Source organism: Streptomyces sp. NPDC047706 (assembly GCF_043204795.1).
Taxonomy (GTDB): domain Bacteria; phylum Actinomycetota; class Actinomycetes; order Streptomycetales; family Streptomycetaceae; genus Streptomyces.
On record NZ_JBIDCW010000016.1, the window covers coordinates 57,672 to 113,884 of the forward strand.

53 protein-coding genes and 1 pseudogene (2 of these 54 cut by a window edge) are annotated in these 56,213 nt (G+C 71.7%); 23 read left to right on the forward strand and 31 right to left on the reverse strand.

The annotated features are described in order from the left end of the window. From ACGF8A_RS20040 to ACGF8A_RS20055, 4 genes are all read left to right on the forward strand, one after another. Positions 1-82 carry the end of a fumarate hydratase gene (locus ACGF8A_RS20040; RefSeq protein ID WP_393109917.1) on the forward strand. Its footprint begins 1,589 nt before the window's first position, so only the last 82 of its 1,671 coding nucleotides appear in the window; the start codon falls outside the window, past its left edge; its stop codon occupies positions 80-82. A 324-nt stretch (positions 83-406) separates the two neighbouring features. Further along, a complete protein-coding gene (locus ACGF8A_RS20045; protein ID WP_393109919.1) occupies positions 407-1,792 on the forward strand; it encodes a class II fumarate hydratase in 1,386 nt (461 codons plus the stop codon). Between the two features lie 82 nt (positions 1,793-1,874). Beyond that, positions 1,875-2,567, forward strand: a complete 693-nt coding sequence (locus ACGF8A_RS20050) for a DUF402 domain-containing protein (RefSeq protein ID WP_393109921.1) — start codon at positions 1,875-1,877, stop codon at positions 2,565-2,567. Between the two features lie 290 nt (positions 2,568-2,857). Continuing rightward, positions 2,858-4,924 (forward strand): SpoIIE family protein phosphatase, encoded by a 2,067-nt coding sequence (locus ACGF8A_RS20055; RefSeq protein WP_393109923.1) that lies wholly within the window; start codon positions 2,858-2,860, stop codon positions 4,922-4,924. Positions 4,925-5,047: 123 nt separating this feature from the next. On the opposite strand, the gene ACGF8A_RS20060 is transcribed toward ACGF8A_RS20055, so the two are convergent. After that, the gene (locus tag ACGF8A_RS20060; protein ID WP_393109925.1) at positions 5,048-7,399 is read right to left on the reverse strand and encodes a transglycosylase domain-containing protein; all 2,352 of its coding nucleotides are present in this window, start codon (positions 7,397-7,399) and stop codon (positions 5,048-5,050) included. A 232-nt stretch (positions 7,400-7,631) separates the two neighbouring features. On the opposite strand from ACGF8A_RS20060, the gene ACGF8A_RS20065 reads away from it, so the two are divergent. The 5 genes from ACGF8A_RS20065 to ACGF8A_RS20085 all read left to right on the forward strand — a co-directional run bounded on the left by ACGF8A_RS20065 (position 7,632) and on the right by ACGF8A_RS20085 (position 12,449). Continuing rightward, on the forward strand, positions 7,632-8,567 hold the full coding sequence (locus ACGF8A_RS20065; protein ID WP_393109927.1) for an SPFH domain-containing protein: 936 nt from the start codon (positions 7,632-7,634) through the stop codon (positions 8,565-8,567). Then, entirely contained in the window at positions 8,564-8,809 is a 246-nt protein-coding gene (locus tag ACGF8A_RS20070) for a hypothetical protein (protein ID WP_393109929.1), read from the forward strand. Before ACGF8A_RS20065 ends, ACGF8A_RS20070 begins: the two co-directional genes overlap by 4 nt. A 105-nt stretch (positions 8,810-8,914) precedes the next feature. Continuing rightward, the gene (locus ACGF8A_RS20075; protein ID WP_393109931.1) at positions 8,915-9,439 is read left to right on the forward strand and encodes a PadR family transcriptional regulator; all 525 of its coding nucleotides are present in this window, start codon (positions 8,915-8,917) and stop codon (positions 9,437-9,439) included. Then, complete coding sequence (locus tag ACGF8A_RS20080) at positions 9,436-10,122, forward strand: ABC transporter ATP-binding protein (protein ID WP_393109933.1); 687 nt, start codon at positions 9,436-9,438, stop codon at positions 10,120-10,122. Before ACGF8A_RS20075 ends, ACGF8A_RS20080 begins: the two co-directional genes overlap by 4 nt. Next, entirely contained in the window at positions 10,119-12,449 is a 2,331-nt protein-coding gene (locus ACGF8A_RS20085) for an ABC transporter permease (protein ID WP_393109936.1), read from the forward strand. The genes ACGF8A_RS20080 and ACGF8A_RS20085 overlap by 4 nt, the downstream gene beginning before the upstream one ends. Before the next feature lie 6 nt (positions 12,450-12,455). Here ACGF8A_RS20085 and ACGF8A_RS20090 read toward each other — a convergent pair whose 3' ends face one another. After that, positions 12,456-13,412, reverse strand: a complete 957-nt coding sequence (locus ACGF8A_RS20090) for a LysR substrate-binding domain-containing protein (RefSeq protein ID WP_393109938.1) — start codon at positions 13,410-13,412, stop codon at positions 12,456-12,458. A gap of 139 nt (positions 13,413-13,551) precedes the next feature. On the opposite strand from ACGF8A_RS20090, the gene ACGF8A_RS20095 reads away from it, so the two are divergent. Both ACGF8A_RS20095 and ACGF8A_RS20100 read left to right on the forward strand, forming a co-directional pair. Next, positions 13,552-14,106 carry a peroxiredoxin gene (locus ACGF8A_RS20095; RefSeq protein ID WP_393109940.1) on the forward strand — a complete coding sequence of 185 codons (555 nt, stop codon included), beginning with the start codon at positions 13,552-13,554 and terminating at the stop codon, positions 14,104-14,106. A gap of 7 nt (positions 14,107-14,113) precedes the next feature. Then, a complete protein-coding gene (locus ACGF8A_RS20100) occupies positions 14,114-14,647 on the forward strand; it encodes an alkyl hydroperoxide reductase (protein WP_393109942.1) in 534 nt (177 codons plus the stop codon). Between the two features lie 63 nt (positions 14,648-14,710). On the opposite strand, the gene ACGF8A_RS20105 is transcribed toward ACGF8A_RS20100, so the two are convergent. The 4 genes from ACGF8A_RS20105 to ACGF8A_RS20120 form a co-directional block, all read right to left on the reverse strand. Further along, complete coding sequence (locus tag ACGF8A_RS20105; RefSeq protein WP_393109944.1) at positions 14,711-16,042, reverse strand: AI-2E family transporter; 1,332 nt, start codon at positions 16,040-16,042, stop codon at positions 14,711-14,713. A gap of 136 nt (positions 16,043-16,178) precedes the next feature. After that, on the reverse strand, positions 16,179-16,874 hold the full coding sequence (locus ACGF8A_RS20110; RefSeq protein WP_393109946.1) for a transglycosylase SLT domain-containing protein: 696 nt from the start codon (positions 16,872-16,874) through the stop codon (positions 16,179-16,181). A gap of 418 nt (positions 16,875-17,292) precedes the next feature. Next, entirely contained in the window at positions 17,293-18,618 is a 1,326-nt protein-coding gene (locus ACGF8A_RS20115; RefSeq protein WP_393109948.1) for a PhoH family protein, read from the reverse strand. Positions 18,619-18,930: 312 nt separating this feature from the next. Further along, complete coding sequence (locus tag ACGF8A_RS20120; protein ID WP_393109950.1) at positions 18,931-19,704, reverse strand: isoprenyl transferase; 774 nt, start codon at positions 19,702-19,704, stop codon at positions 18,931-18,933. Between the two features lie 683 nt (positions 19,705-20,387). Between ACGF8A_RS20120 and ACGF8A_RS20125 the strand changes: the two genes are divergently transcribed. Beyond that, entirely contained in the window at positions 20,388-21,554 is a 1,167-nt protein-coding gene (locus tag ACGF8A_RS20125) for a winged helix DNA-binding domain-containing protein (RefSeq protein ID WP_393109952.1), read from the forward strand. A 312-nt stretch (positions 21,555-21,866) separates the two neighbouring features. On the opposite strand, the gene ACGF8A_RS20130 is transcribed toward ACGF8A_RS20125, so the two are convergent. Next, positions 21,867-22,670, reverse strand: a complete 804-nt coding sequence (locus tag ACGF8A_RS20130; RefSeq protein WP_393109954.1) for a methyltransferase domain-containing protein — start codon at positions 22,668-22,670, stop codon at positions 21,867-21,869. 244 nt (positions 22,671-22,914) lie between these two features. Then, the gene (locus ACGF8A_RS20135; RefSeq protein ID WP_393109956.1) at positions 22,915-23,787 is read right to left on the reverse strand and encodes an LLM class flavin-dependent oxidoreductase; all 873 of its coding nucleotides are present in this window, start codon (positions 23,785-23,787) and stop codon (positions 22,915-22,917) included. Positions 23,788-23,907: 120 nt separating this feature from the next. Between ACGF8A_RS20135 and ACGF8A_RS20140 the strand changes: the two genes are divergently transcribed. Beyond that, complete coding sequence (locus tag ACGF8A_RS20140; RefSeq protein ID WP_393109958.1) at positions 23,908-24,297, forward strand: DUF192 domain-containing protein; 390 nt, start codon at positions 23,908-23,910, stop codon at positions 24,295-24,297. Between the two features lie 52 nt (positions 24,298-24,349). Here ACGF8A_RS20140 and ACGF8A_RS20145 read toward each other — a convergent pair whose 3' ends face one another. From ACGF8A_RS20145 to ACGF8A_RS20210, 14 genes are all read right to left on the reverse strand, one after another. Beyond that, positions 24,350-24,979 carry an OmpA family protein gene (locus tag ACGF8A_RS20145; protein WP_393109960.1) on the reverse strand — a complete coding sequence of 210 codons (630 nt, stop codon included), beginning with the start codon at positions 24,977-24,979 and terminating at the stop codon, positions 24,350-24,352. Between the two features lie 8 nt (positions 24,980-24,987). Beyond that, positions 24,988-25,572, reverse strand: coding sequence for a hypothetical protein (locus tag ACGF8A_RS20150; RefSeq protein WP_393109962.1), 585 nt, complete (start codon positions 25,570-25,572; stop codon positions 24,988-24,990). A 16-nt stretch (positions 25,573-25,588) separates the two neighbouring features. After that, the gene (locus tag ACGF8A_RS20155; protein ID WP_393109964.1) at positions 25,589-26,179 is read right to left on the reverse strand and encodes a pilus assembly protein TadG-related protein; all 591 of its coding nucleotides are present in this window, start codon (positions 26,177-26,179) and stop codon (positions 25,589-25,591) included. A gap of 23 nt (positions 26,180-26,202) precedes the next feature. Beyond that, entirely contained in the window at positions 26,203-26,400 is a 198-nt protein-coding gene (locus tag ACGF8A_RS20160) for a hypothetical protein (protein WP_393109966.1), read from the reverse strand. Positions 26,401-26,523: 123 nt separating this feature from the next. After that, a complete protein-coding gene (locus ACGF8A_RS20165; RefSeq protein ID WP_393109968.1) occupies positions 26,524-27,366 on the reverse strand; it encodes a response regulator in 843 nt (280 codons plus the stop codon). Beyond that, on the reverse strand, positions 27,353-28,999 hold the full coding sequence (locus ACGF8A_RS20170) for a sensor histidine kinase (protein WP_393109970.1): 1,647 nt from the start codon (positions 28,997-28,999) through the stop codon (positions 27,353-27,355). Before ACGF8A_RS20170 ends, ACGF8A_RS20165 begins: the two co-directional genes overlap by 14 nt. Beyond that, positions 28,996-29,883 carry a DUF5936 domain-containing protein gene (locus ACGF8A_RS20175; protein ID WP_393109972.1) on the reverse strand — a complete coding sequence of 296 codons (888 nt, stop codon included), beginning with the start codon at positions 29,881-29,883 and terminating at the stop codon, positions 28,996-28,998. The genes ACGF8A_RS20170 and ACGF8A_RS20175 overlap by 4 nt, the downstream gene beginning before the upstream one ends. 26 nt (positions 29,884-29,909) lie before the next feature. Further along, positions 29,910-30,854, reverse strand: a complete 945-nt coding sequence (locus ACGF8A_RS20180) for a type II secretion system F family protein (protein WP_393109974.1) — start codon at positions 30,852-30,854, stop codon at positions 29,910-29,912. A gap of 13 nt (positions 30,855-30,867) precedes the next feature. Then, entirely contained in the window at positions 30,868-32,205 is a 1,338-nt protein-coding gene (locus tag ACGF8A_RS20185) for a CpaF family protein (RefSeq protein WP_393109976.1), read from the reverse strand. A 16-nt stretch (positions 32,206-32,221) separates the two neighbouring features. Then, positions 32,222-32,578, reverse strand: a complete 357-nt coding sequence (locus ACGF8A_RS20190; RefSeq protein ID WP_393109978.1) for a TadE/TadG family type IV pilus assembly protein — start codon at positions 32,576-32,578, stop codon at positions 32,222-32,224. 1 nt (position 32,579) lies between these two features. Further along, positions 32,580-32,906, reverse strand: a complete 327-nt coding sequence (locus tag ACGF8A_RS20195; RefSeq protein WP_393110116.1) for a pilus assembly protein — start codon at positions 32,904-32,906, stop codon at positions 32,580-32,582. A gap of 741 nt (positions 32,907-33,647) precedes the next feature. Then, positions 33,648-34,895, reverse strand: a complete 1,248-nt coding sequence (locus ACGF8A_RS20200; RefSeq protein WP_393109980.1) for a CpaE family protein — start codon at positions 34,893-34,895, stop codon at positions 33,648-33,650. Positions 34,896-34,902: 7 nt separating this feature from the next. Then, a complete protein-coding gene (cpaB, locus tag ACGF8A_RS20205; protein WP_393109982.1) occupies positions 34,903-35,610 on the reverse strand; it encodes a Flp pilus assembly protein CpaB in 708 nt (235 codons plus the stop codon). A 60-nt stretch (positions 35,611-35,670) separates the two neighbouring features. Continuing rightward, entirely contained in the window at positions 35,671-36,486 is an 816-nt protein-coding gene (locus ACGF8A_RS20210) for a hypothetical protein (RefSeq protein ID WP_393110118.1), read from the reverse strand. A gap of 327 nt (positions 36,487-36,813) precedes the next feature. Between ACGF8A_RS20210 and ACGF8A_RS20215 the strand changes: the two genes are divergently transcribed. Then, positions 36,814-38,502, forward strand: a complete 1,689-nt coding sequence (locus tag ACGF8A_RS20215) for a chitinase (protein ID WP_393109984.1) — start codon at positions 36,814-36,816, stop codon at positions 38,500-38,502. A gap of 98 nt (positions 38,503-38,600) precedes the next feature. On the opposite strand, the gene ACGF8A_RS20220 is transcribed toward ACGF8A_RS20215, so the two are convergent. Then, positions 38,601-38,879, reverse strand: a complete 279-nt coding sequence (locus ACGF8A_RS20220; RefSeq protein WP_393109985.1) for a hypothetical protein — start codon at positions 38,877-38,879, stop codon at positions 38,601-38,603. Between the two features lie 296 nt (positions 38,880-39,175). Between ACGF8A_RS20220 and ACGF8A_RS20225 the strand changes: the two genes are divergently transcribed. Both ACGF8A_RS20225 and ACGF8A_RS20230 read left to right on the forward strand, forming a co-directional pair. Next, a complete protein-coding gene (locus tag ACGF8A_RS20225; protein WP_393109987.1) occupies positions 39,176-39,679 on the forward strand; it encodes a SigE family RNA polymerase sigma factor in 504 nt (167 codons plus the stop codon). A 72-nt stretch (positions 39,680-39,751) separates the two neighbouring features. Beyond that, entirely contained in the window at positions 39,752-41,023 is a 1,272-nt protein-coding gene (locus ACGF8A_RS20230; protein WP_393109989.1) for a hypothetical protein, read from the forward strand. A 30-nt stretch (positions 41,024-41,053) separates the two neighbouring features. Here ACGF8A_RS20230 and ACGF8A_RS20235 read toward each other — a convergent pair whose 3' ends face one another. The 3 genes from ACGF8A_RS20235 to ACGF8A_RS20245 form a co-directional block, all read right to left on the reverse strand. Next, a complete protein-coding gene (locus ACGF8A_RS20235; RefSeq protein WP_393109991.1) occupies positions 41,054-42,382 on the reverse strand; it encodes an Nramp family divalent metal transporter in 1,329 nt (442 codons plus the stop codon). 122 nt (positions 42,383-42,504) lie between these two features. Then, the gene (locus ACGF8A_RS20240; protein WP_393109993.1) at positions 42,505-42,999 is read right to left on the reverse strand and encodes an ATP-binding protein; all 495 of its coding nucleotides are present in this window, start codon (positions 42,997-42,999) and stop codon (positions 42,505-42,507) included. An 88-nt stretch (positions 43,000-43,087) separates the two neighbouring features. Further along, positions 43,088-43,996: an anti-sigma factor RsbA family regulatory protein gene (locus ACGF8A_RS20245; RefSeq protein WP_393109994.1), complete on the reverse strand. Its 909-nt coding sequence runs from the start codon at positions 43,994-43,996 to the stop codon at positions 43,088-43,090. Positions 43,997-45,115: 1,119 nt separating this feature from the next. Between ACGF8A_RS20245 and ACGF8A_RS20250 the strand changes: the two genes are divergently transcribed. Then, the gene (locus ACGF8A_RS20250; protein WP_393109996.1) at positions 45,116-46,471 is read left to right on the forward strand and encodes a M14 family metallopeptidase; all 1,356 of its coding nucleotides are present in this window, start codon (positions 45,116-45,118) and stop codon (positions 46,469-46,471) included. Here the strand turns inward: ACGF8A_RS20250 and ACGF8A_RS20255 are convergent. The 5 genes and pseudogenes from ACGF8A_RS20255 to ACGF8A_RS20275 form a co-directional block, all read right to left on the reverse strand. Further along, positions 46,468-47,013 (reverse strand): hypothetical protein, encoded by a 546-nt coding sequence (locus ACGF8A_RS20255; protein ID WP_393109998.1) that lies wholly within the window; start codon positions 47,011-47,013, stop codon positions 46,468-46,470. The two genes, ACGF8A_RS20250 and ACGF8A_RS20255, sit on opposite strands and share 4 nt — an antisense overlap. A gap of 58 nt (positions 47,014-47,071) precedes the next feature. Next, positions 47,072-47,197, reverse strand: a pseudogene (locus tag ACGF8A_RS20260) (hypothetical protein); the annotation flags it as partial. Between the two features lie 96 nt (positions 47,198-47,293). Continuing rightward, positions 47,294-47,704: a RidA family protein gene (locus tag ACGF8A_RS20265; protein ID WP_393110000.1), complete on the reverse strand. Its 411-nt coding sequence runs from the start codon at positions 47,702-47,704 to the stop codon at positions 47,294-47,296. Continuing rightward, positions 47,701-48,462: an IclR family transcriptional regulator gene (locus tag ACGF8A_RS20270; protein WP_393110002.1), complete on the reverse strand. Its 762-nt coding sequence runs from the start codon at positions 48,460-48,462 to the stop codon at positions 47,701-47,703. Before ACGF8A_RS20270 ends, ACGF8A_RS20265 begins: the two co-directional genes overlap by 4 nt. Next, entirely contained in the window at positions 48,459-49,586 is a 1,128-nt protein-coding gene (locus tag ACGF8A_RS20275; RefSeq protein ID WP_393110004.1) for a sugar kinase, read from the reverse strand. Before ACGF8A_RS20275 ends, ACGF8A_RS20270 begins: the two co-directional genes overlap by 4 nt. Before the next feature lie 129 nt (positions 49,587-49,715). On the opposite strand from ACGF8A_RS20275, the gene ACGF8A_RS20280 reads away from it, so the two are divergent. The 6 genes from ACGF8A_RS20280 to ACGF8A_RS20305 form a co-directional block, all read left to right on the forward strand. Continuing rightward, entirely contained in the window at positions 49,716-51,002 is a 1,287-nt protein-coding gene (locus ACGF8A_RS20280) for an amino acid deaminase (protein WP_393110006.1), read from the forward strand. Between the two features lie 9 nt (positions 51,003-51,011). Beyond that, positions 51,012-52,622, forward strand: coding sequence for an amidohydrolase family protein (locus tag ACGF8A_RS20285; protein ID WP_393110008.1), 1,611 nt, complete (start codon positions 51,012-51,014; stop codon positions 52,620-52,622). A gap of 49 nt (positions 52,623-52,671) precedes the next feature. After that, positions 52,672-52,929 (forward strand): hypothetical protein, encoded by a 258-nt coding sequence (locus tag ACGF8A_RS20290; RefSeq protein WP_393110010.1) that lies wholly within the window; start codon positions 52,672-52,674, stop codon positions 52,927-52,929. Positions 52,930-53,369: 440 nt separating this feature from the next. Then, positions 53,370-54,581 carry a pyridoxal phosphate-dependent aminotransferase gene (locus ACGF8A_RS20295; protein WP_393110012.1) on the forward strand — a complete coding sequence of 404 codons (1,212 nt, stop codon included), beginning with the start codon at positions 53,370-53,372 and terminating at the stop codon, positions 54,579-54,581. 101 nt (positions 54,582-54,682) lie between these two features. Next, complete coding sequence (locus ACGF8A_RS20300) at positions 54,683-55,099, forward strand: hypothetical protein (RefSeq protein ID WP_393110014.1); 417 nt, start codon at positions 54,683-54,685, stop codon at positions 55,097-55,099. Between the two features lie 293 nt (positions 55,100-55,392). Beyond that, a protein-coding gene (locus tag ACGF8A_RS20305) for a hypothetical protein (protein ID WP_393110016.1) crosses the window boundary here: on the forward strand, positions 55,393-56,213 show its 5' portion. It continues 253 nt past the right edge of the window; only the first 821 of its 1,074 coding nucleotides appear in the window; the start codon lies at positions 55,393-55,395; the stop codon falls past the right edge of the window.

The window sequence follows — 56,213 nt, forward strand, 5'->3', positions numbered from 1 at the left end:
GGACGACAAGGGCAACGACTTCTTCAGCCCGCAGGAACTGTCTCAGCCGACGTTCACGAGCATCCCGGTGCGTCGGGCGTGAGCCTGCGCCTCCAGACGCTTCTCACGCCCCCGCCGGTCCGGCCGGCGGGGGCGTTGTCGTCGAAGCGGCCGGCGAGGTGGTCGGCCTCCCGGCGGTCAAGGGCCGCTTCGGCGTCGATGAGTTCCACCTTCGTCCGCGAGATCGCGTTCCCGCACGCTCCGTGACGGGCGACGGGCCGAGCGCGGTCTTCACGACTCGGCACCGCCCCGACGTTCACATCGATTCCGGTGCGTGGGCCCGGACCGGTCCGACGGTTGCCGGGGTCCGGGCGCTTTTCGGTCCGGGCCCCGGAACATCGCGCCCCCGCAGATCGCTGTAGCGGGTATGAGTGAATACCGCATCGAACACGACTCCATGGGCGACGTCAGGGTCCCGGCCGACGCGAAGTGGCGGGCGCAGACGCAGCGGGCCGTGGAGAACTTCCCGATCTCCGGGCAGCGGCTGGAGCGCGCGCACATCGAGGCCCTGGCACGCATCAAGGCCGCGGCCGCGGCCGTCAACGCCAAGCTCGGCGTACTCGACAAGGACATCGCCGAGGCCGTCCAGGAGGCGGCGCGGGAGGTCGCGGAGGGGCGCTGGGACGAGCACTTCCCGGTGGACGTGTTCCAGACGGGCTCCGGCACCTCGTCCAACATGAACACCAACGAGGTCGTCGCGACCCTCGCGAGCGAGCGGCTCGGCCGGGACGTCCACCCCAACGACCACGTCAACGCGTCCCAGTCGTCCAACGACGTCTTCCCCTCCTCTCTCCACATCGCCGCCACGGCCGCCGTCCTGCGTGACCTGATCCCGGCGCTGCGGCACCTCGCCGAGGCCCTGGAGCGCAAGGCGGCGGAGTTCGCCGACGTGGTGAAGTCGGGGCGGACCCATCTGATGGACGCCACGCCCGTGACGCTGGGGCAGGAGTTCGGTGGGTACGCCGCCCAGGTGCGCTACGGGATCGAGCGGCTGGAGGCCTCGCTCCCCCGGCTGGCCGAACTGCCGCTCGGCGGCACGGCGGTCGGCACCGGCATCAACACCCCGCCCGGTTTCCCGGCGGCCGTGATCGCGGAGGTGGCCCGTGCGACCGGCCTGCCGCTCACCGAGGCCCGCGACCACTTCGAGGCACAGGGCGCCCGGGACGGGATCGTGGAGACCAGTGGCCAGCTGCGTACGATCGCGGTCGGCCTGACGAAGATCGCCAACGATCTGCGCTGGATGGCGTCCGGGCCGCGCACGGGGCTCGGCGAGATCAACCTGCCCGATCTCCAGCCCGGTTCGTCGATCATGCCGGGCAAGGTCAACCCGGTCATCCCGGAGGCCGTGCTCATGGTCTGCGCGCAGGTGGTCGGCAACGACGCCACGGTCGCCACGGCGGGCGCGTCCGGCAACTTCGAGCTGAACGTGATGCTCCCGGTCATCGCGAAGAACGTGCTGGAGTCCGTCCGGCTGCTCGCGTCCGTCTCCCGGCTGCTCGCCGACCGGACCGTGGACGGCATCACCGCCAACCGGGAACGGGCCCGGGAGTACGCCGAGTCGTCACCCTCCGTGGTGACACCGCTGAACAAGTACATCGGGTACGAGGAGGCCGCCAAGGTCGCCAAGAAGTCGCTGGCGGAGCGCAGGACGATCCGTCAGGTCGTGCTGGAGAGCGGCTACGTGGAGCGCGGGGACCTCACCGTGGAGCAGCTCGACGAGGCGCTGGACGTGCTGCGGATGACGCGTCCGTGACGGGCCGCCGGTAGGGGTCACCGGCGCGTGAACCGTGACACGCGCCGCAGCGTCGTATGCCGTTGACACCTAATATCTGTGCATGGCGGACGACGGAGCGGTGAGACGCGTGGAAGCGGGCGGAGCTACGGCCTTCTGGGCACCGGGCAGTCACATCCTGTGGCGCTACCGGGAGAACGCAGGCGACCGCTTCCACATCGCGCGCCCCGTCACCGTCGTGCGCGACGACGCCGACCTGCTCGCCGTGTGGATGGCGCCGGGCACGGAGTGTGTCAGGCCGGTGCTCGCCGACGGGACGCCGGTGCACCTGGAGCCCCTCCAGACGCGCTACACCAAGCCACGGACGGTGCAGCGCGACCGCTGGTTCGGCACGGGCGTGCTGAAGCTGGCCCGGCCCCGTGAGCCCTGGTCGGTGTGGCTGTTCTGGGACCCGGGCTGGCAGTTCAAGAACTGGTACGTCAACCTTGAGGAACCGCTGGCGCGTTGGGGCGGCGGGGTGGACTCCGAGGATCACTTTCTCGACATCTCCGTGCAGCCGGACCGCAGTTGGCACTGGCGGGACGAGGACGAGTTCGCGCAGGCCCAGCGGGACGGTCTGATGGACGCCGGGCAGGCCGAACGGGTCCGGGACGCGGGCCGGGCCGCGGTGGAGGTGATCCGAGCGTGGGGGCCGCCGTTCGCCGACGGCTGGCAGCACTGGCGGCCGGATCCGGCCTGGGCCGTACCCTCACTTCCGCAGGACTGGGATCGTATCCCTGCGCGTGTGTCCTCATGAGACCCTTGCTGCGCCCCCGGGCAGGAAACGTAGGATCGTCCTCCGCAAGGGGCGCGCGGCGGCAACTCACGGGGCGCGCAGTGTGCTTGACCGGATGTCACCGAGGGGCGGCAAGGCGTGAGCGAGGGCTACGAGGGCAACACCCGTGCGGGCCGAGGCCGGTCCGCCGGTGGCACAGGAACAGCCTCTGACCACGCGGGAATTCCGTTCCTGGGGCATGTATTGCGGGTATCGGGACTTCTGCGGGACGAACTGCACGCGCGATGCAAGGCGCGCACGGCCCCGGACGGATGGATTCGACACGCGTGACGGAGCAGCCGACCTCTTTCGAGCGCCCCCAGGCGGGCATCGACCCCGCGGATCCCCGCGGGGCGCTCCTGCGTACCCCGGCGGCCCCGCTGACGCCCGGTGCCGCCGCCTTACCCGCTCAGGCCCGCAGCACCGGTGAGACGCCCTCGGGCACGTCCGTGACGCCCGGGGACGGCATCGGCCCCGAGCACTCGCAGCCGGCCGCAGCCGAGCCCGACACCCACCGTCCGCGCCCCGCGCCGGAGGCCATCCCGGCGCAGCCCGGCACCGACCCGGAGCGTTCCGGCCCCGGTGGCCAGGAGCGCCGTACCGGACAGCCGGCTCCGCTCGGCCGGCCCACGCCGATGCGGCGGGACGGCGACCGGCTGCGGTTCGTGGGCGCGGCCACCCGGCGGATCGCCCGCGGCATCGACCTCGACGAGATCGTGATGGGGCTGTGCCGGGCGACCGTGCCGACCTTCTCCGACGCGATCCTCGTCTATCTGCGCGACCCGCTGCCGGTCGGCGACGAGCGGCCCACGGGGCCGGTCGTGCTGCGGCTGCGGCGCACCGACCGGATCCCGGAGGAGCGGGACACCGACGGCGGTCTGCCCACGTTCCATCTGGAGCCGGCGGAGCTGGCCTCGCCGACCGCCGAGCTGTGCGAGGTGCGGCCGGGCGGCGCGCTCGCCGAGGTGCTGCGCGGGGTACGTCCCGTGTTCGCCGACGCGCCCGCCGCCCGCGCCGCGCTGCCCGAACTGCTCGGTGAGAACGGGGAGGCGGTGATCCCCGCGGGCCAGCGGGCCATCCTCGCCCCGCTGCGGGGCAGGCGCCGCGTCATCGGTGCCGCGGTCTTCCTGCGCCGCCCGGAACGGACGGCGTTCGAGGCGGACGACCTGCTCATCGCCGCGCAGCTCGCCACGCACAGCGCGCTCGGCATCGACAAGGCGGTGCTGTACGGCCGGGAGGCGTACATCGCCGACGAGTTGCAGCGCACCATGCTCCCCGAGACCCTGCCGCAGCCCACCGGCGTCCGGCTGGCCTCCCGCTACCTTCCGGCGGCGGAGACCGCACGGGTCGGCGGCGACTGGTACGACGCCATCCCGCTGCCCGGCAGCCGGGTGGCGCTCGTCGTCGGTGATGTCATGGGGCACTCCATGACGTCCGCCGCGATCATGGGCCAGCTGCGTACGACGGCGCAGACCCTGGCGGGACTCGACCTGCCTCCGCAGGAGGTCCTGCACCACCTCGACGAGCAGGCCCAGCGGCTCGGCACCGACCGGATGGCGACCTGCCTGTACGCGGTCTACGACCCGGTGTCGCACCGGATCACCATCGCCAACGCGGGCCACCCGCCGCCGGTGCTGCTGCATCTGGGCGGGCGGGCCGAGGTGCTGCGGGTCCCGGCGGGCGCGCCGATCGGCGTGGGCGGCGTCGACTTCGAGGCCGTGGAGCTGGACGCGCCGGCCGGGGCGACGCTGCTGCTGTACACGGACGGGCTGGTCGAGTCCCGGCTGCGGGACGTGTGGACCGGCATAGAGCAGCTGCGCGAGAAGCTGGCCGCGACCGCTCAGCTCACGGGGCCGGATCATCCGCCGCCGCTGGAAGCGCTGTGCGACGAGGTGCTGGACATGCTCGGGCCGGGTGACCGGGACGACGACATCGCGCTGCTCGCCGCCCGGTTCGACGGGATCGCGCCGAGCGACGTGGCGTACTGGTTCCTGGAGCCGGAGGAGATGGCGCCGGGCAAGGCCCGGCGGCTGGCCCGGCGGGCGCTCGCCCGATGGGGTATGGAGGAACTGTCGGACTCCGTCGAGCTGCTGGTCAGTGAGGTCGTGACGAACGCCGTCCGGTACGCGTCGCGGCCGGTGACGCTGCGGTTGCTGCGCACGGACGTGCTGCGGTGCGAGGTGGGTGACGACGTGCCGCAGCTGCCTCGCCTGCGGCAGGCTCGCGCGACGGACGAGGGCGGGCGTGGGCTGTATCTGGTGAACCGGATGGCCCGGCGGTGGGGGGCGACGCGGCTCAGCACCGGCAAGGTCGTCTGGTTCGAGCTGAATCGCGGGTGAGGTGCGCTGCGCCGTGCGGCTGGGTGACGCACGGCGGCTGCGGTTGGTCGGTGGCTTGTGACGCCGTTCCCCGCGTCCCTGGACGAGTTGAGGGCGCCCGGCCTTTCGGCCGGGCGTCCTTCGCTATCGCTCGTCGTCCGGGAGGAGCGGGTTGTCCGGTGTCGTCCCGTCCGTGGGTGTCGACGTCGGGGGTTCGGTCGTCGGGGTCTGGCTCGGCGTCTGGCTGGGGGTCTGGCTCGGCGTCCGGGACGGCGTCCGGGTCGGGGACTCGGACGTCGGGGGTGCCGATGTGGGGGGCTCCGACGTGGGCGGCTGCGTGGTCGGTTCGTCGCTGGGGGGCGGGGTGTACGTCGGCCTCACCGCCGCGCCCTGGGTGGTGTCCAGGTCGAACTTGCTGACCTCGTCCATCACACCGAAGGTGTACGCCGCCCAGATCTGGGCGGGGAATCCGCCGCCGTTGACGCGGCCCTTGCCCGGGAGGGTGCCGGTGGCGCCCGCCATGTTCACCTGCTTGCCGGTCTTGGCGTCCTGGCCGAACAGGCCGACCGAGGTCACCAGGTCCGGGGTGTAGCCGGTGAACCAGGCGGACCTGCCGAAGTCGGAGGTACCGGTCTTGCCGGCCACCTGCTGCCCGTCGCGCTCCGGGTTGTCCCGCACGGAGGTGCGGGCCGTGCCGTCGTCGACCACGCCGGTGAGCACCGAGGTGACGGTGTCGGCGGCCTCGCGGCTGATGACCTGTTCGCCCATGGGGTCCGGCAGTTCGACGACCGTGTCCTTGTGTTCGGCCGAGGCCAGGATCGCGGGCGTGACCTTCTTGCCGTGGTTGTCGAGGGTGGCGTAGATGCCGGCCATCTCCAGCGGGCTCGCGCCCATGGAGCCGAGCGTCTGGGCCGGCACCGCCTGCATGCCCTCGGTGTCCATGCCGAGCTTGCCGGCGACCTCCATCACGTCGTCCATGCCGACGTCGACGCCCATCTGTGCGAAGACGGCGTTGACGGACTTGTTCATCGCGGTCTGCACGGTGACGTCGCCGTAGTCGACGTCGTCCTCGTTCGGCGGGGCGAAGCCGACCTTGCTGCCGTTGTCCATGACCTGGTGCCTGCTGTCGCCGTCGTAGACCGTGTTCGCGGTGATCGGCTCGCCGTCCTGGGTCTCGGCCCCCTCCTCCAGGGCGGCGGCCAGGATCACGGGCTTGAACGTGGAGGCAGGCTGGTAGTCGCGGCGGGTCGCGTTGTTCGTGTAGTGCTTGAAGTAGTCCTCGCCGCCGTACATCGCGACGACCTTGCCGGTCTTCGGGTCGACGGACACGGCGCCGGGCTGGATGTTCGCGTCGACCTTCCGCTTCTTCGGGTCGAGCTTGCTGACGAGCTGCTCCTGCGCGGCCTGTTCCAGCTGTCGCTGCTTGTTCTTGTCGATGTTCAGCGTCAGGGTCCAGCCACCGCGCTTGACCATGGCGAGGGCGTCGTCCTGGTTCTCCGCCGACCCCTGGGCGACCAGTCGCCGGGCCAGCTCCGCGTTGGCCGCGTCGACCCAGTAGCCGGTCTGGCCCTCCAACTCGGGCGCGCCCTGCGGCGCCTTCGGCACCGGGAACTCCATGCCCTGGCGCTCGGCGGCGCTCAGCCAGCCCTCCTCGACCATGTTGTCCAGGACGTACTTCCAGCGGTTCTTCACCAGTTTCTTGCCGGTGTCCGAGGCGACCGCCCAGTCGTACTGGCTCGGCGCCTGGAGCAGCGCGGCGAGGTACGCGCCCTGCTCGACGGTGAGTTCGTCGGCGTCGACGCGGTAGTAGGCCTGTGCGGCGGCCTGGATGCCGTAGGCGTTGCGGCCGTAGTAGCTGGTGTTGATGTAGCCGGCGAGGATGTCGTCCTTGGACGTCTGGCGGTCCACCTTCAGCGAGATCACCAGCTCCTTGAGCTTTCGGGTGACCGTCTGTTCCTGGCTGAGGTAGTAGTTCTTGACGTACTGCTGGGTGATCGTCGAACCGCCCTGCGCGCCCTTGCCGCTGAGCGTGTTGACCAGGCCGCGGGCGGTGCCCTTCAGGTCGATGCCGTTGTCCTGGTAGAAGGTCTTGTTCTCGGCGGCCACGAAGGTCCGCTGGACGCCCTTGGGCACCTTTGCCAGGTCGACGAGTTCGCGGTTGACTTCGCCGCTGCGGGCCAGGACCCTGCCGTCGCCGTACTTGTAGACGTTGCTCTGCTGCTTCGCCGCCGCGTTGCCCTCGGGGACCGGCACGAGCAGGTACAGCAGGATGAAGCCGCCGATGCCGAGCAGGCACAGGCCGAGGAAGGTACCGAGGATCTTCTTCCAGGTGAAGAACCGGCGTATGCCGGTCTTCCCGGACTTGCCGGGCCGGCCCCGCCGGCGGCCGGGGCCGGCCGGGCCCGCCGGGCTCGCTGCGCGCGACGAACGGCGGTTCTTCGGCGCGGCGCGGTGGCCACCGCGCTGTCGCGCTCGTCTGTCTTCCGCTCGTCCCATGAGTCCGTCCGCTCCGCTCCGCTCTCGGGTGTCACTTGGGTGTCTGGCTCAGGTCAGCTCAGAAAGCTAACACCGCTCTCTATGACAAAGCCCGACCGATTCGGTCTTTTTGGTACGTGACAATCAGCACGCCTCATCTACGGACCGACGCCCGAAGAGGGGTGGGGGTTGCCGCAGCGGGGTAAAGTGTTAGCACTTAGCTAGAACGAAGATAGAGAACGGGGGACCCCCAGTGTCCACGCACGACTCGACGGCCGTGGCCGACGTCCCGGAGATGCCCGCCCCGCGCGTCCGGGAGTTCCAGGCGCACAGCATCGGCGGCGGACTCGCCCTGCTCCTGGGCCTGATCGGCCTGCTGGGCGGCGTCGCCGTGGTGGTGGCCGCCACGACCGTCACCGCGACCGGCGCCAAGGCCGCGCTGATCGTCCTCGGCATCCTGACCGCCCTCTGCGCGTTCGTCGCGATGTGCGGGCTGAACATGGTGGCGCCGGGCGAGGCCCGCGTCGTCCAGCTCTTCGGGCGCTACCGGGGCACGATCCGGCAGGACGGCCTGCGCTGGGTGAATCCGCTCACCTCGCGCACCAAGATCTCCACCCGCGTCCGCAACCACGAGACCGCGGTGCTGAAGGTCAACGACGCCTACGGCAACCCGATAGAGCTCGCCGCGGTCGTGGTGTGGAAGGTCGAGGACACCGCGCAGGCCTCGTTCGAGGTCGACGACTACATCGAGTTCGTCTCCACCCAGACCGAGGCGGCCGTGCGGCACATCGCCATCGAGTACCCCTACGACTCCCACGAGGAGGACGGTCTCTCCCTGCGCGAGAACGCCGAGGAGATCACCGAGAAGCTCGCCGTCGAGCTGCGCGCGCGCGTGGAGGCGGCCGGCGTGCAGATCATCGAGTCCCGCTTCACGCACCTCGCCTACGCCCCCGAGATCGCCTCGGCGATGCTCCAGCGGCAGCAGGCCGGCGCGGTCGTCGCGGCCCGGCGGCAGATCGTGGACGGCGCGGTCGGCATGGTCGAGATGGCGCTGGCCCGGCTGACCGAGCGGGACATCGTGGAGCTGGACTCCGAACGGAAGGCGGCGATGGTCTCCAACCTCATGGTGGTGCTGTGTGGCGACCGGGCCACCCAGCCCGTCGTCAACACCGGGTCGCTCTACCAGTGACCGAGTCCTCCGAGGCTTCCTCGAAGCGGCGGCCGCAGCAGCAGCGCAAGCAGGTGCTGCTGCGGCTGGACCCGGCGGTGTACGAGTCGCTCGCCCGCTGGGCGTCGGACGAGCTGCGGTCGGCCAACGCGCAGATCGAGTTCCTGCTCCGCAAGGCCCTCAAGGACGCGGGCCGGCTGCCCGGCGACGCGGGGCCGCTGCCCCGCCGCGGCCGGCCGCCCGGAGGGTCCCCGCCGGAGTAGCAGAACCGTGACAACCGGCCCTCACCAGCGGTGACGCCCCCCTTTCCATGATCTACACACCGTGCGTATACACCCGACGTATACCCGGTGTGTAGAGTGCTCCGCATGTCCATCGGTCACACCCTCCTCGGGCTCCTGGAGTCCGGCCCCCGCCACGGCTACGACCTGAAGCGGGCCTTCGACGAGAAGTTCGGTCAGGACCGGCCCCTGCACTACGGCCAGGTCTACTCCACGATGTCCCGGCTGCTGAAGAACGGCCTCGTCGAGGTCGACGGCATCGAGCCGGGCGGTGGGCCGGAGCGGAAGCGGTACGCGATCACCGACGCCGGCATCACCGACGTCGAACGGTGGCTCGCGACGCCGGAGAAGCCGGAGCCGTACCTCCAGTCGACCCTGTACACCAAGGTCGTGCTCGCCCTGCTCACCCGGCGCGACGCCGCCGACATCCTCGACACCCAGCGCTCCGAGCACCTGCGCATGATGCGGATCCTCACCGACCGCAAGCGCAGGGGCGATCTCGCGGACCAGCTGATCTGCGACCACGCGCTGTTCCATCTGGAGGCCGACCTGCGCTGGCTGGAACTGACCGCCGCACGGCTCGAGAAGCTGGCGGAGGTGGTGGCGAAGTGACTCCCACCGGTTCCCTGCTCGCCGCCGAGGGCCTGCACAAGACGTACGGCCCCACGACCGCCCTGGACGGCGCCGACTTCTCCATCCACCCGGGCGAGGTGGTCGCCGTGATGGGCCCCTCCGGCTCCGGCAAGTCCACCCTGCTGCACTGCCTCGCCGGCATCGTCACGCCCGACAAGGGCTCGATCCGCTACGACGGCCGGGAGACGGCCACGATGAACGACGCCCAGCGAAGCGCGCTGCGGCGGTCGGAGTTCGGCTTCGTCTTCCAGTTCGGCCAGCTCGTGCCCGAGCTCACCTGCGTGGAGAACGTGGCCCTGCCGCTGCGCCTGAACGGCGCCTCCCGCAAGGCCGCCGAGCGCACCGCGCTGTCCTGGATGGAACGCCTGGAGGTCGACGGCATCGGCAGGAAGCGGCCCGGCGAGGTCTCCGGCGGCCAGGGCCAGCGCGTCGCCGTGGCCCGTTCCCTGGTCACCGGCCCGCGCGTGCTGTTCGCCGACGAGCCGACCGGCGCGCTGGACTCCCTCAACGGCGAGCGCGTGATGGAGCTGCTGACGGACGCGGCCCGCTCCACCAACGCTGCCGTGGTCCTGGTCACGCACGAGGCGCGGGTCGCCGCCTGGTCCGACCGCGAGATCGTCGTACGGGACGGAAAGTCCCGGAACATGGAGCGGGTCGTATGAGGGTCCGTCAGTGGTGCAGGGACCTCGCCATGGGCGTCGGGTTCGCGTTCACCGGCCGGGGCGGCTGGGTGCGCGCGGTGCTCACGGCGGTCGGGGTCGGGCTCGGCGTGGCGCTGCTGCTGCTCACCACCGCGATCCCGAACGCGCTGGAGGCCCGGGACCAGCGCGGACAGGCCCGTAACGACTTCACCTTCAGCTCGACCGAGCCGCCGAGGACGGACGCCACCCTGCTCGTCGCCAACGTCGGCACCACCTTCCGCGACGAGAACGTCCGCGGCCGCGAGCTGCAACCGGAGGGCCCCAAGGCGCCGTCGCCGCCCGGCGTGGACAGGATGCCCGCGGTGGGCGAGATGGTCGTCTCCCCCAAGCTGAAGGCGCTCCTTGAGTCACCGGAGGGGAAGCTGCTCCGCGAACGCCTCCCCGACCGGATCGTCGGCACCATCGCCGAGCCCGGACTGGTCGGTTCCGCCGAACTCGCCTTCTACCGGGGCGGCGACGACCTCGCGTCCAGGGTCGACGACGGGCGGGTCGTGCGGATCGAGCGGTTCGGCGAACCGGTCCAGGGCACCTCCGACCCCTGGGACCCGGTGCTGATCCTGCTGGTCCTGGTCATCTTCGTGGTCCTGCTGATGCCGGTGGGCGTCTTCGTCGCCGCGGCCGTACGGTTCGGCGGCGAGGGACGCGACCGGCGGCTCGCGGCGCTGCGGCTGGTGGGCTCCGACAGCGGGATGACCCGCCGGGTCGCGGCGGGCGAGGCGCTCGCCGGGTCCGTGCTGGGCCTGGTCCTCGGCACCGGCTTCTTCCTGATCGGACGCCAGATCGCGGGACAGGCCGAGGTGTTCGGGATCAGCGTCTTCCCGGGCTACCTCAACCCCTCCCCCGCCCTCGCCGCGCTGGTCGCGGTCGTGGTCCCGGCGGCCGCAGTCCTGGTCACCCTTCTCGCGCTGCGCGGTGTGGTCATCGAGCCGCTCGGCGTGGTCCGCACCGCCAGGCCGAGCCGCCGCAGGCTGTGGTGGCGGCTGCTGCCGCCGATCGCCGGCCTGGCGATGCTCGCCCCGATGACCGGGCAGGGCAATGACGGGGGCGACTTCAACCAGTACCTGGTCGTCGGCGGTGTGATGCTGCTGCTCATCGGCGTGACCGCGCTGCTGCCGTGGATCGTGGAGACGGTCGTCGCCCGGCTCGGCGCCGGCTCGGTCTCCTGGCAACTGGCCGTCCGCCGGCTCCAGCTGAGCAGCGGCAGCGCGGCCCGCACGGTCAACGGCATCGCCGTGGCGGTGGCCGGCGCGATCGCGCTGCAGATGCTGTTCGCCGGGGTGGACGACGACTTCACGAAGGCGACCCCGTACGACGAGACCCGCGCCCAGATGCAGGTGACCGTGCCCGAGGGCATGCCGCTGGCGCGGGCCGCGGCGGACTTCCGGCAGACCGAGGGCGTGCGCAAGGTGTACGCGTACTCGGAGGGCTATGTCAGCGAGAAGCCCGAGGACCCCGAGTTCACCTCCCAGGTGACGGTCGGCGACTGCGCCTCGCTGCGGGAGGTGGCGAAGCTGCCGTCGTGCCGCGACGGCGACGTGTTCGCCATATCCGGCGCCGAGTACGACACCCACACCGCCGGTCTGGCCGAGCCCGGCCGCACGCTGTACTTCGATCCCACCCACGAGGGCGAGGACGAGGGCGCGGAGATCCCCTGGACGCTGCCCGCCGTGCAGCGGGCGGAGGCGGTCGTCGACATGACCGGCACCGACCGCGGCGGCCTCCTCGTGACCCCGAAGGCGATGCCCGCGGCGGCCGCGGAGACCTTCAGCGGCCAGGTGTACCTCGGGCTCGACGAGGCGGTACCGGATGTCTACGACCTGGTGCGCAACACGGCGGCGGCCATCGACCCACTGGCCGAGCCCATGCTGTGGGTGTCCAGCCAGCGCTCCGAGCGCTACGACTCCGTCCGCACCGGCCTGTTCGTCGGCGCCGCCTGTGTGCTGGCCCTGATCGGCGCGAGCCTGCTCGTCTCCCAGCTGGAGCAGCTGCGCGAACGCCGCAAGCTGCTGTCGGCCCTGGTCGCCTTCGGCACCCGGCGCCGCACGCTGAGCCTGTCGGTGCTGTGGCAGACGGCGATCCCGATCGCTCTCGGCCTCGCCCTCGCCTCGCTGGTGGGTCTCACCCTGGGCGCGGTGCTGCTGAAGATGACGGCGACCGGGGTGAGCGTGGACTGGGCGAGCGTGCTGTCGATGGTCGGCATCGGCGCCGGCGTCGTCCTCGTCGTCACGCTGCTCAGCCTGCCGCCGCTGCTGCGGCTGATGCGCCCGGAGGGCCTGCGCACCGAGTAGCCACCGTCAGTTGCCCCGGTCCAGCACCCGTACGGGAAGCGGCCGCAGTGCCGCGCGCAGTGCGGCCGCCAGCTCCTCGTACTCCGCGCCGCGCGCCGCGCCCGTCCGCATCGCCAGCGCGATCCGGCGGGTCGGCGCGGGGTCGGAGAAGTACCCGGTGAGCAACTGGTTGCTGCGGCTGGTCTCCACCTTGACGGCGGTACGGGGCAGCAGGGTGCAGCCCAGACCACCGGCGACGAGCTGGACGAGGGTGGACAGCCCGGCTGCCGTGGTGGTGACCGGCGCGTTCTCGCGCCCGGCCTCCCGGCAGATGTCGAGGGCCTGGTCGCGTAGACAGTGCCCCTCGTCGAGCAGCAGCAGATTGAGCTCCTTGAGCGCCTCCCGGGGAATGCCCTCGCGTCCGCCGAGCCAGTGGTCGAGCGGCGTGACCAGGACGAAGTCCTCGTCGAAAAGGGGAAGTTCGCTGACCCCCGGGACCCCGAGGGGCACGGCGAGCAGCAGCAGGTCGAGCCGCCCCGAGGTGAGCCCGTCGAGCAGGCTGGCGGTCTGCTCCTCGTGCACCTGGAGGTCGAGGTGCGGGTAGCGGTCGTGGACGAGCCGCAGGACGGTCGGCAGCAGGTAGGGCGCGACGGTCGGGATCACGCCGAGCCGCAGCGCGCCCGTGAAGGGCGCCCGCACGGCCTCGGCCTCCTCCATCAGCGCCCCCACCTCACCCAGCACCGCCTTGGCCCGCAGGGCCAGCCGCTCGCCGGCGGGCGAGAGCAGCACCTTGCGGGTCGTACGCTCGAGGAGCGTGACGCCGAGGACCTCCTCCAGCGCGGAGACGGCGCCGGAGAGGGCGGGCTGGCTCATGCCGATCGCGGCGGCGGCGTCGCGGAAGTGCAGATGCTCGGCGACGGCCGCGAAGGCGCGCAGCTGCGCGAGGCTGGGCTGCCGCCTCCTGCTCGTGTTACCAACGGTCACTGATAGCTGCCTCCGATCAACCCGACCGAGTGTAGCTATTTCCCGTATCAATGCACGTTGTGCCAGGATCGGCCTCGTCCAACCCAAGGGAAACACTCGCCACAAGCGGGTGTTTCTTGCTGTGCTGCAAGGAGAGCTAGTGCTCACTGTCGGTGACAAGTTCCCGGAGTTCGAACTGACCGCCTGCGTCTCGCTGGAGAAGGGCAGGGAGTTCGAGAAGATCAACCACAAGACCTACGAGGGCAAGTGGAAGGTGATCTTCGCCTGGCCCAAGGACTTCACCTTCGTGTGCCCGACCGAGATCGCCGCCTTCGGCAAGCTGAACGACGAGTTCGCCGACCGTGACGCGCAGGTCCTCGGCTTCTCCGGTGACTCCGAGTTCGTGCACCACGCCTGGCGCAAGGACCACGACGACCTGCGGGACCTGCCGTTCCCGATGATGGCCGACGCCAAGCACGAGCTGATGCGCGACCTCGGCATCGAGGACGAGGAGGGCTTCGCCAAGCGCGCGGTCTTCATCGTCGACCAGAACAACGAGATCCAGTTCACCATGGTGACCGCCGGTTCCGTCGGCCGTAACCCCAAGGAGGTCCTGCGGGTCCTCGACGCGCTCCAGACGGACGAGCTGTGCCCGTGCAACTGGAGCAAGGGCGAGGACACCCTGGACCCGGTCGCCCTGCTCGCCGGGGAGTGATCCGCGCATGTCCCTCGACAGCCTGAAGTCCCGTATCCCGGACTACGCCAAGGACCTGAAGCTCAACCTGGGTTCGGTCATCGGCAACTCCGACCTGCCCGCCCAGCAGCTGTGGGGCACGGTGCTGGCCACCGCCATCGCCTCCCGCTCCCCGATCGTGCTGCGTGAGCTGGAGCCGGAGGCGAAGGCGGCGCTGTCGCCGGAGGCGTACCCGGCGGCCAAGGCCGCCGCTGCCGTCATGGCGATGAACAACGTCTTCTACCGGACGCGTCACCTGCTGTCCGACCACGAGTACGGCACCCTGCGCGCGGGCCTGCGGATGAACGTCATCGGCAACCCCGGCGTGGACAAGGTCGACTTCGAGCTCTGGTCCTTCGCCGTCTCCGCCATCAACGGCTGCGGCATGTGCCTCGACTCCCACGAGCAGGTGCTGCGCAAGGCCGGCGTCGAACGCGAGGTCATCCAGGAGTCCTTCAAGATCGCGTCCGTCGTCCAGGCGGTGGCGGTCACGCTGGACGCCGAGGCGGCGCTCGCCGAGTAGTCCTGCGGACCGTGTGCCGAGGCCCCGTCCACCGACCGGTGGGCGGGGCCTCGGCGTCGTGTCTCAGCCCGCCGGGCCGGGAGGGTTCGTGGGCGGGGCCGGGGCGGCGTCCGACGCGGTGGCGCCATGGGGGCGCGGGGACTGACGCAGGGCCCGCTCGTGGGAGAACGCGCGCAGATAGCCGACGACGGTGTTGGTGACGGCCACCAGCGGCACCGCCACCACCGCGCCGCCGATGCCCGCCACCATGCCGCCCGCCGCGACCGACATCACCACCGCAAGCGGATGTACCCGCACCGCCCGGCCGAGGATGAACGGCTGCAGGATGTGGCCCTCGATCTGCTGCACGGCGAGCACCACGACCAGTGTCATCACGGCGGTGAAGACGCCCTGCGTCACCAGCGCCACCACGACCGCCAGCGCTCCGGAGATCACCGCGCCGACCAGCGGGATGAACGCCCCGAGGAAGATGAACACCGCGAGCGGCACGGCCATCGGCACATCGAGGAAGTAGATGCCGAGGCCGATGAAGATCGCGTCGATCAGAGCGACTATCACCGTGCCCCGCACGTACGCCGTGAGCGTCCGCCAGGCTCTGGGCCCGGCGCCGGCCACCCCGGGGCGCGCCGCCGCGGGCACCAGCTTCAGCGTCCACTCCCAGATCCGCCGCCCGTCGTAGAGCAGGAACAGCGTCGAGAACACCGCGAGCAGGATCCCGGTCAGCGTCTCGACGACGACGGTGACACCCTCCAGGCCCGCGGTGGTGATCTGGTCGGTGTTCGCCCCGACCGCCTCCCGCAGGTTCTCGGCGATGTCATTGATCTGCTTGTCCGTGACATGGAAGGGACTGTCGAGCAGCCACCGCCGCAACTCGTCGATGCCGTCCTGCACCTGGTCGGAGAGGGTGTCGATGTTCTCCATGACCTGCCAGGTCACGAACCATCCGATCAGGCCGATCACCACGAACCCGAGGATCGCGGTGATCGCCGTCGCCGGTCCGCGCGGCACCCCGTGGCGCCGCAGCCGCGCCACCGTCGGCTGGAGCGCCGCCGTGATGAGCAGCGCCGCCACGAAGGCCAGCACGACCAGCTGCACGGCGCTGATGATCCGCATCAGCACCCACAGCGTGCCCGCGAGCACCAGCAGCCGCCATCCGGCCTCCGCCGCCACCCGCACGCCCCACGGCACGGCCTGCGCCGGGTCGGGACGGGGGACGACCGGGGCGTCACGAACGTAGGAGGGGGAGCCCGTCGTGCCGTCCGGCTCCTCGGGCTCCGGCTCCGGCTCCGGCTCGCCATGAGCCCGTTCCGCCTCGGCCCGGCGTGCCTCCCACCGTTGCCCCGTCTCGGTCAGCCGGGTGCCGACCCGACCGAGCCACCCTGGCACTCGCGACATGATCCGTCCCTTTCCCCCAGCTGTCCCCACCACTCCCCCCGGAGTCGTCCCGTCAGACCGTACATGGCCGAAGCCCCCCACCGAAGGACGGCGAGGGGCTCGGGGAAGTTGAGTGGGACGTTGCCCGACCGGGGGCTCAGTACCAGTGGTTGGCCTGCCAGAACGACCAGGCGCCGCAAGGGCTGCCGTAGCGGTCGTTCATGTAGTTCAGGCCCCACTTGATCTGGGTGGCCGGGTTGGTCTGCCAGTCGGCGCCGACGGAGGACATCTTGGAGGCGGGCAGCGCCTGGAAGAGGCCGTACGCACCGGAGGAGGGGTTGACCGCCCGGTAGTTCCAGTCGGACTCGTGGTCCACGATGTTGCTGAAGCACTGGAACTGGTCGCCCGGCACCATCGCGGCAGCCATCGACTGGATCTCGGAGATGGTGTACGAGCTCTGGACGGCGAAGCTGGACGCGTCCCGGGCGGCGGAACGGCTGGCCGCCTCCTCCGCCTCCTCGCGCTCCTTGGCTTCCTGGGCCGCCTTCTCGGCGGCCTCCTTCTTCGCGATCGCGGTCTCGGCGGCCGCCTTGCGCGCGGCCTCCTCGGCGTCCTTCTTGGCGCTCGCGTCCGCCGCGATGGCCTGAACGTCGGCCTGCTGCGTCAGGGACGCGGTCTGCACCTGGGCCTGCTGGCCCGCGGGTATGTCCGCGAGGAGCGTCAGGTCGGTTGCCGCCGCCTCGGCGTCATTGGTCTGCGCGGTGCTGCCCGAGGCAACGCCGACGACGCTTCCGACAGCGGTGACCGCGGTGGCCGAGGCCACTGCGAATCCCCGGACCGAAATCCGGCTCACACGGTTTCCTTCCAGCATCGCCCGCTCGGTGACCCTGGCGGACGCAATCGTGCCCCTGGCACTGGCCTCCCCAACTGCGGGTCACGGAAGGCGCGGGCCCGGTGGGCAACTCCTGCAGGAGGAGCGCCGCATGGTGCTCGGGCGGCATACGACGACGATATGGAGTTAGGGGTGGTGCTCCTGTGGTGCCCTACCGCTGGGGGTACAGGTGTGTCGTATGCGGGGCCTGACAGGAGTGAGACTCTGCCGTAACCCGACACCGCAAGGCAATTCCGAGTTGCGTGTGAAAGCTCACACGCAACTCGGCCCTGGCGATTTCGAGAAACACCGACACGCGAAGGCGCCGCCCGGCTAGGCTCTGAGCCTTTGCCGGACGGCGCCAACTACCGTGCGATCGCCCCGGGATGGGGCGGGAGGGTCAGATCGCCCCCTCCTCCAGCATTTCGGTCACAAGCGCCGCGATCTGGGACCTCTCGGACCGCGTCAGGGTCACGTGGGCGAAGAGCGGATGCCCCTTCAGCTTCTCGACGACGGCGACCACACCGTCGTACCGCCCGACCCGCAAATTGTCCCTTTGCGCCACATCGTGCGTCAGAACGACCCGTGAATTGGCGCCGATTCTGGACAGAACGGTCAGCAGCACATTCCGTTCCAGCGACTGCGCCTCGTCCACGATCACGAACGCGTCGTGCAGCGAGCGGCCCCGGATATGGGTGAGCGGGAGCACCTCCAGCATCCCGCGCGCGGTGACCTCCTCGATGACCTCGCGGCTGGTGACCGCGGACAGCGTGTCGAAGACCGCCTGCGCCCAGGGGCTCATCTTCTCGGCCTCGGAGCCGGGCAGATACCCGAGCTCCTGCCCGCCCACCGCGTACAGCGGGCGGAAGACCATGATCTTCTCGTGCTGCCGGCGCTCGAGGACCGCCTCCAGGCCCGCGCACAGCGCCAGCGCCGACTTGCCGGTACCGGCCCGGCCGCCCATCGACACGATGCCGACGTCGGAGTCGAGCAGCAGATCCAGCGCGATGCGCTGCTCCGCGCTGCGCCCCTTGATACCGAAGGCCTCGCGGTCGCCGCGCACCAGCCGGACGTTGCCCTCCGGTGTCACCCGGCCGAGCGCCTTGCCGCGCTCGGACTGGATCGTCAGGCCGGTGTGGACGGGCAGTCCGGCGGCTTCGGGGACGTGGACGTGGCCCTCCTCGAAGAGGATGTCCACCTGTTCGCCGGGCAGGGTCAGTTCGGACATCCCGGTCCAGCCGGACGAATCCGTGATGGCGAGTTCGGCGCGGTACTCCTCGGCGAGGAGGCCGACGGAGGACGCCTTGATCCTGAGCGGGAGGTCCTTCGACACGACGGTGACGTCGAACCCCTCGGCCTGCAGGTTCCGGGCGACCGCGAGGATGCGGGAGTCGTTGTCCCCCAGGCGGTAGCCGGTCGGCAGCACACTGGGGTCCGAGTGGTTGAGCTCGACACGGAGACTGCCGCCGAGGTCCCCGATCGGGATGGGGGCGTCCAGACGGCCGTACCGCACGCGGTAGTCGTCGAGCAGACGCAGTGCCTGCCGGGCGAAGTAGCCGAGTTCGGGATGGTGCCGCTTCGCCTCCAGCTCCGTGACCACCACGACCGGGAGCACGACCTCGTGCTCGTCGAAGCGGCTCAAAGCGTTCGGGTCGGCCAGCAGGACGCTGGTGTCGAGAACATAGGTGCGCCGGTCGGGCTTGTGGCGCTTTGTGCTGGTCACCACGGAAGGACGTACCCCCTCGGATGAGGTCGGGGAGCGACGGAGACAATCTGGACCGGTTGCCGGCCGCGATGCACGGGCCGGAAACCGGCCCGTCGCCTCTTCGTCCGTGCTGTGACCGCACGATCGGGCTGGTGCAAAGGGCCTCCCGGGCGGACGGCCCCGTGCCGTCCGCTGAGATACGGCACCCGTGGTTCGGGTGCCGACCTGCTTGCCTTATGCCCTCGAAAACACGCCGCCATGCCACGGCATATGACGGCGCGCCGGTGAACTCCGTCTTAAGCGCGCTACGCCCGCAAGGGTGGGACGCCTCCGTCAGCCGCCGTAGCGGCGATGCCGCGCCGCGTAGTCGCGCAGGGCGCGCAGGAAGTCGACCTTGCGGAAGGCCGGCCAGAAAACCTCACAGAAGTAGTACTCCGAGTGGGCCGTCTGCCACAGCATGAAACCGGACAGCCGCTGCTCACCGCTGGTGCGGATCACCAGGTCGGGGTCGGGCTGGGCACCCGTGTAGAGGTGGCGGCCGATCATGTCGACGTCGACGGCCTCGGCGATCTCCTCGACCGATCGGCCCTGGTCGGCGGCGTCCAGCAGCATCGAGCGGACCGCGTCGACGATCTCCTGGCGGCCGCCGTAGCCGATGGCGACGTTGACCAGTATCCCGTCCACGTGCGCGGTGGCCTCCTCGGCCTCCTTGAGCGCGTTGCGCATCGGGGACGGCAGCAGGTCCGGGGTGCCGACGTGGTGCACCCTCCAGCGGCCGTCGGCGGCCAGGGAACGCACGACGTCCTCGATGATGCCGAGGAGGGGGCCCAGCTCCTCCGGCGGTCGGTTGAAGTTGTCCGTCGACAGCAGCCAGAGGGTGACCACCTCGACGTCCGTCTCGGTGCACCAACCGAGGAACTCCTCGATCTTCTCCGCACCGGCACGGTGACCGTCGACGGGGGTGGAACCGGCGGCCTTCGCCCAGCGGCGGCTGCCGTCCACGATGACACCGATGTGCTTGGGCACCTGGGCGTGGTCCAGGTGGCCTTCCACCCGGCGTGCGTACAGCCTGACCAGCAGGCCGCGCAGCTTGTCGCGCAGGTTCACGTGATTGTCAGCCCCTCCGTACGGATCGGACAGATGCGGCCGAGCGCGACCCCCCTGTCCGCATGGCGGTCCCCGGGGGCGAAGCCTACCCCCGTGGTACGCGGAGCCCTCAACGGGTGCGCGGGCAGAAAAACGGGCCGGTCCGTGGGGGGGGAGACGGACCGGCCCGAGGGGGGGCTTCCACCATAACCCTTCGTAAGGGCTGCTGCGTGCATCGGCGCGACACAACTACTCTCCGAAATCACATGGCGACGCCCCGGTGGCCGCGGAATGCCCGCTTCAGGGCCTCTTCGCAGCCTCTTCAGAGCCTCTTCATGGCCGGATCACAGGGGATGAGGGGGCTTTGACGGCGTCCCCCTGATGGGCGACCTTCCGGCCGCCGACGGCTTGACGCGCGGAAACGGGTTCCAGGCCACCGCGCAGCCCCCTCCACTGCGCGGTACCGCCCCGCGCAGCTTTGCTGACGCGAATTCCCTTGGTCTGAACTTACGCGATGTGTCAGGGGTGACGCGAGCGGTTGGCGATAACGATGTGGAAAACCTTGGCCATACTTCACGCCGGTCCGCGGCACGCAGGGGCGGCGCGCGGGCCGTAGCGGGGGTGGAAGCTGCACGGAGGACGGCGGAGGGCCGGAAGCCGCATGGAGGACGTGGGCTGGCCTACTTGGGTCCTACCGTCCTCCCATGACCGTGAAGAGCAAAGGAATCACGTGGGAGCAGGCGGGCGCACGCCGGCTGGAGCGGCAGTTCCTGGCCGATCCGGCGCCGGCCGCCACTCCGGTCGCCGACGTCGTGGCCGCGATGCGCGGGGCGCACGCCCAGGTGATGTCGGCGGCGGAACTGTCCGTCGGGGTCCGGGCCAACGGCGTCACCCGGGCGGACGTACGCGCCGCGCTCTGGGAGGAAGGCTCGCTGATCAAGACGTACGGCCCGCGCGGGACCGTGCATCTGCTGGACAGCCGGGAACTGCCCCTGTGGAGCGCCGCCCTGACCGCCGTGCGCACCGGCGCCGGCCCCTTTCCCCCCGGCGTGCGGCTCAGCGGCGAACAGACCGGGGAGGTCCTCGCCGCCATCGGTGAGGCGCTGACCGGCGTGTGCCTCACCGTGGACGAGCTGGGCGAGGCGATCGTCGCGCGCACCGGGCCATGGGCCGGCGAACGGGTGATGCCGGCCTTCCAGGAACTGTGGCCGCGCTGGCGGACGGTGCTGCATCTGGCCGGCCAGTCCGGCGCCGCGTGTTTCGGCCCCAACCGCGGCCGCAGGACGACGTACACCCGCCCGCCCCTGTTCACTCCGCTGCCCCGGGAGGAGGCGCTGCGCCTTCTCGTACGCCGGCATCTGCACGCCTACGGGCCGGCCACCCCGCAGCACTTCGCGAAGTGGCTGGCGGCGTCACCCGCTTGGGCCATCGAGCTGTTCGCCACGCTGGCCGCCGACGGGGAGATCGAGGAGGTCCTGTTCGAGGGCACGCGCGCGTGGGTGGCGGCCGGCGACACGGAGTTCCCGCAGGGACCGGTGCGGGGCGTACGGCTGCTGCCCTACTTCGACGCCTACGGCATCGCCGCGCAGCCCCGCGAGCTGCTGTTCCCGGGGCCCGCCCGCGAACGGGCGCTGGCGCGCGGCCAGGCGGGCAACTATCCGGTGCTGCTGCTCGACGGCGTGGTGGCCGGGGTCTGGCACCAGCGGCGCCGGGGACGGCGGCTGACGGTCACGGTGGAGCGGCTGGGCACGCTGACGGCACGCCAGGAGCGGGAACTGGCGGAGCAGGCCGAACGGGTGGCGGGGGTACTGGAGGCCGGGGCCGGGGCGGAACTGGTGATCGGCGAGGTGACGGCGGGGGCGCACGCTTGAACGCGGTGCGGGGTGGCGTGGGGTGGCGTGGGGTGGGGTGGGGTGGGGGCTTTGAGGGGTCGGGAGAGAGGGCGCGGTGCGTCTTGTGGGTTGCGGGCGCGGTGGGTCGGCTGAAGGCGGGGCAGGCGGTCGGTGCGTTGCGGGCGCGGTGGGTCGGCTGAAGGCGGGGCAGGCGGTCGGTGGGTTGCGGGCGCGGGCAGCGGAGGTGCCGCGGGGCCTGCAGCGGGGGTGCCTGGCGGGGCCGGCGGGCCGATGGCGGGGCGGGCGGCGCGCCCGGGCCGGGTGTGGCGGTCGGGCGGCTTGCTGGGGCGGTCAGTCGGTGGGCTTGCGGGCGTCGAAGAGGTGGCGGGTGCTGTGGGCCACGAAGGGGCCCTGCCTCTCGATCCGCTCGTGCAGGGAGCGGAGCCTGTCCGCGTACGCCTCGACGGTGAAGCCCGGCACCATCCAGATCACCTTGCGCAGGAAGTGGACGACGGCGGCGATGTCATGGAACTCCATCCGCAGCCGCTCCGCGCGCAGTTCGGCCACCTCCAGTCCGGCCGCCTCCGCGCCCGCGCGCTCGTCGTCCGGGTGGCGGCCGGCGCGCACCTCCTCGTCCTGCGGGCCGAGGAAGTACTCGACGAGTTCGAAGACACTGCCGGGTCCGACGTGCTGCGCGAAGTAGGTGCCGCCGGGCTGGAGCACGCGCGCGATCTCGTCCCAGTGCGGCCGTACGGGGTGGCGGCTGGTGACGAGGTCGAAGGTGCCGTCGGCGAAGGGCAGCGGGGTGTCCTCCGGCGCGGCGACGACCACGACGCCGCGCGGGCGGAGCAGGCCGGTGGCCTTGGCGACGTTCGGCGGCCAGCCCTCCGTCGCCGCGGCGAGCGGGGGCCGGCGCGCGGCCGCGCCGAGCGCGAAGTCGAGGACCTCGCCGCCGCCGGTCTGGATGTCGAGGGCGGCACGCGCGCGTGCGAGGCGTCCGGCGAGCGACTCGGCGTACCGCCAGGACGGCCGGGCTTCGGTGGCGCGACCTTCGAACCAGGAGAAGTCCCAGCCCTCGGTGGGCACGGCGGCCCCTTCGGCGAGAAGTTCCTCGAAGGCGGGGCGGGGCTCGGTGTCTCTGTGCTCGCGCTGCATGGGCTTGATCGTCGCAGGCGTTGTCGGTGGCCGCTGCGTACTTTCCGTCCGGAGGCGCCGGCCGCGGGGCATGCCCTGAAAGCCGCCACACTCGGTCTTCGAAGGATGGCGCCCCGCATCGGGGGCGGGTGTCCGGACTGGTCGCGTTGATGAAGGACAGGTACGCGCCCGAGCGGGAGCCGCTTCCCGACATGCGTGGCGCTCGCAGAGACGGGCGACCACCGCCCGCCCCTGCCGCCGCCGGCTACGCCACCAGCGGCCTGACCTCCCGGGCGGTGAAGCGGACGAAGCCCTCGGGGTCGGGTTCGTCGGCTGTGGGCTGGAGGATCACCGTGTCGGCGCCCGCCTCGGTGAGTTGCTCGACTGCCTTGGCGACGGCCGCCGCGTCCCCGGCGACGCCGAGGTCGGGGACGTCGGCGACGCCCTCGGCGGCGAGTTCCGCGCGCAGGCGGACGGAGGCGTCGGGGCCGGTGGCGGTGAGGAGGTAGACGACGATGCGGTGCGGGTCGGTACGGCCGGCCGACGCCCGCCCCTCCTCGACGAGCTGACGGGCCCGGCGTACGCCGTCCGGGGGTGTGTTGGCGGTGAGGACCGTGCCGTCCGCCGCCGCGCCGGACAGCTGGAGGGTACGCGGGCCGGTGGCACCGGCGAGGATCTCGACCGGGCCCGGCGGCGGCCAGTCGAGGGCGACGTCGTCGAGCTTGACGTACCGGCCCTCGGTGGTGAGCCGCTCGCCGCGCAACAGCGCGCGCAGGACGTCGAGGTGCTCTCGGAGCAGCGTCAGCGGGGAACCGGCACGTGCGCCGACCTGACCCATCCAGTCCTGCACGCCATGCCCGACGGCGAGGACCGGGCGGCCGGGGAACATACGGTGCAGCGAGGCGGCCTCCATCGCGGTGATGGCGACGTTGCGCAGCGGCACGGGGAGCAGCCCCACGCCGATCCGGACCCGCTCGGTCCAGGCGAGGGCGGCCGCGGCGGTGGAGACACCGCCTTCGCGGAAGCAGTCCTCCCACAGCCAGAGTTCGTCGAGGCCGGTGTCGTCGGCCAGTCGGGCGAGGGCGCGCAGCCGCTCGGGGGGAAGTTGGGGACGGAACACAGCGCCGATTCCTGTCATGCGGACTTCCTACCCTGGCGTGAGTGACGTGGACAACGCCTTGTGCTGGGGGCGTGTTGTTCGTCGCGGGTACGGTCGGTTGGCACAGCTGGTGCGGGCGGACGGTGGAGGAGCCTGGGCATGGCCGCGGGGCGGCGTTGGCGGGACGGGCAGGGGGAGTTGGTCGTGCACGGGGGTGCTACGGGGGGCACGAAGGTGTCGCTGGAGATCGCGACGTCGTACCGGGCCCGTACGCGGGGGCTGCTCGGGCGGGACGCGGTGGAGGGCGCGATGCTGCTGTCCCCCGCCAACAGCGTCCACACCTTCCGGATGCGCATTCCCATCGACGTCGCCTATCTCGACCGCGGGCTGACCGTCATCGCGGTGAGGACGATGAGGCCGGGGCGGCTCGGCATGCCGCGGTTGCGGGCGCGGCATGTGCTGGAGGCGGGGGCCGGGGTGATGGCGGGGTGGGGGCTTCGCGTGGGGGTCCGGGTGGAGGTCCGGGAGGTGGCCGGGTGGCTGGGGTGACTGGGGCGGGGCGAGGTGGTGAGGCCCGCCGGGTCGGCGGCCCGGCGGGGCGTCAGTTGCCGGTGCGGGGGAAGGAGACCTCCACGCGGCGGTTCTTCTTGCGGCCCGCTTCCGACGAGTTGTCCGCGATGGGGTACTGCTCGCCGTAGCCGCGCACCTCGAAGGTGACGTCCGGGTCGTTCAGTTCCGAGTCGAGGATGTCGTGGACGGCGTTGGCTCGGCGGCGGGAGAGGGTGTCGCCGTGGGCGGAGGAGCCGAGGTTGTCCGTGAAGCCGAAGACGCGGACCTTGGTCGCGTTCTGCGTCTTGATCTCGCCCGCGATCGCGGCGATACGGGCCTTCGACTCGGCGCTGAGCCTGGCGCTGTCCTTGCCGAAGAGGACTTCCGCCTGGAGGGCGAACTTCACGTCGGCGTTGGTGTCCTCACGGCGTTCCTCCCCGCTCCGGTCCTCCACGACCTGCTTGATGTCGAGGACCTTCGGCTGGGCGAGGGTGGCGCCTTCCGGGATCTTCAGATCCGGGTCGTTGGCATCGACCTCGACAGGGGCGGAGGCGGTGGCCTCGGTGCCTGGGGGGACGCTGGGGTCGTCGTCGGCGTGGGCTGTCGTGGTGGTGCAGAGGGTGGTGGCGAGGAGGAGTGAGGTTGTGGTGAGGGCCAGGGGGAGGCGGGAAGTTGCGGTCATCTTCGGCCTCACCCTGAGATTGTGACGGTGGCGCTGGCGAAGGTGGGCAACTGGAGCGTGACCTCGGCACTACCGGCGGGCGGAGAGGGGAACTGCATAAACACCGCGAGCGATTCGCCGGCCTTCAGCGAGGAGAAGCCGGTGGTCGTGAGCGGGCGACCGTCCGTGTCACGCAACACGTAGTAGCGCTTCTTGTCCTTGCTGTCGACGAGGGTCGCCCCACCCAGCGACATTCCGTGCCTGAGGATCTCGGTCTCGTTGCCCCTCACCGCACCGTTCACAGTTACCCGCTCGGCGCCGTCGTTCTTCAGGTTGCCGCTGACTGTGACAAAGCCCCCGGCGTCCCGCTGAGCGGAGGTGACTCGAAGGAGCAAGCCGTTCGAACCCTTCAACTCCGCCAGAGGTGCGTCATCCTGCCCTTCCTGAGCGCTCGGCTGGGACCCCCTGTCCTGTGAGGCGGAGGCAGAACTATCCGGCTTCTCATCCTCGCCGCCGCCACCGTTGCCGCAGCCGGCCACGCCGAGGGCCAATCCGGCCGCGACGGTCAGCGCGACCATCCCCCTGCGGGCCTTCGTTGTGAACCGAATGCTCATGACTCCGCTTCCTTCATCACTCGTCGCTCGCTTGCGGATCGGCCAGGTGGACGTCGAAGAGGTCTTGGGGGTCCGGCAGGATTTCGAGATCCTTCGAGTTCAGGTCCCAGGTCCTGTCTTTGCAATGCAGGCTCGGCAGTACGTCGTCTCCCGATTCCTCGGCGGGGAGTTCGAACGAACATCGACGTTCGACGACGGCAGTGGCGGAGGCTGTCGCGAGCATGTCCTCGGTGCCGGGCACGATGGTGTCCCCCACGGGCTCTTCGGTCGTGACGCCGACCCGGTAGCCCAGGAGGCCGACGCTCTGGCAGCCGTCCAAGTGCGCGGCGTTCTGTGCCGCGAGTTGCCCCGCGCGATCACAAGGGTTGTCAGTCAGTTCCACGTCACCGTCGAAGATGCCCTGCCACGAGTTCGGGTCCAGCACGTTCTCGACCCATTCGCCCGCAATCTGGTCCCGTAAGTCCTGGGCCGCAGCGAGCGCAGCCGAGTCCGCTGCCGTCTGAGCCGCGTTACGGGTCACCGCACCTTGGCCGACAGCAAGGTATGCAAACGCGAGGAAGAGCAGACCCGCCACCACTGTGATGTAGAGGGGGAAGGCCTGCCCCATGTCGTCGTGCCGGTGCGGCCGCGTCAGCCGCCTACCACTTCTGCGATCTTGTCGGTGATCGCGGTGTAGATCGTGTTGCCGATATCCGTCCCCGTGATAGCCAGCACAATCGCCACCACGACCGCGATGATCCCCAGGTACTCCACCGCCGTCTGGCCGCTGTCGTTTCCGGTGGTGCGGGTGCGGTGGTGTGACGTGGTGGTGTTCATTCGCTTGTTCATGGCGTTGCCCTCCCGGTGTGGCGGCTTCTGGGTCGCGACCGTATGTGGGGACAGCCGGGTCGGCCGAGGGTCCCAGGGCCCAGTCGTGGGCCCAATCATGAGGCGGTGGGCGATGCATCGCGGTCACCCCAGTCCCAGCCACTTCGCGGTGGCCTCCGAGCGGCTGGTGCTGTGGAGCTTGGCGAAGATGCGGTTGATGTGGTTCTTGACCGTCTTCTCGCTGATGAAGCAGGTGGCGGCGATTTGCTGGTTGGTCATGCCGGATGCGATGAGGTCCATGATCTCCGCCTCCCGTGGGCTGAGTTGGGACTGTGACCGGTATGACGACGACTGTGCCACAGCTGGTTGCACTTGCGAAAGGTTTTCCGGAGAAGTAGGCCGTGGCGAGTTACGTCGTGCGGAGAAGTCAACGGTTGACGTTCGGAATGCGGAGTTTGCAGTCGCATTTTTCGCGCCCAGGTCGTCCGGGAGTGGCGGGCGGCCGGGTGGGGGCGCGCTCCGGCGCAGCTGGGTCAGGAGGGCCTTCGCCGCCGTCGGCGTGAAGTGCGGCCTGCCGCTCCTGATGTCGCGTACCGCCGCCACCAGTTCGTCCGCGGTGAACTCGCCGTGGACGAGGTAGCCGCTCGCGCCCCGCCGCAGGGCCGCCTCGACCACGTCCGGCTCCCGGCTGTAGGTGAGCATGACGACCGGGGCCAGCCGCACGAGGTGAGGGAGTGCCGAGATGCCGTCCACGCCCGGCATGCGGACGTCCAGCAGGACGACGTCCGGCTGGTGGGCCCTGGACGCCTCGTATGCCTCACGGCCGTCCCGCGCCTGCGCCACGACCGTGATGTCCTCGCGGCCGGAGAGCAGGGCCGTGAGGCCCGCACGGACCACGGGGTTGTCGTCGGCCACGACCACGCGCAAGGGCGTGGCGGCCGGGTGCGGTGGTGGGACGTCGGCTGCGGGGTGGCTAGCTTCCGGCATCGCTCGGCCTCCTCTCAGGGGTGGGATCGAGTGCCGCCAGCGGGAGTTCCAGGCGTACTTCCGTGCCGCCGGGGTGGTCGCCCCGGCCGATGCGGATGCGGGCGCCTACCGAGGCCGCGCGTTCGACCATGCCCACCACGCCGAAGTGGCCTGCCTTGCGCAGCTGTTCGAGGTCGGTTCCCGGCGGCATGCCCCGCCCGTCGTCGTGGACGCTGAGCAGGAGCTGGTCGCCGCTGACGCCTGCCGTCACGTCGACATGGGTGGGGTTCGCGTGGCGGTGGGCGTTCTCCATGGCCTCGGTGGCGATGGTGAGGAGCTGGCGGGCCACCGCCGGGGGTACCGCGGGTACGGGGGTGCCGGACACGGGGTGGTAGCTGGCGGGGACGCCGGTGCGCGTCGTGAAGTCGGCGACGTGGGCGGCGAGTTCGGCGAGTATGTCCGTTCCTTGGGCCGGGTCCGATTCCCGGCGCAGGTCCGCGAGGAGTTCGCGGGATTCCGCCGCGGCCCGCCGGGCCGAGCGGGCCACCAGTTCGGCCCGGTCCTTGACCAGGGACGGGTCCAGTTCGCCGGCCGAGTTGGCCAGGCCGTCCGCCGCGAGGGCCACGCCGTGCAGGGTCTTGGCCACCGTGTCGTGCAGTTCGCGGGCGAGGCGGGCGCGTTCCGCCGCCACCGCTTCCGTGACGGCCAGCCGGGCCTGGACCGTGGTCAGGGCGTGGGTGGCTTCGCCGAAGCGGAGCATGAGGTTGCGCAGGGTGGAGCCGGCCGCGCCGGTGATGACGCAGAGGCCGGGGAGCAGAAGGGTCTCGGCGGGACCGGCCTCGGGACTCTTCGCGAGGGTGGCGTGGACCAGGAGCAGGATCAGGGACTGGAGGGAGGCGAAGACCGCGGCGCCGCGCCAGCTGTAGACGAGGCCGGCCAGCAGGGGCGTGCAGACGCTGACGTAGGCGAGGGTGCTGTCGGGGCCCGCGGAGATGAGGGGCAGCGAGCCCACGAGGGTGTCGAGGGCCAGGAGGGTGGGGTGGCGAAGGAGGAGGGGCGCGAAGCGTTCCCAGTCCCTGAAGAGGACGTAGGAGACCATGAAGGTGATGATCACTGCCGCCCCGACGAGGCGTACGCCCAGGCCGGGGGAGGCGTTGAGGAGCGCGGCGGGGGCGGCCAGGGCGATCATCGCCAGGCGGAAGCCGAAGACCTGACGGCACAGGGCCTGGAGGGCGTTGACCTGGATCGACAGTGCGGGTGCGGACGGCTCCTGTGGGGCACCGTCGGCGTCCGGCCCGTCCTGCCGGCGGTTCGTCGCATCCGGCGGTTCGTTCGTGCCGGGCCGCTGCACCGCCTCCGGCGCCTCCTCGGCTCCCGCCCTCTCCGGCCCCGCCGCTCCGTCCGCCGCTCCGTCCGCCGCTCCGTCCGCCGCTCCGTCCGCCGCTCCGTCCGCCGCTCCGTCCGCCGCTCCCTGCGAGCGTCCCGTCCCCTCCCTCCACGCCCACCCCGGGGGCACCGGACCGCCCGGCGCTTTCGTGCAGGCGGGGGCGGGCAGCCCGGCTTCCCAGGTGGACGCCGTGATCGCCGCTCGCCTCGGGCGGCGACGCCCCCGCAGGCCCGCGCCCTCCGTCGGTGTGAGAGTCACGGTGCTCACTCGCCCGTCAGCGTGCCGAAGTCCGTGCCGGAGCCCAGGAGCAGTCCGGCCCCCAGCAGCAGCATCGTCGCCGGGACCATGAACGTCGTGATCATCATCGTGGCCTTGGGCACCGCCCGCGCCGCCTTGCGCCGGGCGTTCTGCGCGTCCGTACGCCGCATGTCCTTGGCCAGGGACACCAGCGTGTCCACGATCGGCGCCCCCAGCTCCTCGCCCTGCTGCAACGCCGTCACGAACATCGCGACCTGCTCGGAGTCGTTGCGCCGCCGCAGTTCAGCGAAGGCCTGGCGGCGGCTCATGCCGAGGTCCATCTGGCGCAGGGTGATGCGGATCTCGTCGGCCCAGGGACCCTCGTACCGTGAGGCGACCCGGTCGAGGGCCTGGCGGAAGCCGAGGCCGGCGCTGACCACGACGGCGAGGACGTCGAGGAAGTCGGGCAGGGTGCGGTCGATGACGTCCTTGCGGATCCGGATCGCCGACCAGATGCCGACCTCCGTCCAGAACGCGCCGAAGGCGAACAGCAGCAGGGTCATCAGTACGTTGCCCTGGAGCAGGAACACCAGCCCGCCGGCGCCGCCGAGGAAGCCGTAGACCGCGCGGCGCGCCGCGTAGCGGTCGATCGTGAGGCCGCCGGGGTTTCCCGCCAGGTCGATCCTGCGGCGGTACCTGGCGACCTGTTTGGGGCCCATCAGACGCAGTACGGCGGGCGCGTACCGCATGCCCATCCGGTCGACCAGCGAGTCCACCGCGCCCGTGCGGGTCGAGCCGACCTCCAGGGCCAGGACGAGGTCGCCGGGGAGTTTCGCCTCCGCCCGGTACATCCGGATCCCGGCGAAGACGCCCCAGACGCTGAGGCCCATGACCAGTGCCAGCAGAAGTGCCATGCCGGTGCCCTCCCTTTCCCGGACTCTCAGACGTCGATGCGGGACATGCGGCGGATCATGACGAAGCCGACCGCGTACAGCGCGAACGCGACGATCACGCAGGCCTGGCCGACGGGAGAGCCCGTCATCCGGTCCAGGGCGCCGTCCTTGACGCCGTTCATCAGGAACAGCGAGCCCACGCCCATCACGGGGACCGCGTACGACGTCATGCTCACCTGCGAGAGCTGGGTGCGGATCTCGCGGCGGGTCTCCTTGCGCTCCTCCAGTGTCTCCGTGAGGTTTCTGAGCGCGCTGACCAGCTGGCCGCCCGCCCTGTTGGACAGCACGAGCGTGGTGACCAGGACCACCAGTTCGCGGGACGGGAGCCGCTCGGCCATCTCGCCCAGCGCCTCGTCCATCGACACGCCCACCGACAGCTGGCTGGCCACCTTGGCCAGTTCCTCTCCTGCCGGGGCCTCCAGCTCCTCCGCCGCCATGCCGATCGCGGTGCGCAGGGCGAGACCGGCCTGGGTGGCGTTGGCCAGGATGCGGGCCAGCTCGGGGAGTTGGTTGATGAACTTCTCGATGCGTTTCTGGCGCTGCCAGTTGAGGAACTGCACGGCCGCCCAGATGCCCAGCAGCCCGGCGATCGGGCCGAAGAAGGGGGCGAGCGTGGCCTGTCCGACCAGCCACAGGCCGGCGACCGTGGCGAGCATCGCGACGAAGAACTCGCCCGGTGTCACGTCCAGGCCGGTCGCCAGCAGCCGCAGCTCCAGCTTGCGGCCCGGTCGCGTACGGCGCAGGCGGCGGTCCAGATCGCGGAACCGGCGCCGGCGGCCCGTGACCGGGACCTGCCCGGTGGCGGACAGGCGCTCCACCAGGGCCTGGCGCTGCGCCCTCCCCATGGCGTACGCGTGCAGGCCCGCCACGGCGAGGACGCAGGTCAGCAGGGTGACACCGGTGGTGAGGGAGACGAGGGTCGTCAGTTCCATGGTCGGCTCCTGCCTACCTGGCTTCTCGGGTGGCCAGCTGGTCTGCGGACTGGGCGACGCCGAACGCCTGCGGGACGGGCCGGCTCGCCATGTAGAGGCGGTCGGCGGTGCGGCGGGTGAGGGGGAAGTACTGGAAGCCGCCGTGGATCCGGCCGTCGGGCGTCATGGGCCGGGCGTTGAAGCGGGCGACCGTGGCCAGCCGGTACGGCTCACCGCCGTGGCTGTCGAGCAGCGCGACCTCGGTGACCCGGCGCAGCCCGTCGGCGAACCGGGTGAGCTGCACGATCACGTCGACCGCGCTGTTGATCTGGTCGTGCAGCGCGGCGAAGGGGACCTCGACGTCGGACATGGAGGCCAGGGTCTGCAGGCGCATCAGGGCGTCCTCCGCGCTGTTGGCGTGGACGGTGGCCAGGGAGCCGTCGTGACCGGTCGACATCGCCTGGAGCATGTCCAGCGACTCACCGCCGCGGACCTCACCGACCACGATCCGGTCGGGGCGCATGCGCAGCGAGTTGCGGACCAGGTCGCGGATGGTCACCTGGCCCTGGCCCTCGACGTTCGGTGGCCGGGACTCCAGGCGGACCACGTGCTGCTGCTGGAGCTGGAGTTCCGCCGAGTCCTCGATGGTGATGATCCGCTCGCTCTCGGGGATCAGGCCCGACAGCGCGTTCAGCAGGGTCGTCTTGCCGGTGCCCGTCGCGCCCGACACGATGATGTTGAACCTCGCCTGCACCAGCCCCGCCAGCAGGTACACCATCGGCTCCTCCAGCGAGCCGAACTGGATCAGCTCCTGGAGCGTGAAGGAGCGCGGGAAGCGGCGGATCGTGAGCGTGGCGCCGGTGAGGGACAGGGGCGGGATGATGACGTTGACGCGCTCGCCGGACGGGAGACGGGCGTCGACCATCGGATTCGACTCGTCCACCCGGCGGTTGACCGTCGACACGATCCGCTCGATGGTCTGCATGAGCTGGTCGTTGGAGGCGAACCGCAGGGGCAGTTGCTCCACCCGGCCGCCGCGCTCCACGAAGATCGCGTCCGGGCCGTTCACCATGATCTCGGTGATCGACGCGTCCTCGAGCAGCGGCTCCAGGATGCCGAGGCCCAGCGCCTCGTCGACCACCCTGCGGATCAGCTGCGAGCGCTCGGCCGTCGACAGCACGGGGCCCTCACGGCTGATGATGTGCCCGAGCACCCGCTCCAGCCGGGCCCTGCGCTCGGCGGCCGCGAGCGAGCTCATCTCCGCGAGGTCGATCTCCTCCAGGAGCTTGGTCCGGTACGAGGCGACCAGGTGCCCGTCCTCGCCCCGGCCGCCGTTCTCCTCGGGGGAGCTGATCCGTGCGCGCAGACTCATCGCCGTAACTCCCTGCTCAGTGGTCCATCGGCATGGTGGCGGTCTTGCGGGCCGGGCCGAAGTCCCAGCCGGGGACGATCGACGGGATCTCGATCGTGGCGGTGACCTCGACCTCGTCGCCCAGGTCCGCGCTCGTGCAGTCGGCTTCCAGCCAGGAGCTGACGGCGTTCCCGCAGTCCTGCTGGTACGGCCCGTCCAGGGAGGCGCTGCGCGCTCCGGTGCGGGCGGCCGTGCCGGCCTGCTGGGCGGTGTAGGCGATCAGGCCGATCTGGACGGCGGCGATCGCGACGAGGATGAGAACGGGGATGAACCCCAGGTACTCCAGGGCTACTTGACCCCGGTCGCTCCGGTGCTCGTGCCGCCGGTACGTCATGTCAGTCCGTCTCCTCGACGACGGCCCCCGCGTGGCCCACGACGCCGGGGAAGGGGAAGCCGACCGAGCCGGGGAAGAGGACCGGCACGTCGAGCCGCACGTCGGCCGTGAACAGGCCGCCACTCTCGCCGCAGGACACCTCGGCACCCCCCTCCCACGCGGACGGCAGATGCTCCCGGCCCGCCGCCTCGCAGGCCGCCTGGCGGTCCGTGGCCGCCGTACCCGCCCGTGCCGCCTCGTCCGCAGCGTTCCCCGCGAGCGTGTAGGTGTACCCCACGAGCACGAACTGCCACAGCAGCACCAGGGTCAGGACGATCAGCGGCGTCATGCCGAGGAACTCGATGGTGACCTGCCCCTGGTCGCGGGTCCGGCGGGCCGCCGCGAGGGGAGCCTTGTGCGGCCTCGCCGCACCCACCGCAAGGCTCCCCCGCACCGCCGCGCCCCGACACCCCCGCCGGGCCTCGGGGAACCCGCGGGTGGGCCGCACCGACGGGAGACCACGGCCGGACGTCGCCGACGGGAGACCAGGGCGCTGCCTCCCCGCCGGAAGCCTGTGCCCCTCCGTCACCGCCCGGGGCTCGCGAACCGGCTTCGCCGCCGGACACCCACGACCCCGCAACACCGCCCCCACCCCTCGAACTCGCGCCGCCACCCGACGCCCACGACCCCGCAACACCGCCCCCACCCCTCGAACTCGCGCCGCCACCCGACGCCCACGACCCCGCAACACCGCGCGAGCCCCCCCGACCTGCGCCACACCCACGCCCCCGCAGCACCGCCGCAGAACCAGGCCCTCGCATCACCGCCAGAAGCCCACGAACCGGCGTCGCCGCCGGGACACCAGGACCCCACGACACCGCCCGCGGCCCACGCCCCCTCACCCCCACAGCCCCAGACCCAGACCCCCGCATCACCCCCAGGAAACCCCGAAGCCCGCGCCCCCGCGACACCGCCCAGCGTGACGACCCCCGAGGCGGGCGTCCCCGTGTCGCCGTCGGGGCGGCGCCCGTCTGCGTCGCCGGGGCGAGGGCGGCGGGCCGGGGCGACGGCGAGGGTTCGGGAGCCGGCTTCATCCGTCCCTCCGTCGCCGGAAGGTCACGGAGCCGCGGTCCCCGCGTGCCCGGCCGCTCCTTCGGTCGCCCGCGGGGGCCTTGGCCAGGCCCAGCTCCCCCGCGAGACCCCACAGGGCCTGTTTCACCGCGCTTCTGCCGTCCAGCTCGTGGACGCGGCCGGCGTCCACGACGCCTTGGAGTTCCTTGAAGTTGGCGGGCACTGCCGTCGCGGCGACGGGTGTGCCGGTGATCCTCCGGATGAGGCTCGGCTGGATCTCCGTACCCCGGGTGTGCCGGTTGACGACGACGGTGGTCTCCTCGGCCTTGCGGATCTGGAGCCGGTCCCACATCCGTACCGTCCGCTTGGCGCCCCGGACCGCGACCACGTCCGGCGTGGTGACCAGCAGGGCGGTGTCGGCCATCTCCACGGCGGCGGCCCCCGCGCCGCTCAGCTGGGCGCCGCAGTCGATGACGACGGTCTCGTAGCGGGAGCGCAGGGCGCTGACGATCTGGCGGGTGGCGCGGTCGGTGACCTCCTCGCCGCGTTCGCCCTCGCCGGGGGCGAGCAGCAGGGCGACGCCGGTGTCGTGCCGGAAGACGGCGTCGGCGAGGACCCGCGGCGAGATGTCCGTGATGCCGGCGAGGTCGGCGACGCTGCGCCGGAACTGCACGTCCAGGTACGAGGCGACGTCCCCGGTCTGGAGGTCCATGTCGACCAGCACGGTGGAGCGGCCCGACGCCTGGGAGGCGAGCGCCAGCTGGATCGCGGTGAGCGTCGCGCCGACGCCGCCCTTCGCCCCGCTCACGGTGACGACGGTGCCGCCGACGCCGGTGAAGACGTCGCCGCCGTGACCCAGGTGCCGCCGGACGCCCACCGACCACTGGGCCACCGCCTGTACCCGGGTGGCCAGTTCCTCGTACGACAGCGGCAGGGCGACGAGGCCGCGGGCGCCGGAATCCATGGCGGCCTGGAAGAGGCCGGGGCTCGTGTCGGAGGTGACGAGGACGACGCCGACGGCGGGGAAGCGGAGCGCCACCTCACGGATCAGCTCCAGGGCCGGTACGGGGCCGATGCGTTCGTGGACGACGACGACTTCGGGCAGTTCGTCGACGGACTCGGCGGCCAGCCGGGCGAGGGTGTCGATCAGCTGGGTGGAGTCGACGACGGGTGCGACCGGTTCGGCGTCCGGGAGCTGGCTGAGCAGGGTCGTGACCGAGCGGACCGCGTCCGCGTCGCCGACGGCCGGCAGGATCCTCGTGGGCATGCGGGCCTCACTTGTCCTTCGCGAGTTCGTAGGTGCGGTCCGCGTCGGGGACGGTGGTGTCGCTGCCGGGCGCGACCAGGGCGAGCCGGACGCGCTCGGCGAACGACTCGGCGTAGGTGAGGCGCTGGGCGTCGAGGGTGGACAGCGCGAAGGTGATGGGCACGGCGTCGGTGGAGCGCCGGGTGCGGTCGTCGCTGTCGGGGTTGAGGGAGGTCAGCTTCCCGACGTCGATCACTTGGGCGTTCGTCACGATGATCTTCGACTGTGCGGGGGCACCTTCTCGCTCGCCCTCGAAGGTGGCGTACACGTTGACCGTGGACCCCGGCGTGATCTTGCCGGCCACTCCGGTCGCCGCGTCGATCATGATGGCGACCTCCTGCTGCCCGGGCCGCAGGGCGGGCTGATCGACGATCATGTCGCTCTGCAGCAGGGAGCCCTTGCGCAGGGTGGTGACGGCGATCTTGCCGCTGACCTGCCGCAGATCGGTGACGGCGTTCTCGGACAGCCAGCGCTCGGGCATCTGGACCCGCTCGAACTTGTCGGCGGTGAGGGCGGTGTAGGGCGCCACATCGCCCTTCAGCCGGTAGGCGGTGACCTCGGGACCGACCTTGGACTGCACGTCGTTGACGACGGAGAGCACGCCCGCGAACGCGCCGAGGGCGCAGAGGACGGAGAGAAGCAGGAGTATGACGCCGCGGCGCTGACGGGAGTTCATGAAGCGTGCAACCTCGTTGGGGGTGGGGTCGAACGGGTCTGGGTCTCGTCGGGCGGCGGGTCACCCCGCCGGAAGCTGGAGCTGGTTGTCGTATGACGGCGCGGTCGCGGAGCAGAACACGCAGCGGTCGCCGATGACGTCGATGCCGCACCAGTGGCAGCTGTTCCGGCGGACCGAGCCGACCAGCTGGTAGAGCACGGACAGGTCGGGCAGATAGGTGCAGAACTCGATCAGCTTGCCGGTCCCCCACCAGTCGGCGGACTCGGCGGGCAGCCGGGCCTCGCGCAGGCCCTGCACACGCCAGGACGGGGCGAGCGCGGCGGTGATCCAGTCGGTCTGGAGCTGTCCTCGGGCGAGCAGCATCGACGTGCCGAACTCCGGCCCCCGCAGCCGTGCTTCGGGCCCGATCCGCACCAGCTGCGGCTCGGGATGGGCGACGACGCCGAACTGGCTCCCCGGCATCCAGGACTTGGCGTGCGACGTGAGTCCGACGGGGACGCGGTCGAGCCGGGCGACGGTGCCGAGGACCGCGCCGGCGTGGATGTAGTGGGTGAGCAGCCGGCCGGCCGAGGCGAGGACGCCCGGGTTGAGGTCGCAGGAGGCGAGCTGTCTCAACTGGCGGGCCAGGACGGCGAGTCCCAGCGGGGGCAGCTCGGGCCGGAACAGAGCGATCCGGTCGCTCTCCAGGATGGACCGGATGGTGTGCAGCCGCTGCTCCACTCCCGCCGGGACGGCCCTCGAACACACCACGATCACATGGCCGTGCGCCTCGATCAGGGCCTGCATCTCGGCCAGCGCCTGGTCCAGCGGGCGTTTGTCCATCTCGCGCAGGACGACGGCGGGCAGGGTCCGCTCGTCCTGCGCCGGCAGCGCCATGTCGGCGCTGGTCACGGCAACGGCTGTTGGCACCGCAGCTCCCCGCTCCCCACCCAGGTCCGGCCCGCCGACGCAACTCTCGTGCAGCGGAACGACTTCATTGCGTGACTACCTCAGCACTGTATCCACGCCTCCATGACCGGAGAACAGCGTTTCAGTAGCCCAGCAGCAACTCTTATTGCACAAGAGACGTCAAATCGGGGCAGGGGGAGCATCCCGACCGAACCCAAAAGAGTACGCGGGCCGGACCCCCTTGACAGTTGAATTGGTCTGGACCAACTTGTTGGCGTCGAAGTCGAGTCCCCACTCCCCCACCGGAGGCCCCCCGTGGACCGCGCACGCAGACGTACCCGCTTGTGGCCGGGAGCGGTGATCGCCGCCCTGGCACTCACCGTGCCGGCGATCAGCCCGGCATCCGCCGCGGACATCAACAACGCCAGGAACGCCGGCTTCGAGTCGGGCCTGTCCCACTGGACCTGCTCGGCGGGCAGCGGTACGGCCGTCTCCGCGCCGGTGCACGCCGGCTCGTCCGCGCTGAAGGCGACGCCGGCCGGGCACGACAACGCACGTTGCACACAGTCGGTGGCGGTCCAGCCCAACTCGACGTACACGCTGAGCGCGTGGGTGCAGGGTGGTTACGCCTACCTGGGTGCCACCGGCACGGGCACCACGGACGTGTCGACGTGGACGCCCGATTCGCCGTCGTGGAAGAGGCTGTCGACGACCTTCACCACCGGCTCCTCGACCCGCTCGGTGACCGTCTACACACACGGCTGGTACGGCCAGGCCGCGTACCACGTGGACGACGTCTCGGTGTTCGGCCCCGACGGCGGCGGAGGCGGCGACCCGGCCCCGACGGTCCCGGGCGCGCCGGCCGGCGTCTCGGTCTCCGGTACGACGTCGTCCTCCGTCTCCCTGACCTGGAACACGGTCTCGGGTGCGACGGGCTACAACGTCTACCGCGACGGTACGAAGGTGACCGCGGTGACCGGCACTTCGGCGACGGTGACCGGGCTCGCGGCCTCCACGTCGTACACCTTCCAGGTCACGGCGACCAACGCGGCGGGTGAGTCGCCGAGGTCGGCGACGGTGACGGGCACGACGGCGCCCACGGGTGACGGCGGCCCCGGCGTCCCCCGGCACGCGGTGACCGGCTACTGGCAGAACTTCGACAACGGCGCGACCGTGCAGCGGCTGTCGGACGTGCCCGGCCACTACGACATCATCGCGGTGGCGTTCGCGGACGCGACGGCGACGCCGGGAGCCGTCACCTTCAACCTGGACTCGGCGGGGCTGGGCGGCTACACCGTGGACCAGTTCAAGGCCGACCTCCGGGCGAAGCAGGCCGCCGGGAAGAAGGTCGTCATCTCGGTGGGCGGTGAGCTGGGCCGGGTCGCGGTCAACGACTCCGCCTCGGCGACGAACTTCGCCGACTCGGTGTACTCCTTGATGCGGACGTACGGCTTCGACGGCGTCGACATCGACCTGGAGAACGGCCTCAACGCGACGTACATGACGCAGGCACTGCGCTCGCTGTCCGCGAAGGCGGGGCCCTCGATGGTCCTCACGATGGCCCCGCAGACGATCGACATGCAGTCCACGTCGAACTCCTACTTCCAGACGGCGCTGAACGTGAAGGACATCCTCACCGTCGTCAACATGCAGTACTACAACAGCGGTTCGATGCTCGGCTGCGACGGCAAGGTCTACAGCCAGGGTTCGGTGGACTTCCTGACAGCCCTGGCCTGCATCCAGCTGGAGAACGGCCTCGCCCCGTCCCAGGTCGGCCTGGGCCTCCCGGCGTCGACGCGGGCGGCGGGCGGCGGCTACGTCTCGCCGACGGTGGTCAACAACGCCCTGGACTGCCTGACCCGCGCGACGAACTGCGGCTCCTTCAAACCACCGCGGACGTACCCGGCCCTGCGCGGCGCGATGACGTGGTCGACCAACTGGGACGCCACGAGCGGCAACGCCTGGTCGAACACGGTGGGCCCGCACGTGGACGCGCTGCCCTAGCCACCAGCTCCTGGACCCGGGTGGATGGCGCCGGCCGTGTCTCCGCGACGCGGCCGGCGCCGCCGTGTCGGCGGACGGCCGCGCCGCGTCCTGGGGCGTCAGGGCCGGGAAGGCCGGCCGCTGTGAGAGGGCGGGAGCGTAGAGCGGTGGCCGGGCCTTGCCAGGGGGACCAGGGAGATCGCCGCCGCCCCCGGCACCGCCGCCCCGGCACCGCCGTGGCCGGTCGCCAGAGCCGCCCGGCGTGGCGGCGCGAACTCCGCGACGACCGCCGGGCCGACCGGCATCAGGCCGCCGAGGCCGGACACGCGACGGCCCGCTCCGAGGACCGCCGCTCCCGGCGCGAGCGCGCACACGGCGGAGCCCAGCGAGTAGAGCACCGCACTCGCCTCACCAGCGGTCTGCGGCCCAGCCGGCCGGTGAGTGGGCCCGCGGCCAGGGCGCCGGTCAGCATGCCGAACGTGGTCCAGCCGCCGATCGTCCCGGCGAGCGCGGTGCTGAAGCCGGGGCTCCCGTCGGAGAGCAGGTGCGCATGGTCGCGCCGTGGATGCCGGTTTGCGGCACACCCCCGGGCGCACGCCTTGCGAAGGGCCGTGAAACATTTCCCCGGGCCCACCGCATCAATGAGGTGACGGCATCCGTGCGGTGACGGCGCCTACGACGGGGGGAGACGGCCATGCAGGTCCGCGGGGACGAGTACGCGGAGTTCGCCGCGGCGCGCGCGGGGCACCTGTACCGGGCCGCCTGCCTGCTCACCGCCGGCGACACCCATCTCGCCGAGGACCTCGTGCAGGAGACCCTCGGGCGGCTGTACCTGAGATGGGGGCGCGTCTGCCGGACCGACAATCCGGCGGCGTACGCGCAGACCGTCCTCACCCGCGCCTTCCTCGCCCAGAAACGGCGGCGCAGCAGCACCGAGCGCGCCACCGACGTACTCCCCGAACAGGCCGTCCCCGGTGGGGACACCACACTCCGGTTGACGCTGCTGGACGCGCTCGCGCGGCTGCCCGCCAAGGACCGGGCCGTCGTCGTGCTGCGCTACTGGGAGGACCGCAGCGTCGAGGAGACCGCCGACGCCATGAACACCAGCTCGGCCGCCGTACGGACCCGCTGCTCCCGCGCCCTCGCCCGGCTCCGCGAGCTGCTCGGTGAGGAGCTCGCCGAGTACGCGGCCACCTGACACCGGTCCCACCCCGCACGCCCGCCCACTCCCAGCCTCTTGCCACCACCCTCCAGGAGACGGTGATTCGCCATGCCCACGGACCACTTGGACGACCCCTTCGAGCACCGCCTCGGCACCGCGCTGCGGCAGACCGGGGACATCTTCGACACCGACCGCCCCGCCCTGATCGCCGCAGGCCAGGCACGCGGGCGCCGACTGCGGCTGCGCCGCCGGGCCGCGGTGGCCGGTGGCGCGGCGGGCATCGCCCTGGTGGGCGTCACGGGGGCGCTGGCCCTGCCGGGGAACGGGAGCGGCCAAGGCGCCCAGGAGCGGCAGCCCGCCGCGGCCAGGCCTACGACTCCGCCGCCCGCCACCTCGATCGCCCCGCAGCCCGTCTCCGGTGAGCGCATGATCGCCACGTTGGAGCGACTGCTTCCCGAGGGGAAGGTCAGCGACGCGGAGGCCAGGGGTGGCGGGGGCGACCTTCCGATGCCGTCCGTGCGGCTGGTCCACGACGACGGCGAGGGCGGCGGCGCGATCAGTGTCGTACTGAACCGGGTCGAACCGGGCAGCCAGGCGGCCCGCGAGGCCATCACCTGCCCGGACAAGGTCCATGTGCCGCACGACAGTTGCATCACCAGCAGGCTGTCCGACGGCTCGGTGCTGATGCTCTTCCAGGGCTACGAGTACCCGGACCGCCGGGTGGACACCAAGCTGTGGCGTGCCGAACTCGTCACCCCCGGGGGCGAGCACGTCGGCGTCAGCGAGTGGAACGCCGAGGCGGAGAAGGACGCCCCGGTCACACGGGCCGAACCGCCGCTTTCCCTGTCGCAGTTGAAGCAGGTCGCCACGGCCGGGGAGTGGCGGGCCCTCGTCCCCGCCGCCCTCGGCGAACCGAAGGGTCAGGGGCGGGACAGCCGGCCCGCCGCCCCGCAGCCGACGTTCACCGGCTCGGCCGCTGACACGCTCGCGACACTGCTCCCCGAGGACGCGAAGGTGGTGGGCAAGGGCGGCGAGGGCGACTTCGGCTACCTGGTCGTCGACGACGGCAAGGGGCTGAGCCTCGTGCAGATCAATGTGCAGCCCGGCATGGACGACGTCGTGGGCGAGCTGTTCGGCGGGGCCGAGACCCTGCCGGACGGCACGCTGGTGACCGACCGGCAGACGCCCGGCGAGAAGGGCGGCGCGGGCGTCGTGATGTGGACCGTGGACACCCTGCGCACGGACGGACTGCGGGTGGTGATCAGCGCGTTCAACTCCGGCTCCCAGCAGACGGCGGCGACCCGCGAAGCCCCCGCCCTGACCCTCGCGCAGCTTCGCGGCATCGCCCTCGACCCCAGGTGGCCCACCCTGCTGCGGTGAGGGTGACGGCCAGGGCCCGTCCGACAGTCCCTAGAAGAAGTCCGCCCACGGCTGGTCCCAGATCTGCTTCACGCACAGCACCAGGAAGAGCAGGCCGGCGATCGTCAGCATCCCGTTGCTGACCCAGCCGTTGCGCCACTCCCGTGGCGTGCGGTCGCTGTTGAGGAGCCAGATCAGCGTGCCGGCGAGGAAGGGCAGGAACGCCGCGCCGAGCACGCCGTAGATGATGACCAGCCGGAACGGCTGGCCCGCGAAGAGCAGCACCATGGGCGGGAAGGTCAGCCACAGCAGGTAGGCGCGGAACGGCCAGGACCGTTCCCGCTCGCCCGAGGCGATCTCCTCGCCCTTGGTCTGCGCCCGCTTGCGGTAGCGCGCCACGAAGTCCGCGAACATCAGGCTCACGCCGTGCCAGACGCCGATCAGGGAGGTGAAGGAGGTGGCGAAGAAGCCGATCAGGAAGAACTTCGCGGTCGCCGTGCCGTATTCGGCCGCCAGGATGTCGCTCAGCTGGACGAGTCCCTTGTCGCCGCCCTCGATGGCGATGTTGCGGGCGTGCAGCAGCTCGGCGCCGACGAAGAGCATCGCGATGACGAAGACGCCGGTGGTGGCGTAGGCGACCCGGTTGTCCAGGCGCATGACCTTCATCCAGCCGGTGCTGGTCCAGCCCTTGGCGTTGACCCAGTACCCGTACGCGGCCAGCGTGATGGTGCCGCCGACGCCGCCGATCAGGCCGAGGGTGTTGAGGACCGAGTCCTTCTCGTCGGGCAGGACGGGCAGCAGGCCTGCGAAGGCGTCCCCCAGGTTCGGGGTGACCCGGATCGCCAGGTACACCGTCACCACGAACATGACGCCGACCAGGACCGTCATGACCTTCTCGAAGACGGCGTACTTGTTGAACCAGACGAAGACCAGGCCCACCAGGCCGCAGGCGATCCCCCACCACTTCAGGTCCATCACGTCCGGGAACAGCGCCTGCAACGGCAGCGCGCTCGACGACATCGCCGCAGCACCGTAGACGAAGCCCCAGATCACGACGTAGACGACGAAGAAGTACGTGGTCCAGCGGCCCAGGCCGGCCCAGCCGTCGAACAGCGTGCGGCCGGTGGACAGATGCCAGCGGCCGGCCGCCTCCGCGAGGGAGATCTTCACCAGGCAGCCGATGATCGCCGCCCACAGGAGCGTGTAGCCGAAGTTGCTGCCCGCGATCAGCGTCGCCACCAGGTCGCCGGCCCCCACACCGGTCGCGGCGACGACGATTCCGGGGCCGATGTACTTCCAACTGGACTTACGCGGAGCCAAGTTGGAGTCCAGGACGGGTGCCGCCCCTGCTTCACTGGTGTTTCCCGTGGTGTCCGCCATGAAGGTCAAGAAAGCCCATGGACGGTCGGTGGACAAGAGGGCGTGCGGGATCTTCACCCGATGTCTTCGAGGAGCGGGCCTCCCGGCGGCCTGGTGAGCCGCCGGGGCCTGGAACCGGCGTGCTACGGCTGTCGGCGGCCGTAGCTTTCGCACGCGCAGGTGCCGAGCTCGAACCAGACGGTCTTGCCCGGGCCGTCCTGGTGGCAGCCCCAGCGCCGGGCGAGCGCCTCCACCAGGAACATCCCCCGGCCGCTCTCGGAGGTGCCCGCGTGAAGCACCTGCGGGACCCGCCGGCCGCCGTCGGAGACCTCGCAGCGCAGCACGCCGTGGGCGGCGGACAGCGTGAGCCGGAAGTGGCTCGCGGCATGCACCAGGGCGTTGGTGGCCAGCTCGCTCACCAGCAGCTGGGCGGTGGCGACCAGGTCGCCGCCGACGCCGTCCGGCTCGGCCGGCCCCCAGCACTCCAGCTGCCGGCGCACCTCCGCGCGCGCCTCCCGGACGGCGGACGGACGCGGGTCGTACGCGACGCTCACATGGCCCGCTCCCATGGGTGGCTGGGGATAGGCGCCGTACCGGGGGTCGGGGTCCGGGCGGCCGGCCCCGGAGAGTTCCAGCATGGCTTCACAGTGCTGCGTGCCGGGTCCTGGGCACACGGGGAGGACTACCTGATTCCATATCTGCCTCGGGGTGCGCATACGGATAGGGCTACGCGTACTGCAGGCGTACTGCCGCGCCCGCCTCGTCGTCGCGCACGTCGACGTACGCGCACACCTGCCGCGCGAACCACAGCCCCTGCCCGGGCGCCGGCTCGACGGCGGGCGGCGGTACGAAGCCGGCCAGCGGGTCGTCGACGCGGCGCGGCGAGCGCAGCTCACAGACGCAGCCGGGGGCCTCGCCCCACAGCAGCACCTGGCTGACGGGGTCGAGCGGCTCCGCCGCTTCGGACACGGCCGCGGCGAACAGCTCCGCGTCGGCCGCGGGCAGGCCGCGCCCGGTGGCCCAGGTGCGCACGGCGTGCGGTTCGGGCGCGGGCAGCGGCCGCGCGTCACGCGGGACCGGCGACAGCGGTACGGCGTCCAGCTCGGCGGCGATCCGCAGCGGGTCCTCCCAGACGCCGGTGCGGGGGTGGGCACGGCGGGCGGCGGCGATCACGGCAGGGCCCGCGGTGCGGGTGTCGTAGACGCACAGGGCGGTGGTCGCGAGCGGGGCGAACAGGAGGTTGGCGAAGGCCTCGTAGCGGATCCACTCGCTGCTCTCGCGTACGGAGCGCCCGGCACGTCCGCCCCAGTCGGGTTCCATCAGCAGGTGGATACGGCCCTGGGGGCCGGCGTGCGCGGCCAGGTAACCGGCGCCCCGCGCTACCGCGTTGGCGGCCGAGCCGGTGTACCACTCGGTGTGCGGCACGAATCCGACGTGCCGGGCGTCACCGCCGAGGGCGTCGCGGAGCAGGTCGAGCTTGCCGGGGGCGGCGATGGCGACGGGCGGGGGCTCGTCGGGGGCGGCGAGCCCCTCGGCGAGGAAGGGCAGGGCGGCGCCGACGAACTCCTCGTCGGTGGAGAAGACGGCCATGCGGTGGTCGAAGGTGCCGTGGGCAAGTGCCGGTGGGGTGGGCATGGGGTTCCTGTCGGTCGTGGTGGGTCGTGGTGGTGGGGGGCGGACGGTCACGCGGCGGCCGGGTAGGGCGGTGGTGCGGGTCCGCCGGTGGGGCGGTGGAACGGGTGCGCAGGCGGTGCGGTGGGGCGGGCGCCGGGCGGTTGTCCGGCGTAGGCGGTGCGGTGGGGCGGCGTGGCCGGTGCTGCGGGCGGACGACGGCGGCGGCATTGTCGGCGAACAGGGCGAGCGCCGGGCCCGGTTCGGCACCGGAGGGATCACCGTCCGGGTCGGGCACGGGCAGCGGCCGTACTTCCAGGAGGTGCTCCTCGGTGAGCCCCAGCCGGTGCCGGCTGGTGGCGAGCACCCGGACACCGGCGGTGCCGTGCAGCAGCGCCGCCGCCAACTCGGCGCAGGCGCCCAGCAGATGCTCGCGGTTGTCGACGAGGAGCAGCAGCCTGCGGTTGCGTACCTGTATCACCAGCGCGTCCAGCGGTGGCTGTGCGGAGTGGTCGTGCAGGCCGAGGGCGTCCGCGGCCGCCACCGGTACGAGCGCCGGGTCGTGGAGGCCGGAGAGGTGGACGACATGCACGCCGTCGGGGAAGGCGCGGGCCACTCGGGCCGCGATGCGTCCGGCGAGCCGGGTCTTGCCGACGCCGCCGGGTCCGGTGAGCGTGACCAGACGGGCCCGTGCCAGCAGTTCGCGGCCTTCGGCGAGTTCGGCCCGCCGGTCGATGAAGCTGGCCGTCTCGACCGTCGGCCGGCAGTCCCGTCGTGGCGCCGATCCGCCCATGCTCAGCCAGTCCTTGGAGGGGTGGGGTCCTGTGCGCGACCCTCACTCTTCCTCGCCGTGTACATATATGCACGCGCCGCTCACACCGGCGGGTGGAATGTGCCGGGGCCCCATTCCGGCGGGGGCGGCCCGCGTACACTGCGCGGCCCTCGCCCGGCGTCCGCCGCGGCCGTTTTCCGCCGGTTTCGGCGGCCAGTTCGGGAACCCTGCTTGACCTGGTCATGCCATGCCCGCACCATGAGCGCCACACCCGCACCAGAACGTCGTACGTCGCACGGAAGAACCACCCCCACAACTCCACTCCCCACTTCCGGAGGACCCCGGAACTCCTGGAGACCCAAGGAGACTTCATGCGACTTCGCATCCGCGGCTCAGGCGTCCGAAGCGGCAGACGCACCGCCGCGCTCGCCACCCTGCTGGCCCTCGCCCTCGCGGCCCCGCTCTCGGCGACGGCGTCCGACGCCACCGCCGACAGCGCGGGCAGGGCGGCGGCCTCGGCGGACGACATCCGCCAGTACGAGATCCACACCCACTCGACCGCCGAGGACCGTACGGCGATCCAGCGCGCGGGCGTCACCGTGGACGACGCCGACGACCACACCGTCTTCGTCTCCGGCCGCGCGGACCAGATCAGGAAGCTGCGCTCGCTCGGCTACGAGATCACCCCGCTCGGCGCCGCCCCCGACCGCTCGGCCGGCGAGGACGACGTCCGGCTCTTCGACTTCCCCTCCGCCGACTCCCGCTACCACAACTACGCGGAGATGACGAGCGAGATCAACTCGGCCGTCGCGGCCTACCCGGGCCTCGTCAGCCAGCGGGTGATCGGCACGTCGTACCAGGGCAGGAACATCGTCGCCGTCAAGATCAGCGACAACGTCGGCACGGACGAGGCCGAGCCCGAGGTGCTCTTCACCCACCACCAGCACGCCCGTGAGCACCTCACCGTCGAGATGGCGCTGTACCTGCTGCGGGAGCTGACGACCGACTACGGCACGGACTCCCGCGTCACGAACCTGGTGAACAGCCGCGAGATCTGGATCGTGCCCGACCTCAACCCGGACGGCGGCGAGTACGACATCGCCACCGGCTCGTACCGGTCCTGGCGCAAGAACCGGCAGCCCAACGCCGGTTCGTCGGCCGTCGGTACGGACCTGAACCGGAACTGGGACTACCGGTGGGGTTGCTGCGGTGGGTCGTCCGGCTCGCCGTCCTCCGACACCTACCGCGGCCGTGCGCCGGAATCGGCGCCCGAGGTGAAGGTCGTCGCCGACTTCGTACGCAGCCGCGTCGTGGGCGGCAAGCAGCAGATCAAGGCCGGGATCGACTTCCACACCTACAGCGAACTGGTGCTCTGGCCGTTCGGGTACACCTACTCCGACACCACCACCGGGATGACGGCGGACGACCGGAACGCCTTCGCCACGGTGGGGCGGAAGATGGCCGCGAGCAACGGCTACACGCCTGAGCAGTCCAGCGATCTGTACATCACGGACGGGTCGATCGACGACTATCTGTGGGGCTCGCAGAAGATCTTCGGGTACACGTTCGAGATGTATCCGCGAGGGTTCTCCGGCGGCGGGTTCTACCCGCCCGACGAGGTGATCGAGCGGGAGACCTCACGGAACCGGGACGCGGTGCTGCAACTGCTGGAGAACGCCGACTGCATGTACCGGTCGATCGGAAAGGAAGCCCAGTACTGCGGCTAGCCGCGCGGTTCCCCGCCGCCCTGGGCCGCGTCGTCGCCGCCGTCGGCCTCGAAGTACGCGTCCAGGACGGCGTCCAGCTGCTCGTCCCACTCCTTGTGACGGGACTTCGACTCGGCCTCGATCTCGATCGGGTACCAGCGGCGCTCCGGCGTGTGCACGGTCACCGTGAACCGCTTGCCGAAGCGCGGGGACTCCGTCTCGATCGCGCCGATCTCGTCCCAGCGGAACTCGCAGCTCTCGTCGTCGAGACTGAGGCGTACGCCCGTGGCGTCGGCGACGATGCGGGCCCGGCGGTCGGCGGCCTCGAACACGGGGCCGCCGGCCTGCTCCGCGTCCGCCTCCTCGGCCTCCGCCTCGGGCTCCACCGGCGCGGAGGCCTCCTCGCCGGCCTCCTCGCCGACCGGCGCGGCGTCCTCGGGCTCGGGCTCGGCGGCCTTGTCCGGGCCGGTGAGCCCGGGGATGTGGGCCGGGTTCATCCCGGCGTCCAGGGGCTGACTGCTCGTACCTATGCGCTGCTCCACAGCGGGCAGTATGGCGGACATCCCTGTGCCGTGGGGCGCCGGGGGCGAATGAGGTCACTCGTCCATGAAGACGATCCGCCGCGAACCCGGCCGGCGACAGCACGGGCTCCAGCACCGTCCATGTCCTCAGCGTGGCCCGCTCGCTGATGCCGAAGTACTCGGCGACGATCCAGAAGCCGCCGTCGTCGACGTGCGAGGCGAAGCTGGTGCTTTCCGGGCAAGGGGGGATCACGGCACGGCGCCCAAGGGGAGAGGGCGCCGTGCCGTGACGGCAAACGGGGTGCGGGCGCCGGGGAGGTGCTCAGCCCAGGACGGCGAGGGCGTCGATCTCGATGAGGAGCCCTGCGGGCAGCCCGACGTAGACGGTGGTCCGGGCGGCCGGGGGCTGGGTGAGGCCCTGCTCCTCGAAGTAGGCGTTGTAGAGCGCGTTCATCTCGGCGAAGTGGTCCACGTCCGTGAGGTGGACGCGGATCATCATCACGTCGTCCCAGGAGGCTCCGCCCTCCGAGAGGATCGCCTTGACGTTGGCGAGCGTCTGGAGGGTCTGCTCACGGAGGGTCGGTCCGGCCGGCGCCGGGGGCCGGCCCTCGACCGCGGGCAGGAAGCCGACCTGGCCGGCGACCTGGAGGATGTTGCCCTTCTTCACGCCGTGGGAGAACCTCGCGGGCGGGGTGGTGTGGGTCGTGGGGGTGAGGGCGGTCTTCTCGGTCATGCCGGCTCTTTCGTCGGGGTCCTGCCGGAGTACTCGCCGCTGATGGCGTCCGCGGTACGGCGGACCAGCGGGAGCAGGGTGAGGAGTTCGTCGCCGGTGACGACGACGTGGGGCGCGGAGACCGACATCGCGGCGACGACCCGGCCGTCCGCGCCGCGGATCGGCGCGGCGACGCAGTTGATGGACTCCTCGTGGCCACCGAGGTCGGTGGCCCAGCCCTGTTCGCGCACCTTGGCCAGTTCCCGCAGGAAGGCCTCGGAGTCCGGCGTCGAACGGGCCGTGTACATGGGGTAGTCGAGCTTCTCCGCGAGGGCGCGGCGCTCGTGCTCGGGGAGGTCGGCGAGGAGCAGTTTGGCGACGGCGGCGACCGTGATGGCGACGGGTTTGCCGATCCGCGAGTACATCCGCACCGGGTAGCGGCTCTCCACCTTGTCGATGTAGAGGACCTCGTTCTCCTCGTACACCGCGAGGTGCACGGTGTGCCCGCACTGCTCGTTGAGCCGTACGAGGTGGGGGTGGCCGATCTCGCGGACGTCGAGGCTCTCCATCGCCTCCTGGGCGAGGGCGAACAGCCGCGCGCCGAGCCGGTAGCGCTGGTCGGACTGGCGGTAGACGAAGCCGTGTTCGTGCAGGGTGCGCAGCAGGCGCAGCGCGGTGGACTTGTGCACGCCGAGCCGGTCGGCGACCTGCCCGAGGTCGGCGGGGCCCTCCGCGAGCAGCGGCAGGATGCTCAGCGCGCGGTCGACGGTCTGACTCATGGCGTGCGTACCTCCTCGGGGGCCCGGTCGACTGCGTGCGTCCAGCCGGGGCCGAGTCGAAGTGTCCCCCACGCGGCGTCGTCCAGGGCGACGAGCCGGTCGGCGTGGTCACGGGCCGGAGGGGCGGCCAGGTCGCCGGCGACGGTGAGGGCGGCGGCGGCCCAGAGGTGACCGTGGCGCAGGCGGTCGCGGAGGGGCAGCCGCCGCAGCGTGCCGGAGAGGAAGCCGGCGGCGAAGGCGTCACCGGCGCCGACTGGGGCGACGACGTCGACGCGGGGGGCACGTTCGGCAACGCGGACTGGCCGGCCCGGCCCCGGGGGCGCGGGCGACCCCGCGACCGGCAGACCACGGCCCCCGGCCGGACGACCACCGGACTCCGGCTCACGCTCGAACACCGTAGCCCCCGCGGCGCCCTGCTTCACGACCAGCGTCGCGGGCTCGTCAAGCAGTTCCCGGATCGCCCCGGGTCCTCCCGTCACTCCCCAGGCCGCCTCGGCCTCGTCCTCCCCCACGAACACGATGTCCGCGTCGCGCGCCAGCTCCAGCAGGACCCGGGCGCCACCGGCGTCCTGCCACAGTCCGGGACGGTGGTTCACGTCGAAGGACACCGCCGGGCGCCCGGCCGCGGGGCCGGTCAGCTCGCGCATCAGCCCCAGGCAGCCGGGCGACAACGCGGCCGTGATGCCGGAGAGATGAAGGATGCGGCCGGCCCGCACGGCCGCCATGTCGACGTCCGTCACGGTCATCGCGGACGCCGCCGACCCGGCCCGGTAGTAGGCCACCTCGTGGCCGTCACCGGCCCGGTCCCCCGCCGTGCGGAAGTACACGCCGGTGGAACGCGCCGGGTCGCGCCGTACCGCCGACACGTCCACGCCGTACCCCCCGATCGCCTCGACCAGGTGGTCTCCGAAGCCGTCCGCGCCGACCGAGCTGACCCACCGCGCCGGGTGCCCGGCCGCCGCCAGCACGCAGGCCACGTTGGACTCCGCGCCGCCGATGCCCCGGTCGAAGGACGGAACGTCGGCGAGGCGGCCCGGCCGGGTGGGCAGGAACGCGACCATGGACTCGCCGAGCGCGACGACGTCCACGACGTTCGGGGCGTCGCCGGCTCCGGTGGCGGTCATGATCGTCGTAGCTCCTCGGCACTGGCGCGGGTTTCGTTGACCCCGCGTTGGCCGAGATGTTAGACAGCAGTAGGCGACATACGCAATGGACGTTGCACAAAACGCAACGCACCAGATCAGGGAGGCTCCATGGCCCTCGACCCCGGCAGCATCGCCACCGAAGCGCTGGCCGGCCTCGCCGAGGAACGCGTCGACCACCGCTTCAAGGGCCTCCCGCCCGACGCCGGCGGCCTGTCCGTGGCGGACCTGGCCGCTCAGCGCCGCAACCTCTTCACCGGCGGCTTCACCACCCCGGTCCTCGCCCTCTCCGCCGAGCACCTGGAACACAACCTCCGGCTGATGGCGACGTACACCACCCGCCACGGTCTCGCCTTCGCCCCGCACGGCAAGACCACGATGGCGCCGCAGCTCTTCCAGCGGCAGATCGAGCGCGGCGCCTGGGGCATCACGCTCGCCGTGCCGCACCAGGTGCGGGTGGCGCGGGCGTTCGGGATCCGGCGGATCTTCCTGGCGAACGAGCTCGTGGACGCGGCGGCCCTGCGCTGGATCGCCGCCGAGCTGGCGGGCGACCCCTCCTTCGCGTTCGTCTGCTACGTCGACTCCGTAGGCGGCGTCGAACTGATGGACGCGGCACTGCGCGGCACGGAACGCCCCGTGGACGTCGTCGTCGAACTGGCCGCCGGTGACGGCGCCCGCACCGGCGTGCGCACCGAGGCGGAGTGCGCGCGGGTCGCCGACGCGGTGGCCGCCGCGCCCACCCTGCGCCTGGCCGGCGTCGCGGGCTACGAGGGCGAGGTGCCGGACGCGGACCCCGAGCGGGTGCACGCGTGGCTGCGCCGCCTGGTGGCGCTGGCGGCGGACCTCGACAAGGCGGGCCGCTTCCAGGGGCTGGACGAGATCGTGGTCAGCGCGGGCGGCAGCGCCTGGTTCGACGCGGTGGCCGACGTGTTCGCCGAGATCCCCGAGCTGAGCCTGCCGGTGCTGAAGCTGCTGCGTTCCGGCGCGTACGTCTCGCACGACGACGGGCACTACCGCAAGCTGACCCCCTTCAACCGGGTCGCCGGGGAGGGCGCCCTGGAGCCCGCGTTCCGGCTCTGGGCGCAAGTGGTGTCGCGGCCCTCGGCGGAGCAGGCCTTCGTCAACGCCGGGAAGCGGGACGCCGCCTACGACCTGGACCTGCCCGTCGCGCAGGTCGTCCGCCGGGACGGCACCGAGCGCCCGGCGACCGGCATCGAGGTCACGGCGCTGTCCGACCAGCACGCCTGGCTGCGCACGGACCCGGACGCGGACCTCCGGGTCGGCGACTGGCTCGGCATGGGGCTGTCCCACCCGTGCACGTCGTTCGACAAGTGGCAGCTGATCCCGGTGGCCGAGGCGGACGGCACGGTCGTCGAGTACGTCCGTACGTTCTTCTAGGGGCCCCGCATGGCAGATCTCGTCATCCGTGACGCGGACGTCGTCGACGGCACCGGCGCCCCCGCCTACCGCGCCGATGTGGTGGTGGACGACGGCCGGATCGTCTCGATCGTCAAGGAGGCGGCGGCCGCGGGCTGCCTGCGCCCCACCGCCACCAGGGAGCTGGACGCCGGCGGCCTCGTCCTGTCCCCCGGCTTCGTCGACATGCACGCCCACAGCGACCTCGCCCTGCTGCGCGACCCCGACCACAGCGCGAAGGCCGCGCAGGGCGTGACCCTCGAAGTCATCGGTCAGGACGGGCTGTCGTACGCCCCCGTGGACGACCGCACCCTCGGCGAGGTCCGCCGTGCCATCACCGGCTGGAACGGCCACGGCGACGACGTCGACTTCGACTGGCGTTCGGTCGGGGAGTACCTCGACCGGCTGGACCGGGGCATCGCGGTCAACGCCGCCTGTCTGATCCCGCAGGGAACGGTCCGCGCGCTCGCCGTCGGCTGGGAGGACCGCGAGGCCACCCCGCGGGAGCTGGACCGGATGCGGCGACTCGTGGCGGAGGGCCTGGAGCAGGGCGCGGTCGGGATGTCGTCCGGGCTCACCTACACGCCCGGCATGTACGCCCCGGACGCCGAGCTGACCGAGCTGTGCCGGGTGGTGGCGCGGTACGGCGGCTACTACTGCCCGCACCACCGCTCGTACGGGGCCGGGGCCCTTGAGGCCTACGAGGAGATGGTCGCCCTGACCCGGGAGGCCGGCTGCCCGCTGCACCTGGCCCACGCCACCATGAACTTCGGCGTCAACAAGGGCCGCGCCCCCGAACTGCTGTCCCTGCTGGACGACGCCCTCGCCGCCGGTGCGGACATCAGCCTGGACACATACCCCTACACGCCAGGCTGCACGACGCTGGTGGCGCTGCTGCCGAGCTGGGCGGGCGAGGGCGGGCCGGAGGAGATCCTGCGGCGGCTGGCGGACGACGGGACGGCCGAGCGGATCAGGCACGACCTGGAGGTCGCCGGAGCGGACGGCTGCCACGGCGTACCCGTCGAATGGGACACGATCGAGATCTCCGGCGTGGCCGACCCGGCCCTGGAGGCGTACGTCGGCCGTACGGTCGAGGACTCGGCGGCCCTGCGCGGCGAGGCGCCCTGGGTCACCGCCCGCCGGCTGCTGGTCGAGGACCGTCTCGGGCCCACGATCCTGCAGCACGTCGGCCACGAGGAGAACGTCCAGGCGATCATGCGGCACCGCGTGCACACGGGCGGCTCGGACGGCATCCTCCAGGGCGCCAAGCCGCACCCGCGCGCGTACGGCACGTTCCCGCACTACCTCGGCAGGTACGTGCGGGAACTGGGGGTGCTGTCGCTGGAGGAGTGCGTGGCCCGGCTGACCGCACGCCCGGCGGCCCGGCTGCGGCTCCCGGACCGGGGCGTGGTCCGCGAGGGGTACCGGGCCGACCTGGTCCTCTTCGATCCGGTCACGGTCGCCGCGGGCTCCACCTTCGACCAGCCGCGCACGCTCCCGACCGGCATCCCGCACGTGCTGATCGACGGACGGTTCGTCATCGAGGACGGCCGGCGCACCGACGTGCTGGCGGGGCGGGCGGTGCGCCGGACGCCCCTGTGACAGTTCATTCGGGCCCTTGATGCCGCCGCGGCCGTGCCCGGGATCGCCGTTGGCGTTGCCCGGGCCGTCGGCCGACGGGCTCTCCGTGGCGGTGGGAGTCGCGGCGGACGCCGTGGGGCCGGCCCCGGTGGGGGTGGGTGAGGCGCTGACGTCACCCGCGCTCCGCGACGGGTCCGGGGCCGGAGCGGCCGCCGAGGGGCTCGCGCCGTCCCGCGCCGGCACGGCGGAGGCACCCTCGTCCGCCCTGGAGGAGGACGAGGGCTCGGCGCCCCCGGAGGTGTCCGGGGTCGACCTCGTCCGGTCCTGACCGCCCTGCGTGCCACCGCCGGAGCCCGGCCCGGCGGTGCCCGGCGATCAGCGCCGCTGCGGACACCGCGCCCACCGCGCCGGCCGCCACCGCCACCCGCCGGCGACGCCAGGGCCCGGGCTTGCGGCGGGAGCCGCCCGGCACCGGGACCGTCACCGGGGGCGGTTCCCGGCGTCTCGTCGTAGGCGTTCTGCCGGCCGTGCGCGGCGGGAGGGATCGGTGTACTCCTCGTAGGCGGGCGGGCGTACCGGCTCCCGCTGCACGTACACGTTCGGCGGATCCTGGGGGTCACCCGTTCTGGGGGGCTCTGACAGGGCGCCGCATCCCAGGGATACGCCGTGGCCGCGAGGGCGACGAGGGGTGCACACCCCCGGCGTGGGGCGTCTCACGTGGTGGAAGACACGACGCCGGGGTCGGCGGGCGGCCGTAAGCTCCCAGGCATGCAGGTGATCCAGTCGACGAAGCTCGCCAACGTCTGTTACGAGATCCGGGGCCCGGTGCTCGAAGAGGCGATGCGCCTGGAAGCGGCCGGGCACCGCATCCTGAAGCTGAACACCGGCAACCCGGCAGCCTTCGGCTTCGAATGCCCGCCGGAGATCCTGGAGGACATCCTCCGCAACGTCTCGACGGCCCACGGCTACGGCGACGCGAAGGGCCTGCTCGCGGCGCGCCGCGCGGTCGTCATGCACAACCAGACCCTCGGCATCGAGACGGACGTCGAGCACGTCTTCATCGGCAACGGCGTGTCCGAGCTGATCACCATGGCCATGCAGGGCCTGCTGGACGACGGCGACGAGGTCCTCGTACCGGCGCCGGACTACCCGCTCTGGACGGCCGCGGTGTCCCTGTCGGGCGGCACCGCCGTCCACTACCGCTGCGACGAGCAGTCCGACTGGATGCCGGACCTCGCCGACGTCGAGCGCAAGGTCACCGACCGCACCAAGGCGATCGTGATCATCAACCCGAACAACCCCACCGGCGCGGTCTACGACGAGGCCGTGCTCAAGGGCCTGACCGACATCGCCCGCCGCCACAACCTGCTGGTCTGCTCGGACGAGATCTACGACAAGATCCTGTACGGCGAGGCCACGCACATCCCGACGGCCTCGGTCGCCCCCGACCTGCTCACCCTCACCTTCAACGGCATGTCGAAGGCGTACCGGGTGGCCGGCTACCGGGTCGGCTGGATGTCGATCTCCGGCCCCCGCGCGCACGCCGACTCCTACATCGAGGGCCTGACGATCCTGGCGAACATGCGCCTGTGCGCCAACATGCCGGGCCAGCACGGCGTGGTCGCCGCGCTGAGCGGACGCCAGTCGATCAACGACCTGGTGCTGCCGGGCGGCCGCCTGAAGGAGCAGATGGAGGTCGCCCACGAACTGCTCACACAGATCCCGGGCGTGACGTGCGTGCGCCCCAAGGGCGCCCTCTACCTCTTCCCCCGCCTCGACCCCAAGATCTTCAAGGTCAAGGACGACCGCCGGCTGGTTCTTGACCTGCTCCGGCGCGAGAAGATCATGGTCGTGCACGGGACGGGCTTCAACTGGCCGGAACCCGACCACTTCCGGGTCGTGACCCTGCCCACGGTCGCGGATCTCCGGGACGCGGTCGGCCGGATCGGCAACTTCCTGGACGGCTACAGCCAGCCCTGACGCTCACGCTGCGGATACGCGGATCCCCTGATTTGTGAAGGACTCAACTTTAGACGAAATCTAAGGTAGGATGGCTTCTGTCGAGCACAGGAGGCCATCCCATGTACGAACCGATCCGCGCCAAGTCGGTCCACACGATGGCCGGCACCTCCTCCGACTTCCCCCACCGTTCCCGTGAGGAAGAGCTGGACATCCAGCTCGCGGGCCACCTCGCGGCGCTGCTCGCCGTCACCGACGAGCTGCGCGCGCTGGCCCCGTCGGCCGACCTGGAGACCGCCGCCGCACGGCTCGCGGAGCAGGTGGCCCGGCTGCGGGGAGGCCGGCCGCCGGCCCGCACCTCGGCGACCGCTGCCGCCGGGCCGCATCTCGCCGCGCTGCACCGACGCGCCCACACCCTGGCCGGCCGCGCGCTGCTGGTCGCCGCGTCCCGCGCCGACACGGCGGGGGCGATCCTGGCGGCCGAACGGATGGACGCGCACGCGGCCATGCTCGCGCCCCGTGGTCTCGCCGCCCACTGAGCCCTCCCGGGCCCCTCGATCGGCCCCGGTCCGCGTGCACCCGCAGCGACGCGCGGACCGGGTGCCACACACCGCGCCGGACCGAGCCGCACCGTTCGCCGTAGGCCGCCTCGTCCTCACCGAGCCGCACCGTTCGCCGTAGGCCGCCTCGTCGTCCTGCGGCTTTTCTGTCCTCCCGGGTTGATCGCGCGGTTGCGCGCACTGGGGCGACGTTGCGTACCGGGACCTTCAAGTCACCCGTCGTTCACCACGGACGCCGGGGAACGTTGGGTTCCGGGAGCACGCTTGCCGGCGTGAGACGAATCTCAGGAATTGTCCTCGCGGTGTTGCTGATCGGCGGCGTGGTGGCGGCCGTCGTGGCGGGCCGGGACAACGGGGACCGGGGCACGGCAACGAAGACCGTGCGCGGGGTGGTCGGGTCGGAGAAGGCGGAGTTCTTCGCCGACCCGCAGGTCGTGGACGCCCTTGCCGCCAAGGGCTACACCGTGAGGACGGAGCCGTCCGGGTCGTGGGCCATGGAGGACCTGGACCTGAAGGGCTACGACTTCGCCTTCCCGTCCAGCACGGCACCCGCCGACGCGCTGGCCGGCAAGTACCGGGCGCGGAAGCCGCTGCCGCGGCCGTTCTACTCCCCCCTCGTCGTCGTCGCCCACCGGGGCGCCGCCGAGGTGCTCGCGGCCAACGGGCTCGCCACGCTCGACGAACCCCACCGCGGCACACTGAAGATGGACTCCTATCTCGACGCCGCCCGGGACGACCGCACCTGGCAGCAGCTCAAGGGGTCCAGCAGATACGGGGAGTTGAGCGGGACGCTCTACATCGCCAGCAGCGATCCCGTCACCTCCAACTCCGGCGCCCTCTACCTGGCCGCCGCCTCCTACGTGGACAACGACGGCGACGTCGTCGCAAGCGAGGCCGACGTGGAGCGCACCGCGCCGCTGCTGCGCAAGCTGGTCACCGTGCAGGGCGCCCAGCAGTCCAGCTCGGACGGTGCCTTCCGGGACTTCATCAGCGGCGCCGGCAACCCGCTCGTCCTCGTCTACGAGTCCCAGGTGGCCTCCCTGCTCGCCGCCGGCCAGGGCGCCGACGACCTCGTCGTCCTCTACCCGGACAT

Coding starts and splice junctions, on each gene's coding strand:
- ACGF8A_RS20045 (WP_393109919.1), top strand. CDS start 407: ATGAGTGAATACCGCATCGAACACGACTCCATGGGCGACGTCAGGGTC.
- ACGF8A_RS20050 (WP_393109921.1), top strand. CDS start 1,875: ATGGCGGACGACGGAGCGGTGAGACGCGTGGAAGCGGGCGGAGCTACG.
- ACGF8A_RS20055 (WP_393109923.1), top strand. CDS start 2,858: ATGGATTCGACACGCGTGACGGAGCAGCCGACCTCTTTCGAGCGCCCC.
- ACGF8A_RS20060 (WP_393109925.1), bottom strand. CDS start 7,399: ATGGGACGAGCGGAAGACAGACGAGCGCGACAGCGCGGTGGCCACCGC.
- ACGF8A_RS20075 (WP_393109931.1), top strand. CDS start 8,915: ATGTCCATCGGTCACACCCTCCTCGGGCTCCTGGAGTCCGGCCCCCGC.
- ACGF8A_RS20085 (WP_393109936.1), top strand. CDS start 10,119: ATGAGGGTCCGTCAGTGGTGCAGGGACCTCGCCATGGGCGTCGGGTTC.
- ACGF8A_RS20100 (WP_393109942.1), top strand. CDS start 14,114: ATGTCCCTCGACAGCCTGAAGTCCCGTATCCCGGACTACGCCAAGGAC.
- ACGF8A_RS20105 (WP_393109944.1), bottom strand. CDS start 16,042: ATGTCGCGAGTGCCAGGGTGGCTCGGTCGGGTCGGCACCCGGCTGACC.
- ACGF8A_RS20125 (WP_393109952.1), top strand. CDS start 20,388: ATGACCGTGAAGAGCAAAGGAATCACGTGGGAGCAGGCGGGCGCACGC.
- ACGF8A_RS20130 (WP_393109954.1), bottom strand. CDS start 22,670: ATGCAGCGCGAGCACAGAGACACCGAGCCCCGCCCCGCCTTCGAGGAA.
- ACGF8A_RS20135 (WP_393109956.1), bottom strand. CDS start 23,787: ATGACAGGAATCGGCGCTGTGTTCCGTCCCCAACTTCCCCCCGAGCGG.
- ACGF8A_RS20140 (WP_393109958.1), top strand. CDS start 23,908: ATGGCCGCGGGGCGGCGTTGGCGGGACGGGCAGGGGGAGTTGGTCGTG.
- ACGF8A_RS20145 (WP_393109960.1), bottom strand. CDS start 24,979: ATGACCGCAACTTCCCGCCTCCCCCTGGCCCTCACCACAACCTCACTC.
- ACGF8A_RS20150 (WP_393109962.1), bottom strand. CDS start 25,572: ATGAGCATTCGGTTCACAACGAAGGCCCGCAGGGGGATGGTCGCGCTG.
- ACGF8A_RS20155 (WP_393109964.1), bottom strand. CDS start 26,179: ATGGGGCAGGCCTTCCCCCTCTACATCACAGTGGTGGCGGGTCTGCTC.
- ACGF8A_RS20160 (WP_393109966.1), bottom strand. CDS start 26,400: ATGAACAAGCGAATGAACACCACCACGTCACACCACCGCACCCGCACC.
- ACGF8A_RS20165 (WP_393109968.1), bottom strand. CDS start 27,366: ATGCCGGAAGCTAGCCACCCCGCAGCCGACGTCCCACCACCGCACCCG.
- ACGF8A_RS20175 (WP_393109972.1), bottom strand. CDS start 29,883: ATGGCACTTCTGCTGGCACTGGTCATGGGCCTCAGCGTCTGGGGCGTC.
- ACGF8A_RS20180 (WP_393109974.1), bottom strand. CDS start 30,854: ATGGAACTGACGACCCTCGTCTCCCTCACCACCGGTGTCACCCTGCTG.
- ACGF8A_RS20185 (WP_393109976.1), bottom strand. CDS start 32,205: ATGAGTCTGCGCGCACGGATCAGCTCCCCCGAGGAGAACGGCGGCCGG.
- ACGF8A_RS20190 (WP_393109978.1), bottom strand. CDS start 32,578: ATGACGTACCGGCGGCACGAGCACCGGAGCGACCGGGGTCAAGTAGCC.
- ACGF8A_RS20195 (WP_393110116.1), bottom strand. CDS start 32,906: ATGACGCCGCTGATCGTCCTGACCCTGGTGCTGCTGTGGCAGTTCGTG.
- ACGF8A_RS20200 (WP_393109980.1), bottom strand. CDS start 34,895: ATGCCCACGAGGATCCTGCCGGCCGTCGGCGACGCGGACGCGGTCCGC.
- cpaB (WP_393109982.1), bottom strand. CDS start 35,610: ATGAACTCCCGTCAGCGCCGCGGCGTCATACTCCTGCTTCTCTCCGTC.
- ACGF8A_RS20210 (WP_393110118.1), bottom strand. CDS start 36,486: ATGGCGCTGCCGGCGCAGGACGAGCGGACCCTGCCCGCCGTCGTCCTG.
- ACGF8A_RS20225 (WP_393109987.1), top strand. CDS start 39,176: ATGCAGGTCCGCGGGGACGAGTACGCGGAGTTCGCCGCGGCGCGCGCG.
- ACGF8A_RS20230 (WP_393109989.1), top strand. CDS start 39,752: ATGCCCACGGACCACTTGGACGACCCCTTCGAGCACCGCCTCGGCACC.
- ACGF8A_RS20235 (WP_393109991.1), bottom strand. CDS start 42,382: ATGGCGGACACCACGGGAAACACCAGTGAAGCAGGGGCGGCACCCGTC.
- ACGF8A_RS20240 (WP_393109993.1), bottom strand. CDS start 42,999: ATGCTGGAACTCTCCGGGGCCGGCCGCCCGGACCCCGACCCCCGGTAC.
- ACGF8A_RS20245 (WP_393109994.1), bottom strand. CDS start 43,996: ATGCCCACCCCACCGGCACTTGCCCACGGCACCTTCGACCACCGCATG.
- ACGF8A_RS20250 (WP_393109996.1), top strand. CDS start 45,116: ATGCGACTTCGCATCCGCGGCTCAGGCGTCCGAAGCGGCAGACGCACC.
- ACGF8A_RS20255 (WP_393109998.1), bottom strand. CDS start 47,013: ATGTCCGCCATACTGCCCGCTGTGGAGCAGCGCATAGGTACGAGCAGT.
- ACGF8A_RS20265 (WP_393110000.1), bottom strand. CDS start 47,704: ATGACCGAGAAGACCGCCCTCACCCCCACGACCCACACCACCCCGCCC.
- ACGF8A_RS20270 (WP_393110002.1), bottom strand. CDS start 48,462: ATGAGTCAGACCGTCGACCGCGCGCTGAGCATCCTGCCGCTGCTCGCG.
- ACGF8A_RS20275 (WP_393110004.1), bottom strand. CDS start 49,586: ATGACCGCCACCGGAGCCGGCGACGCCCCGAACGTCGTGGACGTCGTC.
- ACGF8A_RS20280 (WP_393110006.1), top strand. CDS start 49,716: ATGGCCCTCGACCCCGGCAGCATCGCCACCGAAGCGCTGGCCGGCCTC.
- ACGF8A_RS20285 (WP_393110008.1), top strand. CDS start 51,012: ATGGCAGATCTCGTCATCCGTGACGCGGACGTCGTCGACGGCACCGGC.
- ACGF8A_RS20295 (WP_393110012.1), top strand. CDS start 53,370: ATGCAGGTGATCCAGTCGACGAAGCTCGCCAACGTCTGTTACGAGATC.
- ACGF8A_RS20300 (WP_393110014.1), top strand. CDS start 54,683: ATGTACGAACCGATCCGCGCCAAGTCGGTCCACACGATGGCCGGCACC.